The following is a 54555-nucleotide window of genomic DNA, read 5'->3' on the forward strand; positions in this document are numbered from 1 at the left end:
ACGCCGCGGTGATCGGGCGCTGCGTCCGCTGCGGTGGATCGTCGTCGCGCATGCAGAACTGCGCGGATCCGGCCTGCCGCGCGCAGCTCGTCGTGTGCGCCGAGTGCGCCGACCACTCCTCCACAATCGGGTGCGCCGAGCACGCCGTCCACTAGTTCGTGCTGGGCGGGTCCAGCGCGGCCGCCACGTCGTATGCTCGCCCCATGACCAGCCACGACAGCCCCTCCTTCGACCCCGACATCAGCCATCCGAGCCATGAGCTCATCCACGACCGGGCGGATGCTCTGCTCGCCCTGCACAAGGCACCCGAGATCCTCACGGTGGTGAATGTGTGGGATGTCGCGAGCGCGACCGTCGTCGCCGATCTTCCCGAGACGAAGGCGCTGGCCACGGCCAGCCACGCCATCGCGGCGAGCTACGGTTACGAAGACGGCGAGCGCATCCCGCTCGACCTGATTATCGAGGCAGTGGGCCGCATCGCGCTCTCCACCTCGCTGCCCGTGAGCGCCGACCTCGAAGGCGGCTACGGTGACGCCGGGGAGACCGTGCGGAGGGCGATCGGGGTCGGTGTGGTGGGCGCCAACATCGAAGATCAGATGCGGCCGCACATACAGTCGGTGGAGAACGTGGCCGAGGTGATGAAGGCGGCCGAGGCCGAGGGCGTCCGGTTCGTGCTGAATGCCCGCACCGACGCGCTGCTACGACGCGGCGATCGCCCGCTCGACGAGGCGATCGACGACGCCATCGAGCGCGGGCGCGCCTACCTCGACGCCGGGGCCGCCTGCGTCTTCGTGCCCGGACTCATCGACCGGCCGACCGCCGAGCGGCTGGTGGAGGGGATCGGGGTGCGCAAGGTCAGCGTGATCGGGGTGCCGGGGTCGCTGCCACCGGCGGAGTACGAGCGGCTAGGCATCGCGCGCATCTCCTACGGGCCCTGGCCGCAGCGGGTGGCACTCCAGGCGCTGCAGGAGTCGGCGCTGACGCTCTATGCCGGCGGGGCGCTACCGGAGGGCACCCAACCGCTCACCTGACGAGCACTCGTGGCGGGCGCCAGGCCGAGCGGATGGCTCGGAGCCGCCGGCGATTCGGGCGCGCCGTGCGGAAGGCGGCGGCGCGGCTCAGGTGAGGGCGACGCGGCGGGCGCTTCGACGCTCGAGCCGTGCGGCCCGGCGCTCGACGGCGCGCCGGTGGCAGAATCGCCGGGCCTCGGTGCCCGAGAGCGCCAGCAGCACGAGCACGTCGAAGGAGAGCCCGACGAGGTTGGTCTGGAGCGTGATCTGGGGGCCGCCGTTGGCGAAGTCGAGGGCGGTGACCACGACGGCGGCCGCGCTGATGCTCATACCGGTGAACCGCGCCCAGTTGTGGCCGTGATAGATGAGGAAGGCGAGCACCGAGTAGACCGCGCTGATGAGCAGAGCCCCGGTCACGAAGAGTGCGACCACCACCGATTCGAGGTAGCGGGCATCCGCCGGCGTCAGGGCCCCGGTCACGGTGCGGAAGTCGAGTTCGCCGTCGCCTACCGAGAACGCCACCACCGCTGCAGCACCGAGCGCCGAGAGCACGCGGAGCACCATGAGGAGCACTCCGAGGTAGATGGGAGCAGGGCGTTTGCGGCCGGCGATCGGCGACTCCGAGAACACCGCCGACGGGGTGGGCGCCACCGCGCGTTCGACGTGCGCGGGGCGGTCGTCGTCGGCCGTCCAGGTGTCGATGCGCCGGAGGTCGACCACGGGTAGGTCGCCGTCGGTGACGATGGCATCGCCGCCGCCGTTGACGTGGTGGTACCCGGTCGAGAAGTTGCGGATGAGCTTCACCTTGGCCCGCTCGTTGCCCTCGACGAGCGTGGTCACGATGTGGTCGCGCTCCTTGTCGGTCTCCTTGTCGATACGGTGGGTCACCTGCAGCGTGAAGAACGAGATGCCGATGCTGCGGTCGTAAGTGCCCGCTGCGAGCCAGTCGGCCTGGTGACCGCCCGGCAGCAGCCAGCCGCGCGGGCAGCGCCAGAAGCGCACGTGGTGCCGCTTCGCCGGGTTGCCCGAGACCTCCTGCTGGTAGGTGAAGTCCTGCACGTTGCCGAAAAGGTACAGGCGGGAGACGGGCGCTCCTGGGTAGCTTCGCCGCAGCAGCGTGCCGCGCACGGTGCGGAGGGCCGAGGTGAGCCCCATGTCGTCGGCCTGGTGCCAGCCGGCCCGGGTCATCGCCTCGTGGATCTGCTCCTCGGTGCCTCGCAGCGCGATGTTGATCGGGTCGCCGAGCAAGCCCTCGCGGGTCTTCGCCCGCCCGATGAAATAGTCCGGAACGTAGAAGAGAGTGAGGATGCTGTGCACGCGTGGCAACAGCAGATACGCGACGACCAGCCAGAACACCACCAGGAACCAGAGCTGCTGCCAGCCCTTGGCGAACGACTCCGTGGCCACCAGGAAGGCGAGCCAGGCGGCCGAGACGGTCCCGAAGAAGAAGAACGCGCTGTCGGCGACGAGCCCGACCGAGCCGCGGAAGGTGCGTCGCCGGATGTGCTCGACGAGGCCGGCCTCCTCCAGTTCGTCGGTCGACAACTGCGAGGTGTCGCGCGCGTTGAACTCGGCGTCGCTCGGCAAGATCTCGGAGGATTCGGCCGGTCCGCCGGTGGCGCCTTCTGCCATCCAGACCCGTCCTTTCGGTCAGACGGATTCTCTCAGCATTCCCTGAAATCTGTGACAACCGTCGACCGCCACCCTAGGCTGGACGGGCAGCGACGACCGCACTTCTCTCTCACCGGACACCGACAGGACAACATCGATGCCCACCGGCGTACCCATCGAATTCGCCCGACTCACCAAATCCTTCGGCACCGTCGACGCCGTCTCCGACCTCACCTTCACCGTCGAACCGGGCCAGGTGACGGGCTTCCTCGGCCCGAACGGGGCCGGCAAGACCACCACGCTGCGCATGCTCCTCGGCCTGGTGCAGCCCTCCTCGGGCAGCGCCACCTTCGGGGGCACCCCGTACCACCGTCTCGCGTCCCCGCTCGCCACCGTCGGCGCTTCGCTCGAAGCGGCGAGCTTCCACCCCGGCCGGTCGGCGCGCAACCATCTGGCCGTCTACGCCCAGGCGGCAGGCTTGCCCAAGACGGCGCCGGATGCGGCACTCGAGAAGGTGGGCCTCGCCGACTACGGCGCGCGCCGGGTCGGCGGCTACTCCCTGGGCATGCGGCAACGCCTCGGCCTCGCGTTCGCCCTCCTCGGCGACCCCGGTGTGCTCGTGCTCGACGAGCCGATCAACGGCCTCGACCCCGAGGGCATCAAGTGGATCCGCCTGCTCCTGCGGGCCATGGCGGCGGAAGGCCGCACGGTGCTGATCAGCTCGCACCTGCTGAGCGAGGTGCAGCAGACGGTCGACGACGTGATCATCATCTCGCACGGCAAGCTCGTGCACCGGGGCGAGCTCTCGAGCCTCGACGTCTCCGACTCGAAGCAGGTGCAGGTGAACGCCGACGATCGAGACCGGCTGGCCGAGGTCATCCGCGCTGCCGGGTTCACGGTCTCGAACCTCCGGTCGGGCATCCTGGTCGACAACGCCGAGGCCGCCGAGATCGGCCGACTCGCCTTCGACGCCGGCATCCCGGTGACGGCCCTCTCACAGAAACGCACCGGTCTCGAGGAATCGTTCCTCACCCTGGTCGGCGAGGAGGGATCGCTGTGAGCTTCTTCGCCGCCGTGCACGCCGAGATCACCAAACTGCTGAGCACCCGCTTGTGGTGGGTGCTCGCGCTCATCATGGTCGGCTACGTCGCCCTCTGCGCCGGCGGGCTGGCCGCCATCTTCGGCGGCTTCGGCACGACGAGCGGCCGCGGTCCGGTGATTCCGGATGCGCAGCTCCCCCTGCTCATCTTCAGCTTCGCCACCTCGGTGGGCTATGTGTTCCCCGTGCTCCTCGGCGCATTGTCGGTGACGAGCGAGTTCCGGTTCCAGTCCCTGACCCCCACCTTCCTCGCCACGCCGCGCCGCCAGACGGTGCTGGGCGCCAAGCTGCTGACGTTGTTCGTCGCGGGCGGCGGGTTCGGCGTCATCGCCCTGGTGGCGTCGATCGGAGCCGGCGCGGCCGTGCTTGCCGCCTTCGGCATCGACCCCCTGCTCGGCGAGCCCGGCACCTGGGCTTTCATCGGCCGGTCGGTGCTCGCCATGGCGCTGTGGGCCGCCATCGGCGTCGGGCTCGGTGCGCTCGTGCCGAGCCAGATCGCCGCGATCGTGATCGTGCTGGCCTTCACCCAGTTCGTCGAACCGCTGCTCCGGTTCGGTGCGAGCATCACCGACTGGTCGGCGCAGCTCGGCCAGTTCCTGCCGGGATCGGCGAGCGACGCGCTCGTGGGGGCGAGCATCTACACAGCCATGTCGCCCAGCTCGGTCGCGCTCGAATGGTGGCAGGGTGGACTCGTGCTCGCCGCCATCGCGGCGGTGGCCACGGTGATCGGCTACTTCACGAGCTGGCGCCGCGACGTCTCCTGACCGAGCGGCCCGGCCCGGCGTCGCCAGGCGGTAGGCGGTAGGCGGTAGGCGACAGGCAGTAGGCGGCAACACGGACAACACACGAAGCACGCGGGAGGTGCCATGGCCAGGGCCATCGTGGTGACCGAGAAGGGCGAGCCGGGACGGCTGCTCGACATCGACGAGACGGAGTTCTTCGAGAACACCGGGGGCGAGCATCCGGTCGACGTCGACGTGCTCTACTCCAGCCTCAACTACAAAGACGGCCTCGCGCTCACGGGCCGCCCCGGCGTGCTGCGGGAGTGGCCACTCGTGCCGGGCATCGACATCGTGGGCCGGGTCACCGCATCCGCGTCGCCGCGATTCACGCCGGGCGACCTCGTGGTGCTGAACGGCGACGGCATCGGCGAGACCCGCCACGGCGGCTTCGCGACGAAGGCGCGGGTGCGGCCGGATGCGCTGGTGCCATTGCCGAGCAGCATCTCGCCCGAGCGGGCGGCCGCGATCGGCACGGCCGGGTTCACGGCGATGATCGCGGTGCTCGCGCTGCAAGACGCGGGGGTGCTGCCCGAGTCGGGCGAGGTGCTCGTGACGGGCGCGGCCGGCGGTGTGGGGTCGGTGGCGATCGCGCTGCTCGCGGGCCGGGGGTACACCGTCGTCGCCTCCACCGGGCGGGTGGAGGAACAGGGCGAGTACCTCCGCGGCCTCGGAGCGGCGCGCGTGATCGACCGCGGGCCGCTCGGGGAGCCGGGCAAGCCGCTGCAGAGCCAGAGCTGGGCGGGCGCGATCGATTCCGTCGGCAGCCACACGCTCGCGAACATCCTCGCGCAGACGAACTACGGCGGCACGGTGGTCGCCTGCGGCCTCGCCCAGGGCGGAGACCTGCCCACGTCGGTGATGCCGTTCATCCTGCGCGCGGTCACGCTGACGGGGGCGAACTCGGTCGAGGCGCCGCTCCCGCTGCGCGAACGGGCCTGGGCCGATCTCGCCGCCGAACTCGACCTCGAGGCGCTCGACCGCCTCACCACCACGATCGGGCTCAGCGACACGCTCGAGTGGGCCGACCGCATCCTCGCGGGCCAGGTGCGCGGTCGCACCGTCGTCGACCTCTACCGCTGACGACCTCGCGAGCGCCCACGGGTCGCGAGGGGTCAGTCGATGATCTCGGTGCCCTCGAGCGGCGGCAGACGAAGGGCGCGCAACAGCTCGATCGAGTGCGCCGTGGTGACGATGATGCGCGAGAACTCCTGCCCCTCGAGGTCGATCACGACCGAGGTGCGGGTGCCCTTCACCAGCAGGAAGTCTTTGCCGTCGTGGAACTTCCAGGTGCCGACGGCGAGGGTGAGCGGGATGGCCGCGCCCGGCGCCCGGATGCCGCGCACCCACACCCACGGGTCGTCGGTCAACGCGGCCGAGCGGATGCTCTCGAGCGGCACCACGATGTCGGTGCGGCGGAACGACAGCAGCTTCTCGGCGCGGGTCAGACGGATCTCGAGACGATCGGTGTGGACGAAGAGGACGGCCATGGATCTAGTCTGCCGTGGTCCGGCTGAAGAACAGCAGCATTTCGGCGCGGACGATATATAACGATTCGGGAATCAACGCCGGGACCAGCCGATCCTGATCAGACGCCGGGCCGCGCGGCCGCCGCAGCGGCAGCGGCAGCCGGGAGCGCCGCCAGGACGCGGTCGATCGCCGCCTCGTCGTGCGCGGCCGATACGAACCACGCCTCGTACACCGAGGGCGGCAGCGAGACCCCCGCGTCGAGCATGGCGTGGAAGAACGGGCCGTACCGGAACGCCTCCTGCGCCTGCACCGCGGCGTAGTCGTGGGGCGCGCGGTCGGAGCCGAAGGTGAAGCTGAAGAGGTTGCCCGCCCGCTGCACGCTGTGGGCGACTCCGGCGGCGGCCAGAGCCTCCGACACCGCGGTGGAGATGGTGGCGGCGGTGGCGTCGAGAGCGGCGTAGACCCGGGCATCCGCGAGCCGGAGGGTGGTGAGACCCGCGGCCACGGCGATCGGGTTCCCCGAGAGGGTGCCGGCCTGGTAGACCGGGCCGAGCGGGGCGAGGTGATCCATGACGTCGGCGCGGCCACCGAGCGCGGCCAGGGGCATCCCGCCGCCGACGACCTTGCCGAAGGTGACGAGGTCGGGAACGTAGGCGGGCACTTCGACCGGGCCCGGCGCATCCAGGTGCAGCTCGGCGACCGGGCTGCCCGCGTTCTCGAGGCCCCACCAGCCGGCGGGCCCGACGCGGAAGCCGGTCAGCACCTCGTCGACGATGAGCAGGGCGCCGTGCGCGTGCGCGATGTCGGCGAGCGCGGCGTTGAAACCCGGGGCGGGCGGAATCACGCCCATGTTGGCGGGCGCGGCCTCCACGATGATCGCGGCGATGTCTCGGCCTCGCTCGGCGAACACGGCGCGCACGGCGTCGAGGTCGTTGTAGGGGAGTACGACCGTGAGAGCGGCGACCTCGGCCGGCACGCCCGCGGAGGCGGGGAGGGCGAGCGTGGCGAGCCCGGAGCCAGCCTCGGCCAGCAGCGAGTCCGAGTGCCCGTGGTAGTGGCCGGCGAACTTGATCAGCACGTCGCGCCCGGTGACACCGCGCGCGAGCCGGATGGCGGTCATCGTCGCCTCGGTGCCGGTGGAGACCAGGCGGAGCTTCTCGATCGGATGCACGCCGCCGGCCTCCACCCGCGCCCGCACCAGCTCGGCCAGATCGGTCTCGGCGGGAGTGGTGGCGCCGAAGGAGAGACCGCGCGACGCGGCATCCTGCACCGCTGCGACGACCTCCGGATGCGCGTGCCCGAGGATGGCCGGCCCCCACGAGCTCACCAGGTCGACGTACTCCGTGCCCTCGGAGTCGGTGACGTACGGCCCCCGCGCCGACACGAGGAAGCGCGGGGTGCCGCCCACCGAGCGGAAGGCCCGCACGGGCGAGTTGACACCGCCGGGGATGGAGCGCTGGGCGCGGGCGAACTGCTCGGCGTTGCCGGCGTGGCTCAACACCGCGGTGGTGGGTTCGGTCTCGTCGCGCTCGGTCACGTCACAGCCCCTTCAGCGTGCGGGCGACCTCGACCGCCCAGTAGGTGAGCACCACGTCGGCACCGGCACGGCGGATGCTCGTGAGCGTCTCGAGGATGGCCCGCTCCCGGTCGATCCAGCCGTTCGCCGCTGCCGCCTCGACCATCGCGTACTCGCCCGACACCTGGTAGGCCCAGACCGGGACGGACACGGCGGCCGCCACATCGGCGACGAGGTCGAGGTAGCTCATGGCGGGCTTCACCATCACCACGTCGGCCCCCTCCTGCACGTCGAGGAGGGCTTCTCGCAGGCCTTCGCGCCGGTTGGCGGGGTCGAGCTGATAGGTCTTGCGGTCACCGCGCAGCGTCGATCCGACCGCCTCCCGGAACGGACCGTAGAAGGCGGATGCGTACTTCGCGGCGTAGGCGAGCAGGGCCACGTCGTCGAAACCATCGGTGTCGAGGGCGGCACGCACGGCCGCGACCTGGCCGTCCATCATGCCGGAGAGGCCGAGCAGCTGCGAGCCGGCGCGGGCCTGCTCGAGCGCCATGTCGCGGTAGCGCTCGAGAGTGGCGTCGTTGTCGACCGAGCCGTCGGGGGCGAGCACGCCGCAGTGCCCGTGGTCGGTGAACTCGTCGAGGCAGAGGTCGGTCTGCACCACCAGCGCGTCGCCCGCCTCGGCCACGGCGACGCGTGTGGCGGCGTTCAGCACGCCGTCGGGGTCGGTGGCGCCGCTGCCCTGCGCATCCTTCGCCGAGTCGGCGGGCACGCCGAAGAGCATCACGCCGCCGAGCCCCACCTCGGCAGCCTCGGCCACCGCGGCGCGCAGGGAGTCGAAGGTGTGCTGCACCACGCCCGGCATCGACTGCAGGGGCGCGGGCTCGACGATGTCGTCGCGCACGAACAGCGGCAGCACGAGCTGCGCGGGGTCGATGCGGGTCTCGGCGACGAGCCGCCGCATGGCCGGGGTGGAGCGGAGACGGCGCGGGCGCACCTCGGGGAAGGAGCCGGAGTTCATGGCTTCCAGCTTAGAACTCGCCGCCTGTGCGCCGGCCGGGCCCCCTGTTGCGGCGAACACGAGCAGGATGGCTACAGCACCTTCGTGGTCATCACCACGCGCACGGTGTCATTGCCTCTGGTCAGTCGACGGTGAGCACGATCTTCTCGCGCGTCTCGCCCGACTCGAGCAGGCGGTGTGCCTCGGCTGCCTCGCGGAGGGGGAGGGCGCGGCGTTCTTTGAGCCGCAAAGCGCCCCCGGCCAGCAACGGGACGGTGATCGCCAGCGCGTCGGGCGCCCGAACGGGACTCGGGGCGGACATGAACGCCCCCGACAAGGCGACTTCGGGGCCGCCGGTGAGTGTGATCACCCGTGCCGCATCTCCCGTTGCGGCGACCGCGTCGACCAATCCGCCGTGGCCCGCCGCGTCGATGACGGCGTCGACCGCAGTGTCGATCCGGTCATAGAGCCGAGCTCCGTGGGCGACGAACTCGGCGCCCAATTCGCCGACCAGCGCGGCATCCCGGTCGCTCGCCACCCCGATCACGCGGGTGCCCTGGGCGTGCGCGAGCTGCACGATGATCGAGCCCACCGACCCCGCTGCACCGAGCACGACAAGAGTCTGAGCGGCACCGACCCCACTCTGGCGCAGTGTTCCGACGGCAGCCTCGGCAGCGGCGGGCAGCGCGGCCGCAGCGTCCCACGTCACCTCGGCGGGCTTGGGGTACCAGGCCGTCGCGGTGACGAGCTCGCCGTACCCGCCCTGGGCGAGCAGCAGAGCGACGACCTCGTCGCCGACCCGGGCATCCGCACCCGCGCCGACCGCCTCGATCACGCCCGCCGCCTCGAAGCCGAGCACGTCGCCCGCCCGCTGGGGGAACACCGCCGTGAGATGGCCGGCCCGGATGTGCAGATCGGTCGGCCCCACGCCCGCCGCCCTGACCCGGATGAGCACTTCCCCGGGCCCGGGTTCCGGAGACGGCCCGGACCGCGTTCAACACGCTCGGCTCTGCCCGTCCGGGCTCCTACCGCGGGGAACTCGCCGCGGCGACGTTGCCGAGCCGGGAGCTCACCACGGCGCAGGCGGCCCGCAGGGGTTCGATGCTCTCCTGCATGCGTTCGGGCGTGAACCGACCCGCGGGGCCCGAGATCGACATGGCGGCCGTCACGGCGCCCGTGGCATCCCTGATGGGCATCGCGAGGGAGTTGATGTTCGCGATGGCCTCGTTGAACGCCATCGCATACCCGGACTGCCGGAACTTCTCGAGCTGCTCGCGCGTCTGCTCGGTCGAGAGCGGATGGTCGACGTTCTCCACGAGAGCGCGTCCCTCCAGGATCGTGTCGATCTGGTCCGGCGGGAGATCACTCATCAGCACACGACCGTTGGCCCCGGACCACAGCGGGTAGAGCCTGCCCAATTCGGAGGCGAATCGGAGTTCAGCGGTGCTCTGCACCTCTTCGAGGAAGACACGGGTGTTGTCGACGGCCACGGACAGGCCCACCGTCTCGCCGGTCTGGTCGCGAAGGGCGATCATCTGGGGCCGTGCCTCCGTGACGAGCGTCAGTCCGCTGTTGTAGCCGAGGCCGATCAAGAGGGCTCGGGGGCCGATTTTGTACCGCTGGGTCGCCTGATCCTGCATGGCCATGCCGGTCGAGGTGAGGGTGGTCAGGATGCGCTGAACCGTGCTGCGGGGAAGGCCGGTCAGCGAGGCGAGCTCCCGGGCGCTCGCCCCGCCGGACAAGGGCCTCAGGGTGCTGAGAACGTGGACCGCTTTGACGATCAGGTTGTCCATTGCCCCATCCATCCGATCAGGTTAACGGACCGACCCCGGTTCTCACTCGGACGGCAGTCCCTTCCCGCGCTTCTCGTAGATCTCCAGCACGAGCCGGCGTGGAATCACACCGCAGCGTTCGGCCCATCGGTCGTAGGCCAGCGCGAGTTCCTCGACGATGGCAGGGTGCTGCGCAGCCAGATCGTTCAGTTCCGTGCGATCGGCGAGCATGTCGTAGAGCTCCCACTCGAGGCCGTACTTCTTCACCAGCTTCCACGCCCCGCGCCGAACGCCGCAGTTGCCCTCGTGCTCCCAGTAGAGCAGCCGCGAGTCGTCGTGCGCGTCCTCCCGCAGGGTCGACAGCATGCTGACGCCCTCGAGGGGCAGCGGATCGCGGCCCTCCACCGCCGTCGGATACTTCGCCCCGGCGATCTCGAGCACGGTGGACATCACGTCCGTCAGCTGATGGGGCTGGGTGCGCAACGTCCCCTCAGTGCCGATGCCGTTCGGCCAGCTCACGATGAACGGGGTCGAGATCCCGCCCTCGTGGATCCAGTGCTTGTACTCGCGGAACGGTGCGTTCGAGAGGTTCGCCCAGGGCCGGCCGTAGGTCGTGTAGGTGTCCTCCGGCCCGGGCACGATGCTCGGGTCGTTGCCCGGGCGCACTTCTCGTCCGTCGCGGGTCTCGGCGTCGAACGTGACGTAGGTCGTCACGAACTCCTTCGCCGTCTCGATCGGCATCTCCTCCGCGCATCCGCCGTTGTCGGAGAGGAAGATCACGACCGTGTCGTCGAAGATCTCCTGCCGCTTCAGCTCCGCGACGATACGGCCGACACCCTGATCCATGCGATCGAGCTGTGCGGCGTAGACCGCCATGCGGATCGCCTCCCACTCCTGGTCCGCGACGTCATCCCAGGACGCCACGCGAGGGTCGCGGTCGGTCAGCGGCCAGTTCTCCGAGATGATCCCCGAGGCCACCAGCCGCTGCAGCGAGCGGTGTTGTAGAACTGGGTGAGCTTCGCCCCCTTCGCAGCGAGAGCGTCGATGTTCGGGGTGAGCACCTCCCCGCCGTAGCAGCCGATGTCCGAGAATCCCATGTCGTCGACCAGGATGAGGACGATGTTGGGCGTGGTTGAGGTCATGTCGATTCCTTGTTGGATGATGCCGGCGGGTCAGCGGGCGGGCGTGGGAAGGTCGGTGTCGGCGCCGGCCTTCACCGCACGGGCGTGGAGCTCGGCATCGGGCTCGGTATGGGCTGTCTCTTTCGCGAAGAACAGGGCGATGAGCGCGATGGCGGCTGCGACCATGACGTAGACGGCCACCGGCCACGACGATCCCGACATCGAGACGAGCCAGATCGCGATGATGGGAGCGACGGCACCCGACGGCAGCACGCCGAGCTGGTACACCAGCGACATACCCGTGTAGCGCACCTTGGCGGGGAACAGCTCGGCGAAGAACGCCGCCTCCGCGCCGAACATGGTGCAGGCGCCGAGAGACCAGCCGAGCACGATCGCGACCCAGATCAGGCCCGCCACCCCGCTGTCGACCAGGGCGAAGACCGGGAACGCGGTCACCAGGGCGATGCCGGCTCCGATGCCGAAGACCGGTCGCCGACCGAAGCGATCGGACATCCTGCCCGACAGCGGGATGAGCACGAAACCGATCACGCTGGCGATCAGGAGCCCGTTCAGGGCGTAGCTGCTCGAGAGACCGAGCACGGTCGTCGTGTAGGTGAGGATGAAGGCGTTGTAGACGTTGAAGGTGATGCTCTCGCTGAAGCGGGCACCGAAGCCGATCAGGATCTGCTTGGGGTAGTGCCGGAGCACGTACAGCACAGGGACCTTGACGGTCTCGCCGGTTGCGACCATGTCCTTGAAGGCGGTCGGCTCGTGCACCTTCAAGCGCACGGCGAGCCCCACGATCACGAGCACGATGCTGGCCAGGAACGGGATGCGCCAGGTCCACTCCACCAGCGCCTCGTCACCGGGGATGCTGACGAGGTTGACCGCGAGGGTGGAGAGCAGGAGCCCGAGCGGTACGCCGGTCTGCGGCCACGCGGAGAAGAGTCCGCGTTTGCCGCGAGGTGCGTGCTCGAAGGTGAGGATGGCCGCGCCACCCCACTCACCGCCCAGGCCGATGCCCTGCAGCATCCGCAGGACGAGCAGCAGGATCGGTGCCGCGACGCCGATGGCCGCATACGAGGGCAGCAATCCCATGGCGAAGGTCGATCCGCCCATGATCAGCATCGTGATCACCAGGATCTTCTTGCGACCGATGCGGTCTCCGAAGTGCCCGAAGATCAAACCGCCGATGGGCCGGGTCACGAAGCCGGCAGCGAACGTCCCGAACGCGACCAGGGTGCCGATGAGAGGGTCGAAGTCCGGGAAGAACTCCTTGTTGAACACGAGTGCCGCCATCGTGGCGTACAAGAAGAAGTCGTACCACTCCACGACCGAGCCGAGCACGCTGGCTGTCACGGTGTTGCGCTGCTGGCGGCGCTCTTCTCGGATGCTTGGTGAGTTCATCGTCGGACTCCTCAGTGGGTGATCGGGTCGGGCGCCGACTGTGTGCTCGGAAAGCGTCGGCGAGGGAACGAGTGGGCGGTGTCGGACTCGAAGTGATACAGGGCGAAGTCCCCGGCATCGTGGACAAGGGTCCACGTGCGAGAGTGCCAGACGGACTCGAGGATGAAGCTCTCGACGACGCGGGCCGGAGCACTCCCGTCCGCCTTCTCCACCTCGATCTCCTTGGCCGACCCCATGCCCGGAAGAGGGAGGTGGGCGCGGACGACGGCCGTGCGGGCGGCTCGGTCATCGGGCGTTCGGGTGATCACGTCGGTCATGTGCGCCTCCTTGCGATGCATGTCTGTGAAGGAGGGAACGGAGATCTCGGGCTCCGCCCCCTCCCACCGTCTGCACCGCGTGGACGGCGGTGTGATTCACACGGTGTCCCACTTATCGGGACGCTGTCCCATTGAGTGGATGCTGCGAGACTAGAACCTTAGGGGAGCAGAGTCAAGTGCCCGGCCCGAAGTGCCTCCGGATGTGCATGTACTTGCCGCAATGGAAAGTACATGTCATAGTGGCATAAAGAAGGGAACGAAACATGGACACGCGAACCCCACCCACTGCCGCGGAGGCACAGCTTCTTCTCGATCGAGCGGATCGGCTGAGCCGGTCGGCGCACAACGCGACTCGGTGGCCTTACATCACCTTCGTCCTCGCGCTGGGCGTCGCGACATCGATGGGCACGTTCGCCATGGCTCTCACCACAGGCACCGCGTTCGGGCTCTCCTACTTCGGGACCCTCGGCGTGGTGTTCGCGCTGATGCTTTTCTTTCTCGCCGGCATCCGGGGCCGATCTGCCTTTGCGCGCAGCCGCCGGTGGACCGGGTACATCGCCAGTTGGTTCGTCACCTACGCGGCTGCCATCGCTGTCGTGATTTGGGCGCACGGGTCGGTGCTGCTTGCGGGGATCGCTTCCGGTCTCATTCTCCTGGTGGCGATGTTGTCGGCAGCACGAGAGGCCCGGTCGTGACCGCAACAGATCATCACCCCCGACACCGCCTTGATGATCTGCTGCACAATCCCGTCCGCTTCTCGATCATCGCCGCGCTCGACCGGGCCGGCACCCTGGGATTCAAAGAAGTCCGAGACGCCGTCGAGATCTCGGATTCGGCGCTGAGCAAACAGGTCGCGACGCTCGAATCCGCGGGATACATCTCCGTGGGCAAGGCTTTCGCGGGAAAGCTGCCGCGCACCTCGCTCACTCTCACACGCCAAGGTCGAGCGGCCTGGAAGGCGCATCTCGCGACGCTGCGCGAAATTGCCGGGGAATCCTCGTAGCTGCCATCCCGCCACAGTAGAACATATGTTCGAATGTCGGTATCGTGAACGTCATGAACCTCGACTTCCAGACCTCGCTGTTCGACGACATCGACGCCGATCCCGAGTTCGACGAGCTGGCCGGCACGGTGGAGCGCACGCAGCTCGCCGAGGGGGCGTGGGTCGACCTCCGACCCGGCTGGGTGCGCAACTCCGACGCGCTGTTCGAGCGCCTCGCCGTCGACGTGCCGTGGCGCGAAGACCGGCGTGAGATGTACGACAAGGTGGTCGCGGTGCCGCGCCTGGTCTCGCACTTCGGCGAGGGCTCGGCCTACCCCGATCCCGTGCTCAGCCGGGCGCAGCGCGCGCTGAACGACTACTACGGCCGGCCGCCCGGGCAGGTGTTCGCCACCGCGGGCCTGTGCTTCTACCGCACGGGCGACGACAGCGTGGCCTGGCACGGCGACCGGGTGGGCCGCACGATCGACCGAGACACGATGGTCGCCATCGTCTCGGTCGGAGCAGCACGCACCCTCTCGGTACGGCCTAAGGGCGGCGGCGCCACCCTGCGCTTCCCGGTCGGCCACGGCGACCTCATCGTGATGGGCGGCAGCTGCCAGCGCACCCACGAACACGCCATCCTGAAGACCAAGCAGGCCGTCGGCCCGCGCATCAGCGTGCAGTTCCGCCCCGTCTGGCCGCGCTGACGCCTTGACGGTACGGGCGCTGAGCGGTCTCGGGACGCGGGGGGACGCGGCGGACGACCGCCTACCCGCCCTCACCCGCCGCGCGGCGGGCGTTCGCGACCTCGATGACGGAGTTGATCAGCGACTCGGCCGAGCGGCCCTTCGCGATCACGTCCACGCGCAGGCCGTAGGCACGTGCATCCTCCGCGGTGCGCGGGCCGATCGCGGCGACCAGCGTCGACTCCGGGATCGGGCCGAGCTGCAACTGCACCTGCTCGGCCACGGAGCCCGAGGTCACGAAGACGGCGTCGATCGCACCGGCGGCGACGTCGGCGCGGATCTGCGGATCGACCTCGACCCCGATCGTGCGGTACGCCACCACCGACTCGACCGTGTGGCCGCGCTTGATCAGACCTTCGGTGAGCACCGGTTTCGCGATGTCGCTGCGCAGCGTGAGCACGCGCAACTCCGGACCGAACTGCTCGAAGCGCTTGAGCTCGCGCAGCAGGCCCTTCGCCGAGTTGTCCTCCGGCGGCACGAGGTCGACCTTGTAGCCGGCGGCCATCAGCGCAGCCGCCGTGGTCTCGCCGACCGCCGCGATGTGCGTCGAACTCGGCACGGTCGCCTGATGCGCGGTGAGCACGTCGACCGTCGTCGCGCTGGTCATGGTGAGCCAGTCGAACGACCCGGCGGCGAGCGCCTTGAGCGCACGGTCGAGCGTCTCGGCGTCTTCGGTGGGCGCGAAGTTGATCATCGGAGCCACGATCGGCTTGGCGCCCACGGCGCGCAGGTCGGCTGCCACGCCATGACCCCAGGGGCCGCCGCGCGGAACGAGGATGCGCCAGCCGCCGAGCGGGCGCTGGGACCACGCGGTCATTCGGTGCCGCCCGGCCAGTACGGCTCGCCGTCGCCGGCTCCGGCCGCGCCGGCACCGCCCACGGGCGCGAGCTCGGCGGCGCCGTCTTCGAGCAGTTGCGTCGCCACTGCCTGGCCCAGCAGCTCGGCCACCAGGTGGTCGTCGCCGAGGAGTTCGGCGGAGCGTTCACAGCCCAGCTCTGCTGCACCGTCGGGCTGGTACACGGTGGCCGAGAGGTGCAGCTCATCGCCCACCACCGTCGCGGTGGCCCCGACGGGAGCGGCGCAGCCCGCCTCCAGGGCGGCCAGCACCGCGCGCTCGGCGAGCACCGCCGTGCGCGTCGGCGTGTGTTCGATGCTCAGCAACTCGGGAATGCTGTCTCCCTCTCGGGTCTCGATCGCGAGCGCACCCTGCCCTGGCGCCGTGGGCCAGATGTCGAGTGCGAAGAGTTCGGATGCTGCGTCTAGCCTACCCAGCCTTCCGAGCCCTGCTGACGCGAGCACCACAGCATCCAGGTCGCCCCCCACCAAGCGGCCCAGCCGCGTGTCGACGTTGCCGCGGATGTCGACGATCCGCAGGTCAGGTCGAAGGCTCAGCAGCTGCGCCACGCGCCGGGGCGAGCCGGTGCCCACCCGGGCGCCCTCGGGCAGCTCGTCTAGGGTGAGATCGCCTCGGGTGCACAGAGCATCACGAGGGTCTTCGCGTTCGGGCACCGCACCGATGACGAGGCCGTCGTACGGGGCGGTGGGCAGGTCTTTCAGGGAGTGCACGATCAGGTCGCAGTCACCCGCCAGCAGCGCCTCGCGCAGCGCGCTGGCGAACACGCCCGTGCCGCCGAGACTCGCGAGCGATTCGCGCGAGCGGTCACCCTCGGAGGTGATGATCACGATCTCCACCTCGACCCCGGTGGCCTCGGTGAGGGTCGCCGCCACGATGCCGGTCTGCGCCCGGGCGAGGGCGCTGCCGCGCGTCGCGATGCGGAGCGGGGTGCTCACGGCGCGATCCCCGCCACTGCGGGTTTGAAACCGAGTCGCACGTTCTCGCAGCAGCCCGGGCGGCAGACGTCGTACCAGGGGCCGAGTTCGGTGAGGGCGGGCCGGTCGGCCACCGCCGTGCCGTTCACCCGCTCCAGCACGAGGTCGACCAGCCCTGTCACGTAGGCGGGGTCGACCCCCGGCGTCGGTGTGCGGATGCCGATCAGCCCGTGTTCGGCACAGGATTCGAGTGCCTCGTTGTCGAGGTCCCACATCACTTCCATGTGGTCGCTCACGAAACCGAGCGGCACGATCACGACCGCCTTGACCCCGCGCGCGGGCAGCTCGGCGATGGCGTCGTTGATGTCGGGCTCCAGCCACGGCTGCGACGGGGGGCCCGAGCGCGACTGGTAGACGAGCTGCCAGGGGATGTCGAGGCCGCCGGCCGCAGCGGCCATGACCACCTCCGCCACCGCCTGGTGCTGCGCGGCGTAGGCGCCCTCGGGCCCGAAGCCGCGGGCGGCCGGGCCGGAGCGCTCCGCGTCGGCGCTCGGGATGGAGTGTGTGGTGAAGAGCACCTCCACCTCGCGGGTGACGTCGATGCCCGGCACCCGCGAGCGCAGCTCGTCGAGGGCGGCGAACACGCCGTCGATGAACGGCTGCACGAAACCGGGGTGGTCGAAGAACTGGCGCACCTTGTCGATCGTGAGCGAGCCCGCGAGCCCGGTCTCCTCGAGCGCCAGCGCGAAGTCCTCGCGGTATTGGCGGCAGCTCGAGTAGGAGCTGTAGGCGCTCGTCGCGACCGCGATCAGCGTGCGGTGCCCCTGTTCGTAGGCATCGCGGATGGTGTCACGCAGGTACGGGTCCCAGTTGCGGTTGCCCCAGAGCACGGGCAGGTCGATGCCGCGATCGGCGAGCTCGGCCTCGAGCGCGGCCTTGAGCATCCGGTTCTGGGCGTTGATGGGGCTGACGCCGCCGAAGGCACGGTAGTGGTGCGCCACCTCTTCGAGCCGCTCGTCGGGGATACCGCGCCCGCGGGTGACGTTGCGGAGGAAGGGGATGACGTCGTCCTGCCCCTCCGGCCCACCGAAGGAGGCGAGCAGGATGCCGTCGTAGGCGACGGGTTCGGTGACGTGCTCCGGGCCGGCCGCCGCGGCCGGACTGGCCGCCGGAACGAGCGAATCGGTCATTGCAGCACCTCCACCAGCTCGGCCGTGTCGATGCGGCGGCCGGTGTAGAAGGGAACCTCCTCACGGACGTGCAAGCGGGCATCCGTCGCACGCAGGTGGCGCATCAGGTCGACCAGGTTGGTGAGCTCGTCGTCTTCGAGGGCGAGGATCCACTCGTAGTCGCCGAGGGCGAACGAGGCCACCGTGTTGGCGAGCACCGAGCGATACTCGGAGCCCTTGCGGCCGTGGTCGGCCAGCATCTGGCGCCGCTCGTCCTCGGGGAGCAGGTACCACTCGTACGAGCGCACGAACGGGTACACCGTGAGCCAGGCGGCCGGCTCCTTGCCGCGCATGAACGCGGGCAGGTGGTTCGCCGAGAACTCGGCGTCGCGGTGCACGCCCATCGCGTTCCAGGTGGGCAGCAGCCCGGCGAACAGCCGGGTGCGGCGCAGCTGGCGCAGCGCCCACTGCAACGTCTCGGGGGCGCTGCCGTGCACCCACACCATCACGTCGGCGTCGGCGCGGAGCCCCGACACGTCGTAGAGGCCGCGCACGAACACGTCCTCCTCCTCGATCGAGACGATCGCGTCGTCGAGCTCACCGATCGCGTCGGGCACCTCGGCGCCGTCGAGGGCGAGCGGCGCTGCCGGGTTGCGGCGGAACACCGCCCACAGGGTGTAGCCGACGACCGGAACCGTCTCGGAGTCTTCGATGTCGCGGGCGGGATATGTCTCGGCGGTCTGGTCGACTGTCGGGTCAGTCATGGTCCTTCTTCATGGTCGGTGCGGATGCTGCGCTGTGGTGGATGGTCGGCCCGTCACTTCGAGCCGGCGTAGCGGAAGCCGAGCACCGCGGCGGCTCCGATTACGACGACGGCGCCCGCGACCCCCACCGCGAACCCGACCGGGCTGCGGTCGCGGAACGCGCCGACGCGGTTCTTCAACCGGTGCACCGCGTGGCGGGCCTGCTTGGGCACGTTCAACTTGAACTCGATGGCGTCGAGGGTGGCCCGCAGTTCGGCTCGCGTCTTGTCGATGTCGGCCTGCAGTTCGGCCTTCGAGCGCTGCGGTGCGGCCGGCGCGGCGTGTGCGTCGCTCATGACTGGCCCAGTCCCTTCACCGTGTTGAGGTCTTTCTTGATGCTCGTGATGGCGTCTTCGGGCACGATCGGCATGCCCTTCTTGATCGACGCGACCCCGATCAGCACCAGGATGATCGCGAGGAGCAGCAGGGCACCGGCCACGATCAGGGCGGCCGCCCACGCGGGCAGCACGGTCGCGAGCCCGAGCACCGCGGCGGCGATCAGGGTTGCGAGGGCGAAGAACGCCAGCAACGCCGCCACCACGAAGAGGCCCACGCCGATGCCGAGCTTCGCCAGCCGGGCGGTGAGTTCGCGTTTGAGGTTCTCGATCTCGTCCTTCAGCAAGGCGATGATGAGCGTGGGCAGCTCACCGAGCAGGGAGACGAGGGAACGACGGGCCCGTCGATCGCGCTCTTCAGTCACGGAAAACCCTCTCCTCTTCTAACGCGTCGGAATTCTTACTCGTCGTCTGCGGCGGCTTTCGGCGCCGAGTCGGTGGCCGCCGGGCTCTTCGCCGCGGCGGGCTTGCGGGCGGTGGCCGGCTTGGCGGCCGGTTTCGAGGGCGCCGAGGCGGGCTTCGGCCGCGTCGACCCCACGGATGCCGCGGCCGTCGACTGCTGCGGGCCACGCAGCGGCTCGCGCCCGATCAGCGCGCCCAGCGCGTTGCGCGCCTTCTTCGACAGGTCGGCCTTCACGGTGTCGACCCGCGCGCCGGCGAACTCCTGCACCTTCTCGACGCCGGACTGCACGGTCGGCGTGTTCCACACCTTCTGCGCGCCGGCCTTGATCTGCTCGTATCGCTCACGCCCGGCGCGGGTGCCGAGAACATACCCCGTTGCCAGCCCGACGACGAAGATGATCTTTCCGCGCATGTGAACTCCGATCGATCGTGAGTGCAGGGTCCATTCCAGCGTAGTCCCCTCGCCCCGAGCACGCATGGCAGGGGCATCCGGGCGCTCAGTCGAGGTCGAGCCGGCGGTCGCCCCGCAGCTCCGCCGCGAGACCGGATGCGGTGCGCCGCGCCTGCTCGACCGTGGCCGCGAGCCCCGTGCCCGACACCCATGCGCCCACCACGTCGAGCCCCGGCACCTCGGCGACGGTCGCCAGCGTCTGGCGCACGCGGGCCTTGTGCCCGACGGTCGCGAACGCGAGCGAGTCGTTCCACGTGGTCGCGTCGAAACCGACCACGTCACCTTCCGACAGCGGCACGCCGAGCAACGCCGAGGCATCCTGCAGCGCCGTCGCCTGGTCGACCCTCGTCGCGTAGACCGCCCCATCAGCAGCGCTCCGTCGGCCGTACGACAATCGCACGACGTGGCGGTGCGCCGGCAACAGCTCGGCGAGCCACCTCCACTTGGCGCTCGAGTGGGTGAGCGCCTTCGCGGCCACGCCCGGCGTTCCCGGGGCGACGAGCACGCCCGTGCCCCGCGGATGCGCGTCGAGCCGCGCCTCGTCGACCACGAGTGTCGCAATGGTGACGGATGCGGGTTCCGGCCACTCGGCGAGCGCCGGCAGCGGGGCGGCGACCCCGGTCGTCGCGGGCAGTTCGGGGTGGGCTGAGTCCTCCGGTCCCGGCCGCCCGGCGCCGGCCGCCTCGAGCAGCGCGAGCCCGCTCCGGAACCCGGTCGCCACCACGACCGCTCGGGCCTGGATTCGTTCAGCGTGCTCCCGATCGCCCCCCGCATCCTCGCCGGTGGCCACTGGCGCGAGTTCGACCAGCCAGTCGCCGTCGTCGCCGACGCGGGTGAGCGACGCGACGCGCGTGGCGGTGCGGAAGCGCACCCCGTAGTAGCGGCAGTCGGCCTCGAGCGCCTCGACCAGTCGGTACATGCCGCCGCGGATGCCCTGCACCTGCGAGCCGGCCGGCGCCTGCTCGCGCAGCGCCATCACGGCGCCGGAGAGCGAACCCTGTGTCGTCATCGCCTGGGTGAGCCCCGGCGCGACGGTGTGCACGTCGACCACGGAGGGGTCGGCCGAGTGCACGCCGGCCACCACCGGGGTGACGAGGCGTTCGAGCACCCGGCTGCCCATTCGGCGGCGCACGATGTCGCCGAGGTCGGTCTCGGCCCGCACGCGCACCAGCGGCATCAGGCGGTCGAGGTAGGCACGGAGCGACCCGCGCCAGCCGATGATGCGGCGCACGTCGTCGGCGAGCGGGACCCCGGGGATGCCGAGCACCCCGGCAGCCGGCAGCGGGGCCGCGTCGCCCGCCCAGGCGACCCACGCGCCGGCCGGGTCGGGAGTGACGATGTCGTCGCCCAGGCCGAGCTCGGTCGCGAGCGCCGCGACCGTGCCCTTGCGCGTGGCGAAGCTCTCCGCACCCGAGTCGAGCGGCACGCCCGCGAGCTCCCGGGTGGCGACGAATCCGCCGAGCGCCGGGCGCTCCTCGACCACCGTCACCGCGTTGCCGAGGTGGGCGAGCTGACGTGCCGCGACCAGCCCGGCGATCCCGCCGCCGATCACCACGACGTCGGCGATCCCCTCCGCCCGAGCGTCGCTGGCATCGGCTCCCGGCTCCGTGCGCACGCCGAACCGCGGAGCTTCGCCGCCCGTCGCATCCGTCATCGCCCGGCCTCCGCCGGCGGCACCGTGCCGGCCTCCGCCTGCGCGTGCACGAGTTCGACGATGCGCGTCAGCACGGCCGGATCGGTCTCGGGCGGCACCCCGTGCCCGAGGTTCAGCACGTGCGCCGGGGCGCTGCGGCCGCGCGCCAGCACATCGAGCACGTGCGCCTCGAGCACCGGCCACGGCGCGGCCAGGAGCGCGGGGTCGACGTTGCCCTGCAGGGTCACGCCGCCCCCGAGCCGGGCCGATGCCTCGTCGAGCGGGATGCGCCAGTCGACCCCCACGACGTCGACCCCGATGTCATGCATGGGCTTCAGCACCTCGCCGCTGCCCACCCCGAAGTGCACGGTCGGCACGTCGAGATCGGCGATCTGCGCGAGGGCCGCCGCCGAGTGCGGCGCCACGCGGCTGACGTAATCGGCCCGCGAGAGCGAACCGACCCAGGAGTCGAAGAGCTGCCCCGCACTCGCCCCGGCGAGGATCTGCGCGCGCAGGAAGCGGCCGGTCACCTCGGCGGCCCAGCCGAGAAGGGCCGCCCAGGCGTCGGGGTCGGCGTGCATGAGGGTGCGGGCGCGGATGTGGTCCTTCGACGGGCCGCCCTCCACGAGGTAGGCGGCGAGCGTGAAGGGTGCGCCGGCGAAGCCGATCAGCGGAGTGGAGCCGAGCGCGGCGACCGTTCGCTCGACCCCGGCGGTGATCGCCGAGAAGTCGGCGGCGGCGGGCGACGGCAGGGCGGCGACGTCGGCGGCGGTGCGGATCGGCGACCCCAGCACCGGCCCCCGCCCCGGCACGATGTCGACGTCCACCCCGGCGAGCCGCAGCGGGATCACGATGTCGCTGAAGAAGATGGCCGCATCCACACCGTGGCGTCGCACCGGCTGCAGGGTGATCTCGCTGGCGAGCTCCGGGTCGAGGCAGGCATCGAGCATCCGCGTGCCCACCCGCAACTCCCGGTACTCGGGCAGCGAGCGGCCCGCCTGCCGCATGAACCAGACCGGCGTCACCGCCCCGCGCTCCCCCCGGTAGGTGGTGATGAGCGGCGCACTCGTGGTGCGCCCGTCGGAGAGCGGATGGGTGGCGGGCAGAGTCACCGAAACATCCTACGGCGGGCGCCTGAGCGGCCGGCCGTGGGCCGCTCGGCTGCCGTACAGCGACCGCCGCCGGAGCGGGCGTAGACTTTATCGGTGCTCATATGCCTGACCGCGAACCACCGCAACGCGAGCTTCGAATTGCTCGAGAAGCTGTCGGTCGGCACCTCCGAAGTGGCCAAGAGCCTGGTCGCCGAGAGCGATTTCGTGCAGGGCGCGGTCGTGCTGGCCACCTGCAACCGCTTCGAGGCCTACCTCGACATCGACGAGCCGCTCACCGCCGGGGTCTCGCTCGCGGTGGAGCAGGCGGCCGAGTCGTTCGGCGCGGCATCCGGAACCGATGTCGGCGAACTCCGCGACTCCCTCACCGTGCTCTGCGGCGACGGCGTGGCCGACCATCTCTTCGCCGTGTCGTCCGGCCTCGAGTCGGTCGTGGTGGGCGAAGACGAGATCGCGGGGCAGGTCAAGCGCGCCTTGAGCACCGCCCGCATCGAGGGCACCACCTCCTCGGATCTGGAGCGGCTGTTCCAGCGCGCCGCCCACACCTCGCGCGGGGTCAAGACGAAGACCGGGCTCGGCGGCGCCGGCCGCTCGCTCGCGCGCCTCGCGCTCGACCTCGCCGAGAGCCGGGTCACCGACTGGGCGCGCACCCGAGTGCTCCTCGTCGGCACCGGCCAGTACGCCCGCGTCACGCTGGCCAACCTGCGCGATCGCGGCGTGACCGACATCCGGGTGTTCTCCCCCTCGGGCCGCGCCGTCACGTTCGCGGCGAAGCAGGGGCTCGTGCCCGTGCCGGCCGAGGGCTACCGTGACGCCATCGCCACCGCCGACGTCGTCATCACCTGCAGCACCGCCGAGACCGTGGTGCTCTCCGCCGCCGACCTCATCGCCGCAGCCGCTGCCCCGGGAGCCTTCGAGCGCCGGCTCATCATCGACCTCGGCCTGCCCCGCAACGTCGACCCCGCCGTCGCGGGCGTCGCGGGTGCCGAACTGCTCGACCTCGAGACCATCAGCCTGCACGCCCCCCTCGACGAACTGAACGCCGAGTCGGATGCGCGAGCCCTGGTCGACGAGGCCGCCGCCGAGTACCGCGCGGGCAAGGCCGAGGCGGAGGTCACCCCCGCCGTCGTCGCCCTGCGGTCGCACCTGTTCGACCTGCTCGACGCCGAGATCGACCGCGCCCGTTCGCGCGGCGACGCCGCACAGACCGAGCGGGCACTGCGGCACCTCGTGGGCGTCATCCTGCACTCCCCGTCGGTGCGTGCCCGAGAGCTCGCCCGCGACGGCCGGGCCGACGAGGTGTTCGCCGCGGTGGAGACGCTGTTCGGCCTGGGCGCAGCATCCGCGGCCGGCGCTGCCGCCGTCGCCCGCGTCGAGGATGCCGCCGGCCCGGTCGACCTCGACGGCTACCGCCGCGCCGAGGGCTGACCCTGACCCCCCGAGCAGCCCGCGCGCAACGCCCCGCCTGCAGGGACCGCGCCCTCCGTGCCCTCCGCCCGCTCCACCGCGGGCACCGCACCCTCCGCCCGCTCCACCGCGGGCACCGCACCCTCCGCCCGCTCCACCGCGGGCATCGCGCCCTCCGCCCGCCGCGCCGCGCCCTCTTCCCCACCTCCGCGCTTCCGGGACCCGCGGTCCCCCTCCCCTTTTCAGGATTTGTGCCGCCATTCAGGCCCGCGCGACCTGAATACGGCGCCGTCCGGCCGAAAGTCCTGAGTTCGCAAAGCGGACGCGCCGCTGCCGCCGGCAGCCCGGATGCTCGGCGCCGGCGCGTGGCCGGGACACGATGACCTCCGCATCCGGCGGCCCCGAGTCAGGCGCAGACAGCGCGGCGGCGCTCCCGACCATCCGCGTCGCCGCCCTCGCGCTCGTGCGCGAGCGCCGCGTGCTCATGGTCACGGCACGGGCGCGCGACGTCTACTACATGCCCGGCGGCAAGATCGACCGCGGCGAGACCGCGGCGGCGGCAGCGGTGCGCGAGGCGCTCGAAGAGGTGAGCATCCGCGTCGAACCGGCGTCTGTTCATCCGCTGTTCACCGTCACCGTGCAGGCCCACGGCGAACCGGAGGGCCGCCTGGTGGAGATGCAGGTGTTCCAGGGCGAGACGACGGATGCGCCCACGCCGTCGAGCGAGGTCGACGCGGTGCACTGGGTCACCTCGGCCGACGCCCACCGCTGCCCGCCGGCGGGTGCCGAGACCCTCCGCCGCCTGCGCGCCCTCGACCTCATCGACTGACCCCGGCGTAACGACGGAGGAGCGGGCGCGATTCGGTGCGTGCATCCGTACTTGCCGTTTCGCGCGCTCATTCTCCGTCGTCGCGGCAACCGGGTACGCGACCCACCGCCCCCGCCCCCGCCCCCGCCAGCCCCGTGCGCTCAGAGCGCCGCGTGCGGCGCCAGCGCATCGAGCACGAGCTCGACGTCGCTGCGCTCGTTCCACACGTGGAACGCCACGCGCACCCGGCCCGCCCGGGCCGACGCGGCGACGCCGGCCGCGGTGAGCGCTGCGAAGGCCAGGCCGTCAGGGTCGGGCCAGCTGACGATCGCGGTGCCGGTGGCCGGCACGTCGAGCCGGCGGCAGAGTTCGTCGGCAAGACCCACGCAGTGCGCGCGCACGGCCTCGAGGTCGGCGGAGGCGAAGAGCTCCACCGCCGGCGCGGTGCCGATCCAGGCCGGCCACGCCGGGGAGACGTCGAAGCGGCGGGCCGAGTCGGCCAGGCGCATCCGTGGGCCGTAGCACGAGCCCCACACGTCGTCGCCGGCGTACCAGCCCGCGTCGACCGGCACGAGCCGCTCGGCAAAGGCGGGGGCGATGGTCATGAACGATGCGCCGCGCGGCGAGCAGAGCCACTTGTAGGCGTGGCAGATGGTGGCGTCGAAGCGCGTGGCGTCGACGGGCATCCAGCCCGCCGCCTGGGTCACGTCGCAGAGGGTCGCGGCGCCGTGTCGCGCAGCAGCGTCGACGACCGCGTCGACGTCGGCGAGCGCTCCGGTCGCCGACTGGACGAGCGAGAACGACACCAGCGTCGTGGACGGACGGATGGCCGCCGCCAGCTCGGCGAGCGGCACGCACCGCACCGAGAGGCGCCCCTGCTCCTCCTGCACGAGGAAGGGGAACACCATCGAGCTGAAGTCGCCCTCGACGACCAGCACTTCCGAGCCCGCCGGCAACGACGCGGCGACCATCGCCGCCGAGACCGACACCTGCGAGCCGACCGCGACCTGATCGGCCGGCACCCCCACCAGTCGCGCGAAAGCCTCCCGCGAACGCTCGACGGCGGTGCCGTACCCGCCCGGGTCGCGGTGCCCTTCACTCCAGCCGGCGAGATCGGCGGCGAGCGCCTGCACCGCCTCTCGCGGCGGCACGCCGATCACACACGACGAGAGGTAGCCCGGCCGCACGTCGAAATGGGCGGCGAGGGCGGCGCGATCGATCACCATGCCCCCATGGTCCTCGCTGGCCATTCATTGAACAACCGCCAGTGTCGGATGCTTCGCATAACACCCGGTTATGGTTGTGCCATGACCCTCTCGCCGCTCGCGAGCACCTTCGACCTCGACTCACCGACTCTGCGCGTCATCGCCGCCATCGCCGAGTACGGCTCGATCACGCGGGCCGCCGCCGTTCTCGGCCTCAGCCAACCCGCCGTGAGCCAACAGTTGCGGCGGGTCGAGGGGCGCATCGGCATGCCGCTGGTCTCCCGCGCGGGCCGCGGCATCCGGCTGACGGATGCGGGTGAGGTGCTCGCACGGCACGCCGGCGTCGTGCTCGCCGCACTCGACTCGGCCGCGGGTGAGCTCTCCGACCTATCCGGGCTGCGGTCGGGCCGGGTGCGGCTCTCGGCGTTCCCGTCGGCGTCGTCGACCATCGTGCCGCAGCTCATCCAGTCGATGGGCGCCGAGCACGCCGGGGTGCAGTTCACCTACCTCGAGGCCGAGCCGCCCGCCGCGGTCGCAGCCGTGCGCGACGGGGTGAGCGACATCGCCATCGCCTTCCACTACCCGGCCGACCGCAACGACCCGTTCCAGGCGAGCTCGGAGGGCCTCGCCGTGCACGAGCTCACGCGCGACGACCTGCTCGTGCTCGTGCCGGAGGGGCACGCGGTACTGGCCGGCGCATCCGATCGCCTCGACTTGGCCGAGCTGCGCGCCGAGAACTGGATCGCCGGCTGCCCGCGCTGCCGCTCGCACCTGCTCGACTCCTGCGCCAGGCGCGGTTTCGCGCCCGCGATCGCCTTCGAGACCGACAACTTCGTGGCGGTCATGAGCATGGTGGCGGCCGGCCTCGGCGTCGCCCTGCTGCCCGGCCTCGCCCGCCGGGCGTCACCCCTGCCCGCGGGCGTCGTGGCGCGACCCACCACGGGCGACGATCACCGGATGATCGTGGCCGTCACCCGCCCGGATGCCCACCACATCCCCGCGGTCGGCGAGACCCTGCGCCTCCTGCGCACCCTCACCTGACCCCGCGACCCGCCCCTTCGCGAAGGGGGCGGGGGCGAGGGGCGGGGGTCAGTACACGTACTCGAGGAAGTCGGTGCCGAGCGTGCGCATCGCATCGAGCACCGAGAGCCGCGCCGGCAGGTCGACGTCGTTGAACCGCATGGTGACGGCATAGGCGACCCCGGCCCGCGGACCGGTCACCACGCCGGCCTCCGAGCGGATGCCGACATCCGTCCCCGTCTTGTTCACCAGCGTGATGCCGTGGTCGGGCCCCGTGTGGGCGAGCGGGTCGAGCCCGAAGGCACCGCCGACCATCGAGAGGTCGGTGCCGAGACTGAGCCACCCCGTGACCAGACGCGAGGTGGTCTCGTCGACCACCTCTCCGCGCACCAGCCGCCGGAACAGCGTGGCGAGCTCGCGCGCCGACCCGACGGAGAGCTGCGGCGCGTCATCCGGCCCCCGCTCGTCGCGCACGATGTCGAGCAGGAGGGTGCGCCGGAGCCCGAGCGACTCGCCGCGGGCACGCACGGCGTCGAGACCGATGCGTCGTAGCAGCACGTTCGTGGCCAGGTTGTCGCTCGTCGCCCCGATCAGCGCCGCGAGGTCGGACACCGGCAGCGCGGGCACCTGCAGGTGCTGCCACAGCCCCGAGTCGCCCACCGCATCCTGCGCGGTGCGGTTGAGGATGCTGAGCGCTTCGGCTCCGGGGGCCGGGCGCACCGAGCGCGAGCGGGCCGTCGCATCGCCCGCATCCGCCCCGCTGCCGGCGCCGGCCAGGCCCCCCGCCGGCTGTGCGCCGTCGCGCGCCGAGATGCGCGCCGCCACCTCGATGAGCAGCAGCACCTTGCCGATCGACGCGGTCGGCACCGACAGGTGGTCGTCGACCGAGAAGAGCACCTTGCCGGTCGAGAGGTCGACGGCGCAGGCCGTGACCTGAACACCCGAGAGCGCCAACTCCGTCAGCGATGCGAAGCCGGCGCGGAAGATGCTGCCCTCGCCGTCGACCGCATCCGACCGGCGGCCGCGCGGGGCGGTCTCCTCCCGCTCGGCGCGCGCCTGCCGACGAGTCGAGTCCGACATGCTCAGCTGCCCCCCTTCGACGTGACTACCAGATGGTCACACGCTCAGCTGGGTCCAACCAGAGACGATCATTTGAATCGACGTCGAACGCCTCGTAGAACTCGTCGATGTTGCGCACGATCTGGTTGCAGCGGAACTCGTTCGGGGAGTGCGGATCGATCGAGAGCAGCCGGATCACCTCGGCATCGCGCGACTTCTGCTGCCAGGCCTGCGCCCAGCTGAGGAAGAAGCGTTGCGCCCCGGTGAGACCGTCGATGACCGGCGGCTCCACCGGGTTTCCGGATGCGTCGCGCAGCGACAGCAGGTACGCCTTCCAGGCGATGCCGAGACCGCCGAGGTCGCCGATGTTCTCGCCGATGGTGAGGGCGCCGTTGACGTGATGGTCGGGCACCTGCACGGGGGCGAGCGCGTCGTACTGCGCGATGAGCGACGAGGTCAGCTTCTCGAACGCCTCACGATCCTCCGCCGTCCACCAGTCGGTGAGCCGCCCGTCGCCGTCGAATCGTGAGCCCTGGTCGTCGAAACCGTGCCCGATCTCGTGCCCGATCACCGCACCGATCGCGCCGTAGTTCGCCGCCGCATCCCGCGTCTCGTCGAAGAAGGGGTACTGCAGGATGGCCGCGGGGAACACGATCTCGTTGAACCCGGGGTTGTAGTAGGCGTTGATGGTCTGCGGCGTCATGAACCACTCGTCGCGGTCGAGCGGCTTGCCGATCTTGCCGACCTCGCGCTGGAACTCGAATTCGCTGGTGGCGCGCACGTTCGCGATGAGGTCGGTGGGGTCGATCACGAGCGTGGAGTAGTCGCGCCACTTCGCCGGGAAGCCGATCTTCGGGGTGAACTTGGCCAGCTTCTCGAGGGCGCGCTCGCGCGTGGCCGGGCTCATCCACTCCAGCGTGGAGATGGATTCGCGGTAGGCCTCGATGAGGTTGGCGACCAGCACGTCCATGGCCGCCTTGGCGGTGGGCGGGAAGAACTTCTCCACGTAGATGCGGCCGACCGCCTCGCCCATCGAGCCTTCGACGAGCGAGACGCCGCGCTTCCAGCGGGCGCGCATGCTCGGCGTGCCGGTGAGGGTGCGCGCGTAGAAGTCGAAGTTCTCTTCGACGAAGGCGCTGGAGAGGTAGGGCGCGAGGCCGTGGATGACCTGCCAAACGAGCCAGTCCTTCCAGCTCTCCAGTGGCGCACCGGTGAGCACGCCGGCCACGCCGGTGATGAAGCTCGGCTCCCGCACGACCAGTTCGTCGAACACGGCGTCGGGGGCGCCGAGAGCGACCCGCCACAGCTCGAACAGCGAGGTGTCGGCGTCGTCATCGTCGTCGGCGTCGTCACCGGCCGCGGCGGGCACGTTCGCCAGGTCGCCGGGCAGATCGAGGAACTCGCCCCAGCTCACGAGGTTGTAGGTGGCCTGCGCGTCGCGGGTGCGCACGTTGTCCCAGTGCTGCTTCGCGATCTCGGTCTCCAGGCCGAACACCCGCTGGGCGCGCCCGGCGGCGTCGTCGAGGCCGGCGAGCCCGAACATCCGCTCGATGTGACCGACGTAGGCCTCGCGCACGCTCTGGAACTTCTCGTCGCGGTAGTAGCTCTCGTCGGGCAGCGAGATGCCGCCCTGCTCAACGAACACGAGGTAGCGCTCGGGGTTGCCCGGATCGTTGTCGACGAACAGCCGCAGCAGCCCTGAGACGCCCTGCCGCTCGAGGCGGCCGAGCACGGTCGCGAGATCGGCGACGTCGTCGATGGTGTCGACGAGCGCGAGCTGCGGGGCCAGCGGGGCTGCGCCCAGCTGCTCGATGCGCTCCTCGTCCATGAAGCTCGTGAACAGGTCGCCGAACTTGCGGGCCTCGGTGCCCTCCGGCGCGCGCTGCGCCTCCTCGACGATGTCGCGCACCGCCTTCTCGGCCTCCTCGGCGAGCACGTAGAACGAGCCGTAGCGCGCCTTGTCCTCCGGGATCTCGGTGCGCGCGATCCACTTGCCGTTGACGTGCCGGAACAGGTCGTCCTGCGCGCGGGTGTCGGGGTCGAGTTCTGCGGTGTCGATGCCTGATTCAGTCACAGGGCAACTCTACGCACCCGCCCCGACACCGCGTCGAGGTTCTGCACGGGCCGCTCTCAGGCGAGCAGTTTGGCCTTCGCGGCCGTGAACTCCTCGTCGGTCAGGATGCCCGCATCCTTCAACCCCGCCAGCTTCTGCAGCTCGGCGATGATGTCGGTGCCGCCGACCGGGGCAGCCGGCGCGGCCGGCGCCGCCGGGGCCGCGGGCTGCTGCGCGGCGACCGCTGCAGCGGCTGCGGCGTTGATCTGGTCCTGCTGCTGCTGGGCGGCGTACTCCTGCTGTTGCTGCTGGTCCTGCGCCTTGGCCTGGGCTCGGCGCTGCATGCCGCCGCTGACGGCGGTGGCGGTTCCGGCGACCACGGCGGTGCGGGCGGCGAGGCCCAGGAGGCCGGGGCGGCCCATTCTTCTCATCATCGGCATGACTGCTGTCCTGTCTTCTCGGGTCGGGGGGACGGGGGTTGGAGACCGCTACTCGGCCGCGATCGCGGCGAGCACCTCGTTCACCACGGGGGCCGGGATGCGCTCGGTGCTCAGCACCTGGCCGCGCCCGGCGAGCTTCTCGGCCAACCGCTTCGCCCAGGTGAGCTCGATCACGAGCAGCGCGGCCGACGAACCGGGCGGGATCTGCTCGGCCAGCTCCTCGACGTCGTCGGCCGAGGCGAGGCCCGTGGCTTCGAGCGCGAAATCGGCGACACCGACGGCGTCTCCCGCATCCTCGAGCTCCAGGATGGTCAGCTCGCCCTCCGGCGAGCGCGTGACGAAGAGCAGGTCGAGCAGCCGCACCGTGCCCGCGTCGACGACGTCGCGGAACGCGTCGACCACCTCGGGGCCGGGCCGCTCCCCCTCGAAGCCCACGAGCAGCAATTCGACCGGACCGTAGGTGAATTCGGGCATGGCGACCTTTCGCGGTGAAGGCAGCTCTCCGGGTGGGCGCCGCTGCGTCATCCGGGCTGACGTTCGGCACGTTACCAGTCCCGCGGGGCCGGAGCCACACCGTGTGGCTGAGAGAGGGCCGCGCGTTCGACCGCGCATAGGCTGGCCCGGTGCAGACGATCGACCGCGACATCCTGCGCCTGGCCGTGCCGGCGCTCGGAGCCCTGGTCGCCGAGCCGCTGTTCCTCCTCACCGACACGGCGCTGGTCGGGCATCTCGGTGAGGATCCGCTCGCCGCGCTCGGCATCGCCGGCACCGTGCTGCAGACGGTGGTGGGGCTGCTCATCTTCCTCGCCTATGCCACCACGCCGGCGGTCGCGCGCCGCCTCGGCGCGGGCGACCGGCCCGGTGCGATCACGGCCGGCATCGACGGGATGTGGCTCGCCCTCGGCGTGGGCGTGCTGCTCGCCCTCGTGGGGTGGCCCCTCGCCGGCATCACCGTTCAGGCCTTCGGCAGCACGGCGGCCGTCGAGGCCGAGGCGACCACCTACCTCACGGTCTCGCTGATCGGTCTGCCGGCGATGCTCCTCGTCATCGCCGCCACCGGCCTCCTCCGCGGGCTGCAGGACACCCGCACCCCGCTCGTGGTCGCCGTCGCGGGATTCGCGGTGAACGCGGGCCTGAACGCCCTCCTCATCTACGGCGCCGGCTGGGGCATCGCGGGCTCGGCGGCCGGCACGGTGATCGCGCAGTGGGCGATGGCCGCGGTGTACGTGGTGATCGCAGTGCGGGCGGCACGCGCATCCGGTGTCTCGCTGCGACCGGGTCTGGACGGCGTGGGCGGTGCCGCGTCGGCGGGCGGCTGGCTCTTCGTGCGCACGGCGAGCCTGCGGGCGGCGCTCGTCGGATCCGTGATCGCGGCGGCATCGCTCGGGGTGACCGAGTTGGCCGCCTTCCAGATCGCCATGACGATCTTCACCACGCTCGCGCTCATCCTCGACGCGCTGGCCATCGCGGGTCAGGCGATGATCGGGCACGGGCTCGGGGCATCCGAGGTCGACCGGGTGCACGCGGTGACCGGGCGGCTGGTGCGCTGGGGCGTGCTCTCCGGTGTGGTGCTCGGCGCTGCGATCGCGGTGGTCGCGCCGCTGCTCGGGCCGGTGTTCAGCCCGAGCGCCGAGGTGCAGCAGGCGCTGACGGTGAGCCTCTGGGTGATGGCGGCCGGCGTGCCGCTCGGCGGATTCGTGTTCGTGCTCGACGGGGTGCTGATCGGGGCCGGGGATGCGCGCTACCTCGCCTTGGCGGGGGTGGTGAACCTCGCGGTGTACGCGCCGCTGCTCGGGTGGGTCGCGCTCGCGCAGCCGGAAGGCGTGACGGGATTGGCGTGGCTCTGGGCAGCGTTCTCGTTCGGGTACCTCGGCGCGCGAGCCGTCACCCTCGGGCTGCGCGCCCGCGGCTCGCGGTGGATCGTGACGGGCGCGGCTATGTGACTCGGTGCTCGGCCAGGTAGGCCCGGATCACGTCCTCGAAGGTGTCCTCCGTAGCCAGGCCGAGGGCGTCGGCACGGGGGGTGACGAACCGGGCCGGCCAGCTGCCGACGATCGCGGTGATGCCGTCGTCGTGGGCCCAGTCGATCAGCGCTTCCGGCCCGGGGCCCGCCACGCTCGCAAGCGCCGCCACCATGTCGCGGGGGGTCGTCGTGAGCGCCGGAAGGTTCATGGCCGTGCGGCTGCCCCAGCGGTCGTCGGCGGTCTCGGCCGCCGCCAGGATGCCGTCGAGGGTGCGGCGGGGGGACGACACGGCGATCGGCGTCTCCGGCGGCACCGGGCACACGGCGCGGAGGCCGGCGAGCGGCTCCCGGATGATGCTCGAGATGAAACTCGAGGCCGCGGCGTTCGGCCGGCCGGGCCGAACCGCCACGGTCATCAGCCGGACGCTCCGGCCGCGCACGAAGCCCTTGCGGGTGTAGTCGGCGACCAGCTGCTCGCCGATGAACTTCTGCACGCCGTAGCTCGACTGCGGTCGCGGCAGCGTGTCGTCGTCGACGGTGCCGATCGGGCCGATCGCCGGATCGCTGCCGAACACCGCGAGCGAGCTGGTGAAGACGAGAACAGGTTGACCCTCCTGGCGGCGGAGGGTCTCGAGCAGCCCGCGCAAGGCGTCGAGGTTGGTGCGCATCCCGAGGTCGAAGTCGCTCTCGGCGGCGCTGCTGACCACACCGGCGAGGTGGAAGACGAGGTCGACCGGCCCGACGTTCGCGGTGAGCGCCTCCAGGTCGCCGACGAGCGCACGCACCCGCGGATCGGCGAGGAGGTCGGTGGGCGGCTCGACGAGGTCGAGCAGCACCAGTTCGCCGAGCTCGGCCGGTGGCGCGCCGGCCGGCGACAGCCGCCCGGCCGCGAGGATGCGCCGCGCCAGTTCCGCGCCGAGGAAGCCGGCCCCGCCGGTGATCGCTACCCGCATGACTGCTCCCTCGTCTCCCCGCCACGTCCGAGCGCCGACAGCACGTCGACGAGCGTCTCACGGCCGCCCACGTTGCCCGGGACGACGACCTGAACCCCGGTGCCGCCCCGGCCCGCCAGGTCCCAGACCGAGATGCCCGCCGCGACCTGGCCGCGCACCCGGGCGCGCGACGCACCGAAGCCGAGCCGGGCCACCTCGGCCGAGGTGATGCCACCCTTCGACACCACCGTTCCGACGTCGCCGATCAGCGCCTCGGTCGCCGCCATGAGCGCGCGCATCACCGTCTCGCCGTGCGCCAGCGTGTCATCCTCCGCCGGGCGCCGGCGCTCGGTCGACACGATGACCGTGCCGGTGCGCTGAAGCTCGGGCCGTGCGATGTCCGCTGCGCGCCGGCCCGCGGCGTCGGGGTCGGCGAAGGCGTCCTCGGTGGGAATCACGACGGCCGCGCTGCCGAGCTCCTGTTCGAGGCGCTCGAGCTGCTCCGTGGCGGCGGCGGTGTGCGAGCCGCAGACCACGAGCACCGGCCGGCCGGGCGTGCCCGCGAGCGGTCGCGGCAGCAATCCGCGGCTCAGCCGGCCGGCGCACACGGCGGCCAACGGGGCGGCGGAGCGCACGACGGTGCGGATGCCCGACCCCAGCGCCTCGAGCAGCCCCGCGTGAATCAGCTCGATGTCTCCGTCGTCGCGCACGTCGGGCACCACGAACTCCCCGGGCCGGGCGTCGCGGAGCGCGTCGGCCACCGCCCGGCCGGCCGTCGCGCGGAGTCGGTCGAGGGGCACCGGGATGGCCCGGCGTGAGCCGTGCTCGCGCACCCAGTCGACGAGGTTCGAGCTCCGGTACCCGAACACCGGGTCGCGGGCGAACTCCGTCTCGGCCACCGGGGTGTCGGTCCCGTCGATCACGACCCGGTGCACCGAGGCGATCGTCGTGCGACCGCCCTCCGGGAAGGCGGGCACGAACAGCACCGGGGCACCTGCCTCCCGAGCACGGCCGGCCCGCGCATCCATTTCGCCTGGCCGCTCAGCGTGGGCTCCGTCGTCGCCGGCGTCGGGTCGCGCGAACACGTCCGTCTCGGCGAACACGTGCCCGCGCAGCGTCGAGTCGCCACGGAGCACCACGAGCACCGGCCCGCCGAGCTCCAGCTCCACCGTCGCGAGCTCGTCACGGATCCCCTGCGCGAGCGTCTTCGCCTGCGCGGCCGGCACCGCACGCGAGTTGGTCTGCAGGTACACCGCGCCCTCGGCGCGGAGCACCTCCACGATGTCCGCCGCGTCCCAGCGCAGGAGCACCGTCACCCCGGTGGCGGACTGGGTGCCGGTCGGGTCGTCGTCGAGCACGAGAGTGAACATCGGTCACACCTTCAGCACATCATTCGGGCGCACCGCCCGCACCTCACCGGAGAAGTGTGCGGCCGCACGGCTCGCAGCGTCGGCCGCGGGCACGGCACCGTCGACGTGGGTGAGCGCGAGGCGTGACACGCCCGCCGCAGCGGCGGTGCGCCCGGCATCCTCCGGCGTGTGGTGCGCGGCGGCCTCCCCCGTCGGCGCGACGTCGTAGCCCGCTTCGACGAGAAGGAGGTCAGCGCCCTCGGCGAGCTCCTCGAGCGAGGTGCAGGGCGCGGAGTCGCCCGAGTAGGCGAGCCGCCCCGACCCGTCGCTCGCCGTCAGCCCGAACGCCGGCACCCCGTGCTGCACCGGCCCCCACGACAGGGCGATCGACCCGACCGTGCGGTCACCCCAACCGCTCATCGCCTGGTGGTCGAACACCGTCGGCAGTTCGGCCACCGCCGAGGGCCCGAGAAAGGCGGCCAGGCGGTCGAGCAGTCCTTCCGGCCCGATGAGGGGAATCGGATGCGCGGGGCGGCGCTCGGCGAACCGCAACGCGTAGTACGCCACCAGCAGGTCGGCGGTGTGGTCGGCGTGGCGGTGGGAGATCCAGATCGCGTCGAGATCGGCGGGGTGCAGGTACCGCTGCAACTCGGCGAGGGTGCCGGTGCCGGCGTCGACCCAGATGCTCGTCGGGCGCTCGCCCGGGGCATCCGACTGCAGGAGGTAGCCGGAGCAGGCGTTGCCCGGTCGCGGGTAGGGGGTCGCGGTGCCGAGCACGGTGAGACGCATCTCCCCATTGTCCCGTGCCGCGGCCGACTCGCGTCGCGGGCGTCTCGTGCCGAGGCCGACCCGTGCCGCCCTCAGGTGCCGACAGGGTCGGCCGTGCCCGTGTCGTGCAGCAGTCCCCCCGCGCGCAGGTGGTCGACGACGTCGACGACCGTGAACGCCAGCGCGAGTGCACCGTCGACGATCGCCGCCTCGGCCGCCGGGCCGATCGCGTCGCTCGTGAACCCGGGCGTGTGGGGCGCCGAGCGGCTGCCCTCGATGGCGATGAGCGGATGGATCGAGGGAACGACGTGGGAGACGTTCCCCATGTCGGTCGAACCGCCGGGCACCCCCGCATACGGCCGGGGCGAACGGCCGAGCGCCTCGAGGCTGCGATCCCAGGCGAGAGCGAGCACGGGGTTCTGCACCATCTCGGCGTACGTGGGTTCTGCCTCCGAAGCGCTCCACGAGCATCCGGTCGCGACTGCTCCGGCTTCGAAGCAGCTCAGGATTCGGCGTCGTGCCCCGTCCACGTCTGCCACCGTGTCTCCGCGCAGCTCGACCCGCACGCGTGTCGACGCGGGGATGATGTTGGTCGCTTCGCCACCCTCAGCGACGAACGCGTTGGTGCGCACCCCATCGGGCAGGTGCTGGCGCAGCAGACCGAGCGCGACCAGCGCGATCGTCGCGGCGTTCGCCGCGTTGACCCCCTCTGGGCTCGGCGCGCCGGCGTGGCCCGAGAGACCCTGGAACGCTACGTCGAAGCGCGCGACCGCCTGGGTGCGCACGTCGCCGCACCGCAGGTCCTCTCCCGGGCCGGCGTGCACCATGAGCGAGAAGTCGACGTCGTCCCAGGCCCCGCGCTCCAGCATGAGCACCTTGCCGCCCCCGTGCTCCTCCGCCGGGGTTCCGAGCAGTCTCAGCCGGATGCCGAGAGCAGCGGCGACGCTCCGCAACGCGATCGCCGCTCCGACGCCGGCAGCAGCGATGACGTTGTGCCCACAGGCATGTCCGATGCCCGGGAGCGCGTCGTACTCGGCGCAGATCGCCACCGTGATGTCCCCCTCGCCGTACTCGGCCAATACCGCCGTCTCGAGCCCGTACGCCCCCGCCTGCACCTCGAAGCCTGCATCGCGCACCGCATCCGCCACGAGAGCGGCCGAGTGATGCTCCTCGAACGCGAGTTCCGGATGCCGATGGATCCCGGCACTCAACTCGACCACGGCTTCGCGCCAGTCGGGGCCCGAAGCGAGCAGAGCGCCACGAACCTCTTCGATGCGGGTCACGCCTGCGCCCGTCATCGCTCTTCGACCGATTCGGCGGCCTGGCGCTCGTCGGCGTCGCGCCGGGGCTCCGCGAGCGGCGCGGCGACCCGGATGCGCAGCCCCACTCCGCCGAGCGCGAGGGCGATGACCAGGCAGATGGCCCAGACCGCGAAGAACGACAGCGGCGTCGATCGCACTCCGGTGCCGGACCCTGCGGCGCCCGTGGTCACGAACAGTGTCATCACGAGGGCGAAGACCGCGCCGGCGGCGGCTCCGGCCGCCGTGCGAGCGGTGTTGAACAGCGCCGATGCGATCCCCACCGAATCCGCGGGCGCGTTCCGCACGACGACCGCCGGTAGCACGGCCAGCAGGACGCCGGCCGACAAGCCGCCCACGGCCATGAACGCGATGAACAGCGGCGCCAGCTGCGCGAAGGCGATCATGAGAGCGAAGCTTGCAGCGGCGACCAGGCCGGCCAGTGCCACGGCGCGTGCCGCCGAGATGCGCTTGGCCAGTCGATCACCCATGAGCGTGCCGAGGAAGGCGGAGAGCGCGTAGAGCACGATGATGGCGCCGGCCGCGGCCGGGGCGATACCGAGGCCGTAGCCATCTCGCACCGGGTCGCCGAGAAGCCAGAGAAAGCTCGCGGTCTGGCCACCGTAGGTCTGCGCTCCGAACAGCACCGAAGCCACGATCGGCAGCCCGATTCCGCCACGCGTGAGCATCGTCAGGTCGACCAGCGGATGCGCGATCCGGCGCTCCACGACCACCCAGAGCACCAGGAGGGCGGCACCGCCGAGAATCAAGGCGATCGTGCGCAGATCACCCCACCCCCAGGTGCCGGCGTTCGAGACCCCGGTGAGCACCCCGAGCAGACCCGCCGTGAGCAGGATGGCCCCGACGATGTCGACGCGCCCGCTGCGGCGGACGAGCGTTTCCGGCACCAGGAGAACGACGACCGGCACGCACAGCAGGATGAAGATCGCGGGAATCAGTAGGACGACCGTGAGGTCGCCGATCGCGCCGAACAGGAGCCCCGACAGAAGGGAGCCGAGCGCGGCCCCGAGGGTGAGGGCACCGACCAGAACCCCGATGCTCCTGCTCGCCCGCTGCTCGTCGCGCGCCCTGACGATGGCGAACTCCAAGGGCAGGAAGGCAGCGAGAGGCGCTTGCAGCGCTCGGCCGAGCAGGAAGATCTCGAAACTGGGCGCGAATGCCACGACGACGGAACCCACCGCGACGAGTGCCGACGCCACGACCAGCAGACGCTTGTGGCCGAACATGTCGCCGAGCTTGGCGAGGATCGGCACGCACGCGACGGTCATCAGCATGTACATCGCGCTCACCCAGTTGAGCGCGCCGGCGCCGACCTCGAACTGCTGGCCGATCGCGGCGAGCAGCGGTGAGAACCAGCCCTGCAGCAGGCCGCTGCCGAGTTCCATGACGACGAGGAAACCGACGACGCCGAATGTCGAACCGGTACGGGAAAGGCGGGGCATACGGTGCTCCTCACGGGATGGGATCGGGATGGGTCATCCTCACCCGTTGCGTCGTCGCTTCACCCTAGAATGCAGATTTATGGACGTCAGCTCGAACTCGCTGCAGGTTATGAGGCTGGGTGAGACCGACAAGCGCCTGATCCAGGCCCTGCAGATCAACCCTCGGGCGCGTTGGTCGGCGCTGGCGCCCATCCTCGGTGTCGACTCGGTGACGCTCGCGCGCCGGTGGGAACGGCTGACCGAGCAGGGTCTTGCGTGGGTGGCAGGTCATCCCGGAGCAGAAGCACGCGGACCGTCGGCGATCCTGGAGGTGGAGGCCGAACCCGGTGCGACACTCGAGATCGCGAACACCCTCGCCGCCGACCCGGAGGCGTTCACGATCGACCACACCGCGGGGGGCCGCGACCTCCTGGTGATCGTCGGCGCAGCCGATCTGGATGCCCTGAGCGACTACATCATGGGCAGGATGCGGCGTCTCGCCGGGGTTCGCGCGACTCGCACCCTCATCCTCTCCTCGCCGTTCACCGACGCCGGGCAATGGCGACTGCGCTCCCTCTCCACCGACGAGGCGAGCGCAGTGGAGCGCACCATCGGTGTGCCGGTCGCGGGACGGGCGAAGGTCGATCCGCAGTTCGAGCACGATCTGGTCGGTCTCCTCGCGCACGACGGACGCGCGTCGGTCACGGCCCTCGCGAAGGAGCTGGGGCTGGGCCAGCGTCGAGTGCGTGAAGCCTTGGCCACGCTGAGCGCCCAGGGGCGGCTGGTCGTTCGCACGGAGGTGGCGCGCATCCACTCGGGGTGGCCGGTGCATGCGTGGTACTTCTTGCGCGTGCCGGCAGCGATGACGGAACGCGTGGGGTCGGCGATGCGACGCCTGAACGAGGTGCGCATGGCTGCGGCGACGATCGGACCGTACAACCTCGTGCTGTCGGTCTGGATGAGAACCCTCGCCGACGTGCAGCGCCTGGAGACTGCGATTGAAGAGAGCGTTCCCGGGGTGAGCATCGCAGACCGATCGGTCGTGCTGCGCAGCCTGAAGAAGGAAGGGCGCTATCTGCACACCGAAGGGCGGGCAACTGGCGTGAGCGTTCCTCTTCCGACGACATTCCTGCACAGTCAGCGTCATTTGTGGCCTGAATCTTCATAACGAAGTCCCCGTCGGGCGCCACTTCTACGGTGGCGCCATGAGCAACGTGCACGCGCCCGTCGGGGTCTTCGACCTGTTCACGGTGGGGATCGGGCCCTCGAGCTCCCACACCGTCGGCCCGATGAAGGCCGCCGCCGCGTTCGCCGGGGCGCTCGAGCAGTCGGGTGCGATCGAACACACCGCAGCGGTGCGGATCGAGATCTTCGGCTCGCTCGCGGCGACGGGGTCCGGGCACGGCACGTTCACCGCCGTGCTGCTCGGCCTCACCGGCGCACGCTCGGACGAGATCACGCCCGAGGAGGTCACCTCCCGCCTCGATGAGATCAGCCGCACCGGCACGGTTCGCCTGGCCGGCCGACAGCCGATCTCCTGCCGGGTGGAGGATTTCGTGTTGAAGCCGCTGACCGTGCATCCGCGGCACCCCAACGCACTGACCTTCACGGCATCCGACTCCCGCGGCCACGAGTTGTCGACACAGACATACCTCTCCGTCGGGGGCGGATTCATCGTGCGCGACGGCGCCGGCACCGCAGCCGCAACGACGCCGGTGCCGTCGGCTCCGCACCCGTTCCGCACCGGCGCGGAGTTGCTCGCCCGATGTGACGACACCGGCCTCTCGGTGAGCGAGCTCATGCGCGCCAACGAGCGTGCCTCCCGCACGGAAGCCGATCTCCGAGACGGCCTCCGGCACATCTGGGAGGTCATGGAGTCGAGCGTGCACTCGGCCATCGGCCGCACCGGCGTGCTGCCGGGGGGTCTCGGCGTTCGCCGTCGTGCGGCTGCGTGGGCAGCCCGTCTGGCCGACGAAGACCCGCACCACGACGGCGAGCACTGGCAACAGCGGGTGAATCTCGTCGCACTCGCCGTCAACGAGGAGAACGCCAGCGGTGGCCGCGTGGTGACGGCCCCGACGAACGGTGCGGCGGGCATCGTTCCCGCGGTGCTGTACTACGCCCTGCACTACACGCCCGCTGCCCGGACGGGCGGAACGGGCATCCGCGACAGCATCGTCGAGCGATTTCTGCTCACCGCGGCCGCCATCGGCACCCTCTACAAGAACAACGCGTCGATCTCCGGCGCCGAGGTGGGCTGTCAGGGCGAAGTGGGGTCGGCGTCATCGATGGCCGCGGCGGGACTGGCCGAGATCCTCGGCGGCACCCCACGCCAGGTCGAGAACGCAGCCGAGATCGCGATGGAGCACAACCTCGGTCTCACCTGCGACCCGATCGGCGGCTTGGTCCAGGTCCCCTGCATCGAACGCAATGCGATCGGCGCCTCGAAGGCCATCAACGCCGCGCGCATGGCGCTGTGGGGCGACGGCGAGCATCGCGTCTCGCTCGATCAGGTGATCGCCACGATGCGCGACACCGGTGCCGACATGAGTCACAAGTACAAGGAGACGGCTCTGGGTGGCCTCGCCGTCAACGTGGTCGAGTGCTGACAAGCGCACACAGAAGAAAGGAAACACCGTGGTGAGACGAACCGTGTTCAGAGGAGGGCGCGTCTTCGACGGCTCGACGACGTCGGAGGTCGACGTGGCGGTCGAAGGAGATCGCATCATCGGCGTGGGGTCGGGACTGGATGGCGACGAGGCGGTCGACTGCACCGGGATGTCGGTGCTTCCGGGTCTGTTCGACTGTCACGTCCATGTCATGGCGCGCGATCTCGACGTCTCCCGCACCGAACTGGAGCCGTTCTCACTGCACTACTACGAAGCCCTGCGCAATCTCTCGCTGCTGCTCGACCAGGGCATCACCTCGGCCCGCGACGCGGCTGGAGCGGATGCCGGTGTCAAGCGGGCGATCGAACAGAACATCATCGAAGGTCCGCGGCTGCAGATCGCACTCGTCATGCTCTCCCAGACCGGGGGACACGGCGATCTGCATCTTCTCTCGGGTGGCAGTCGCTCGATGGCGATGATGCTGCCGAATCCGGGGCGGCCGCGCTCGGTACGAGACGGTCCGGACGACGTGCGTCGCGGTGTCCGCGAGATCCTGCGAGCAGGAGCGGATGCGATCAAAGTCGCCACGACCGGCGGCGTGATGTCGCCCGGCGACGACCCGCGGCACGCCCATTTCCGGGACGAGGAACTCGCGGTGATCGCCGCCGAGGTGGCTGCGGCGGGCACCTACTTCTTCGCGCACGCCCAGGGCACGGAGGGCATCAAGGCGGCGCTCCGCCACGGCGCGCGTTCGATCGAGCACGGTTACCACCTCGACGACGAGGCGATCGATCTCCTGCTGCAGAAGAAGGCCTGGCTGGTGCCGACGCTGTCGGCGACCCAGGCCATCGTGGATGCCGCAGACTGTGGCGTCCCGATCCCGGACGAGAGTCTCGAGCTCGCCCGTGAGGCGCTCGAGGCGCACCGGGCCAGCTTCGCACGGGCCGTCGATGCCGGTGTCTCCGTGGCGATGGGCACCGACTCACCGCCGTACGGGCATCCTGGTGCGAGCAATCTCGACGAACTCCTGCTGATGACCAAGGCGTCATCGATGACACCGGAGCACGCGTGGCGAACGGCCACCGCTAACGCGGCCGAGCTACTCGGCCAGCGCGAGCTCGGCGTCTTCGCGCCCGGGAAGATCGCCGATCTCGTCGTCATCGACGGGCAGCTCGACGACCTGAACGGGTTGCGGGACCGGGTCCGCCACGTCGTGCTCGGCGGCCGCCGGGTTCGCTGAGCAGAGGAGTCCGCTGAGCGGATGGGGGCGGCGCCGAGTGCCGCCCCCATCTTCTGTGTGCGGAGACCTGTCACCACACCTTGCGGTCGCGCGCGTCGGCCACGAGTTCGGGATCGGGGATGAGTGCCTTCGAAGCCACCGTCGCCAACGACTGCTGGGAGAAGTGGAATCCGAAGTCCTCGCTCACGAGCTTCCGCCACGGCCGATTGACGATGTTGTGGGTCGCCCAGCGCGCGAACCTCGGCCGCTTCATGATGTCGCGTGCCAGTTGCCACGCCCTCGGCACGAGTTCTTCCCGCGGCAGCACGTCGCTCACCAGACCGTACTCGAGCGCTTTCGTGGCCGGGATGCTGCCTCCACCGTAGATGGCGTAGGCAGCACGTTTCGTGCCCATCAGGTGCTGCAGGGCGAGTGCGAGACCATCGCCGGGCGCCGTTCCGACCATGAAGTGCGGGTCCATGAAATCGGCGTCTTCCGCCGCGAGGGTCACGTCGCACATGAGCGCGAACTCCGTGTGGATCCCTGGGCCATTGACTGCGGCGATGGTGGGAACATCGATGTTGTTGACGAAGTTCTCGATCAGCTTCCACGCGTCTATCGTCTGCTGGAAGATGTAGTCCGGTGTCTCATCGACGAGCGGCTTCGGCCACGTCTGGCGCGGGTCGCCTCTGAACCAGCTCTCCCCGGTGCCGGTGATGATCAGCACGTGGTTCTCGGGGTCGTTGCCGACGTCCTGCCAGACCCGGTTCCACGCGTTGTGCGCAGCCCAGTTGTGCACATACGGGCCGCCACCGCTGTGAAGGCGCAGCTCGAGGATGCCGTCTTCGCGGCGCATCTCGAAGAAGTCCGCGTAGCGCTTGGAGTATTCGGCGAGCGGTGTGGGCGGGACGTGTCCGTCCCAGCCGAAGCTCGATGTGTCGACCATGGTGAATCCCTTCGCCGGCCGGGCCGGTCCCGACCGTTAATGAGACAGATTATCTCGATAAGGGCGGCGGCGGATGGCTCGATCGAACGGTGCAGGGAATGCGCGCGTCTTAGTGGTTGGCCGAAGTTTCCGAGCGCGAGCGGCTTGTTCCGCGCCACAACCCGTCGATCACGAACTCCACGATCATCCGCGCGTCACCCTCGGTGAACGGCTGCTCCCGGCGCAGGACGAACCATTGCACCGGGCCGGCGAGCATCATGTTGACGAACCGCGCATCCGTCAATGGCAGCTGGCCTGACTCGCTCGCCCGGTCGAGGCGCCGCTGCAGTTCTCCGGTTCGACGGTCGAGCAGCTCGAGCCCCAGCCCGTGCAGTTCGTCGGCGTCGGACGCCTGTCGGAGGAGGATCTGCAGCACAGCCCGGCCGGCCGGCGAAGAGGCGGCTTCGGCGAACGACTGCAGGAACCGGATGAGATCCCGCACGATGTCGTCGCTGTCATCGATCGGAACGGAGGTCGTCGCAAACTGCTCGAACACGTCCCGGAGAAGATCGTCGCGATCCGGCCAGCGTCGGTAGACGGTCGCGCGGCCGACCTGGGCTCGCGCGGCCAGCTCGTCGTATTGCAGTCCGTCGACACCCTTTTCCGACACGAGCTCGAGCGCCGCCGCCATCAGGCGCTCGGTAACCTCGCGCGTGCGCCCGCCAGGCCGGCGCGCGCGACCCGGATCGACGGTCATTCGGCCGTCCCGTCCTCCGCGGCGTACTCGCGGAGGAGTTCGTGCTCGCGCTCGCGCCGCGGGTAGAACACCAGGGCCACGAGCGCCCCCACAAGCATGAACGCCATACCGGTCGCGTACGCCCAGTCCGCGCCGTGCAGGAAGGAGTCGCGCGCCGCTTTGACGATGCCGTCGGCGTACTCGGGGTACTGCTTGGCGATGGCGATCGCGCCGTCGAACGACTTCTGCAACTGCGCCTGGATGCTGCTCGTCACCTCGCTCTGCACGTTCGCGGGCGCCGAGGCCACCGACGACGCGATGGCGGAGGCGTAGCCGGCGGTGAGGATCGCGCCGAGCAGTGACTGCATGATCGACCCGCCGAGGTCGCGCTGGAGGTCGGACGTGCCCGACGCCATCCCGGCGCGTCGCACCGGCACCGAGTCGGTGAGCGAGCGGGAGGCGGGCGGCCCGGCAAGGCCGACCCCCAGGCCGATCAGGCCGTACCCAACGCCCACCGGCAGGTAGCTCGCCCCGATGTCCCAGAACAGGTACATCGTGAGGAAGGCGAGCAGGCAGCTCGCGAAGCCGAGCAGGAACACGAAGCGGGCACCGAAGCGCAGCACGAGCCGGCTCGACACCGGCGCGGCGAGGGTCATGATCACGGCCGCGGGCAGGATCGAGGCGCCCGCCTCGAGCGCGGTGTAACCGAGCACGTTCTGCAGGAACAACTGCCCGACGTACATCGCACCCATCAGCGATCCGAACACCACCGTGCCGCCCACCGCGGCCACCCAGAAGGTGCGGCGACGTACCACGTGCAGGTCGTACAGCGGGTTGCGCGCCCGCCGCTGCCGGAGCACGAACCCCACACCGGCCAGCGCCGCCACGACGCCGAGCACGCTCGAGAACAGCCCCGCTCCCGGCACCGCCGCGAAGTTGATGGCGAGCACGAGCGACGCGACCAGCACCACCGAGAGCACACCGCCCAGATTGTCGACCGGCTCCGTGCCCTCGTTCACCTTCGCGGGAACCACGAGGATGACCAGCACCAGCGTGATGGCGGCCAGCGGCGGCGTCATCAAGAACACCGCACCCCACGGGAAGACACTGAGGAGGAAGCCCGAGGCGAGCGGGCCGAGCGCCGAGATCGCCCCGCCGAGCCCTGACCAGAGCGCGATCGCGGCGATGCGCTTCGGGCCGGTCCACAGGGCGGCGATCAGGGCCAGCGTGGTGGGGTAGGCCATCCCCGCTGCGACCCCGCCGATCACACGCGCGGCGAACAGCACCTCGACCGACGGTGCGAACGCCGCGAGCAGGGCAGCGGGGATGCTGAGGGAGAGCCCGATCACGAGCATCCGCTTGCGCCCGTAACGGTCACCCAGGGCGCCGAGGTAGAGCACCGAGCCGGCGAGCCCCAGCGAGAACCCCACGGCGACGAGGTTCAGGGCGGTCTGCGACGCATCGAAGGCCTCACCGATGGAGGGCAGTGCGACGTTGGCGATGGACAGGTTGAGGTTGGCGACCCCGGAGGCCAGGATCAACGCGGCCAGCACGATCCCCCCGCGGGCCGGGCCCGTTCCGGCCGTCGCCCGCGCCGCCGCGCCTGTCGTCTCGCTCATCGCGCCCTCCCGTGCCGCACCCGCGTCTGAGCACGACAGTAGCGCACCGGCAGGGCAGGCCGGGCGGAGACGTGACACGGCGTCGATCAGGCGGTTCGCTGCGGCTCGGCAGTCGTATTGCCGAGATGGAATACGCACTCGAAGAGCATCGGCTCGACGACTTCGCCGGCGAGCAATCGCGTGACCGCGTCGCCGGCCGCGCGCCCCTTCTCGGCCGCCGGTTGCACCATCGTGGTGAGGTCGTAGGCGGTGAGCCCGTCGATGCGCACGCCGTCGAAGCCGGTGACGCTGAGGTCGTGCGGCACCCGCAGCCCGAGCTCGTCGGCCGCCTGCAGCACGCCGACGGCGAGCAGGTCGCTCTGCGCCATCACCGCGGTGGGGCGGTCGGCCGGGTCGACGTCGAGCAACGCCCGGGCGGCCCGCGCACCGTCGTCGACCTGGTTGTACCCGGCCGAATGGGCGACGAGATCCGGGAAGACCCGGCGGCCACCGGCCAGCCGGTCACGCGTGACGGCGGTGGTGATGGCCCGTTCACGCGCCGGGGTGATCGGCGCGGTCGCCCGCTCCGCATCGGTCGCCAGGGTCACCGCACCCACCCGGCGATGCCCCAGGTCGTGCAGGTGCCGGGCGAGGCGTTCGGCCGACTCGACGTTGTCGAGCGCCACGTCCACCACGCCTTCGAGCGTTCCGCCCTCGATGGAGACGGTCGGGATGTTGCGCTGCCGGAGTGCCGCCGCCACCGACTCGAGCACGGGACTGCACCCCACCAGCACCGCGGCGTCGATGGCGGCCGAGCGGATGCCCGCCCCCACCGCCCCGGTCTCGGTGAGCAGCAGGAGGCCCGTGCTGTCGACACCGAGCCCGGTGGCGATGCCATCGAGCGTCGCGATGTTCACCGGATCGCGGAACGCGTGGAGCAGTCGCTCGTCGAAGACCACGCCCACCACACCGGAGCGCCCCTGGCGGAGCGAGCGTGCGCGCGGGTCGGGGCCCGAGTACCCCAGCTCGCCCGCCGCGGCGAGCACCTTCTCGCGTGTGGCCGGCGACACCGGTCCTGCGCCGCTGAAGGCGAGGGACGCGGTCGACGCCGAGACGCCCGCGCGCCGCGCCACGTCGAGGAGCGTGGCTCGCGGTTGCTCGGTGCCGGACACGGGTTGTAGCCTAGTCGAATCGTTTCGATCGAATCGATTCGATCTCACTCGCAGCTTTCTCAGAATCGGATGCCTCGCACCCATGACCGACACCCTCTCCCGGCGGCAGTTGCTCTCGTGGCGCAACGCGATCTTCGTGATCTTCGCGCTGAGCGGCATCTCGATCGCGAGCTGGGTCGCCCGGCTCCCGGCCGTGCGCGACCAGCTGGGCCTCGACACCGCTCAGATCGGCGTGCTCATCTTCACCATGTCGGCCGGCTCCGTGATCGGCCTCATCGCGGCACCGCCCGTGATGCTGCGCATCGGTGCCCGTGCCGGCATGGTGCTCTCGCTCTGCCTCGTGGCCACCGGCACCGTCGTGATCGGACTCGGCACATCCGTTCTCGACTCCGCGGTGGTCGTGGGCGCAGGGCTCGCCGTCTTCGGCTACGGCAACGGCTCGGTCGACGTGATGATGAACGTCGAGGGCGCCGCCGCCGAACGCGCGATCGGCAAGACGCTGATGCCGCTGATGCACGCGTTCTTCAGCTTCGGCACCGTCGCCGGCGCCGGCCTCGGGGCGCTGGCCTCCGCACTGTCGATCGACGTCGCCGTGCACCTCGGCGTGATCGCGGCCATCATCGTGGCGAGCGCGCTGGTCGCCATCCGCTTCGTGCCGCGGGGCGTGGAGGCGGAGGATCCCGAGCTCGCCGCGCCGCGCGTGCCGTTCCGCGAGCGCGTCCTGGCGAGCCTTGCCGTCTGGAAAGACGTGCGGCTGCTCGCGATCGGCGTGATCATGCTCGGCATGGCCTTCGCCGAGGGCTCGGCGAACGACTGGCTCACCATCGCGGTGGTCGACGGGTACGACCAGTCGAACACCACGGCCGCCGTGGTCTTCGGCGTCTTCACGGTGTCGATGACGCTGGGGCGCATCCTCGGCGGCCCCGTGCTCGACCGGTTCGGGCGCGTACCCGTGCTGCGGGTGAGCGCGGCACTCGGCGTGCTCGGCATCCTCGTGTTCATCGTCGCGGCACCGGTCCCCTGGCTCGCCTACGTCGGTGCCGCGTTCTGGGCGCTCGGCTGTTCCCTCGGCTTCCCGGTGGGCATGTCGGCGGCGGCCGACACCGACGACCCGAAGCTCTCCGCGGCCCGGGTGAGCGCGGTGGCGATCATCGGCTACGTCGCATTCCTCGTCGGTCCGCCGGTACTGGGTCTCCTCGGGCACCAGTTCGGCATCCTGCACGCGCTGCTGCTCGTGCTCGTGCTCGTCGTGCTCGCCGGCCTCTTCTCCCCTGCCGCCCGCGAGCGTGCCCGCCGGGCCCCCGCCGCCGCCTCGCCCATCCCCGCCCCGTAGCTCCGCCCGCAGCGGTTACGCTCTACTGGTGCGTCTCGTCATTGCCACCTGTTCCGTCGACTACGCCGGCCGGCTCAGCGCTCACCTGCCGCTCGCGAAACGCCTGCTGATGCTGAAGAGCGACGGCAGCATCCTGGTGCACTCCGACGGCGGATCGTACAAGCCGCTCAACTGGATGAGCCCGCCCTGCACCATCACCGAGCTCGAGCCCGACGAGGCGCAGGCGGATGCGGGCATCACCGCCGTCTGGAAGGTCACGCAGAAGAAGACCGACGACGTGCTCGTGGTCTCGCTGTACGACATCGAGCACGACTCGGCCCACGAGCTCGGCATCGATCCCGGCCTCGTGAAGGACGGCGTCGAGGCGCACCTGCAGAAACTGCTGGCCGAGCAGATCGGCCTCCTCGGCGAGGGTCACACCCTGGTGCGGCGCGAGTACATGACCGCCATCGGCCCGGTCGACATCCTCGCCCGCGACTCCGCGGGCGGCGCCGTGGCCGTGGAGATCAAGCGGCGCGGCGACATCGACGGGGTGGAGCAGTTGACGCGGTACCTCGAGCTGATGAACCGCGACCCGCACCTCTCGCCCGTGCACGGCGTGTTCGCGGCCCAGGAGATCAAGCCGCAGGCGCGCACCCTGGCGCAGGATCGCGGCATCCGCTGCCTCGTGCTCGACTACGACGCCATGCGCGGCCTCGACGACGCCGACTCCCGCCTGTTCTGAGCGGCCTCTAGGCTGGTCGGATGGCTCGACCCGCTCCCGCCTTCCCCAAGTCGTACTCGAACCGGCCGCTCCGCAAGGCGCTGGAGACCTTCGCGGCGCTACCCAACCGTGCGACGCTCGACGCCCTGCTCACGGCGATGCGCACCGGCGCGCTCGTGGTCGACATCACCGGAACGACGGATGCGGCCGACCCGCAGCTGCGCACCATCCTGTCCACCACCGGTGAGCTCGTGCTGCCGTTGTTCACCTCGGTGGCCGAGCTTCGTCTCGCGGTGCCGGCCGAGCACCGGGCGGCGGCGCAGGCGATGATCCTCCCGGCTCGGGAGGCTCTGGCGCTCGTGACCACCGCCGATTTCGTGGCGGTGCAGTTCGACGTGGGGAGCCTCGGTCAGGTGGTGAAACGGGAGTTCGTGCTCGACTGAGCAGCGAACCGCACAGCATGGTCGGGGCGCGGGCGGTCAGGGCTCAGGCGGTCAGGGCGAGCAGCAGCGTCGCCACCGGCACGATCACGACGACGGCGACGACGCCGAGCGCCATGAACCGCGGCCACGAGATCGTGACGCCGAGCGTGGTCAACCGCTGGTGCCAGAGCAGAGTGGCGAGCGACGCCCACGGCGTGACGAGCGGGCCGAGGTTGACACCGATGAGCAGCGCCACGAGCCTCAGCTGGTCGCCGGCTTGGGGTTCGAGCACGAGGTACGCGGGCAGGTTGTTGATGCCGTTGGCGCCGAGCGCGCCGATGGCGGCCAGGTGCAGCAGGCTGAGCGGGTCGTCGCCCGATCCGGAAACCGAGGCCAGCAGGGTCTCCAGACCGTGGGCGTGGGCCGTCTCCACCAGCACGAACAAGCCGACCGCGATGCCGAGCGCCTGCCACGGGATGAGGGAAGGCCGGATGGCGCTGCGGTCGCGCACCATGAAGGCGGCCAGCAGGAGCACGGCCGCCACCCCCGCGACCAGCCACACGGGCAGCCCCGAGACGAGGAGCGGGAGCAGCACCAGCACGACGATCGCGCAATAGACGAGAAGTGGTCGGTCGTTCACCGGGGTGCGCTCGGGCGTCTCGAAGCGCCCGCGCAACGACCGGCGGAACACGATCGAGAGGATGAGGGCACTCAGCACCACACCGGCGACCGCGGGCGCCCAAGCGACCGCGATGAAACCCGCGGCTCCCCCACCGAACGATTCGGCCGCGAGCAGATTGGTGAGGTTCGACACGGGGAGGAACAGCGACGCCGTGTTCGCGAGCCACACGGCGGCGAGCGCGAACGGAATGGGTGAGACCCCGATGTGCAGTGCCAGCACCACCACCACCGGTGTGACCAGGACGGCGGTGGTGTCCAGGGAGAGGAAAGCGGTGCACACCACGGCGAGCGCGATCACGAAGAGCCAGAGCAGCCACACCCGGCCCCGCCCCCAGCCGGCGAGCCGTTCGGCGAGCGCGGTGAAGACGCCGGCCGCGCTGGCGAGCTCGGCCACGACCGTGATGGCCACCACGAAGGCGAGCACCGGCACCACCCGGTCGACGAGTTCCCCGAAATCGGGCCACGGCAGCGCACCCGTGGCGACCAGCACCGCCGCCGCCACGAGGAGCAGCACGGTGAGGATCGGGCCGATGAGGCGGGCTGGTTTCTGGTGCATCGTCGGCCGAGTCTATGCCGCCGCGCCGCCAGTTGCGCACCAGCGCATGGCGGCCGCGGCTCGCCCCGGTTTGGGGGCGGTTCGCACGCCGACAATAGGATGTCTCGGGTGACCCGCAAAATCCCTGCCAAGCCGTGGTCGTGCATCCTCTTCGATCTCGACGGCACCATCACGGATTCGGCGCCCGGCATCATCGGCCGCCTGTCGCGGACGCTGCAGGCCATGGGCCGGCCGGTGCCGCTCCCGGCCGAACTGGTCGCGTTCGTCGGGCCGCCCATCCTCGACGGGTTCCGCGACGTGGCCGGGATGAACGAGGAGGAGGCCAAGGAGGCGCTGGTCGTCTACCGCGGGCTCGCAGCCACCGAGGGCCCGCAGGACGACGCGCGGGTCTACCCCGGGATGCTCGGGCTCATCCGTGCGTTGCACGCCGCCGGGATCCCGCTCGCCATCACCACGTCGAAGTCGGAGGTGCAGGCGATCCGGATCCTGGAGCACCTGCAGATCGCCGACTCCTTCGCGGTGATCTGCGGCTCGTCGGAGGACGAGACGCGCAGCGCCAAGGCCGACGTGGTCGAGGAGGCCTTGCGGCGCCTGCGCGAGCAGGGCGTCGACCTCTCGAACCTCGTGCTCGTCGGCGACCGAGAGCACGATGTCGTGGGTGCCGCTGAACACGGCGTCCCCGCGATCATGGTCGAGTGGGGCTATGGTTCACCGGCGGAGGCGGTCGGCGCGATCGCGGTGGTGCACTCCGTCGACCAGCTCCGCGACGCGCTCCTCTGACCTAGCACGGCGCTCGGCGAGCCTCCGGATCGCCCCGAAGCCGCCGCCTCGATGACCAGGGCGCGTCTCAGGCGCGCACTGCCACCGGCCGCCTCAGCGGCGTAAGCGGACCCGTCGCCGGATGACCATTGCGAAAGCGACCGCGGCGGCACCTATCACCACTGCAAGCCCGGCCAGACCGAGCACCGGCTCCGGCGCAGACCCGGTATGCGCGAGCGTCGGGTCGCTCGCACGAGGCCCGGCCGAGACAGCGCTTCCCGACGACCCCGCTCCGTTCGACGTTCCGGCAGACCCGCCGGTCGTTCCACTGCCGGTCGGCGACGGCGAGGGGGTGGCTGTCGGCGAGGGGGTGGGCGTGGGCGTGGGCGTCGGCGTGGCCGCAACAGCCTTCGCCGTGAACGGGAGCGATGCGATGAAGTCCTTGGCCTCTGGGTCGCCGCTCATCTGCTTTCCCGTGACGGTCACCTTGCCCGAAAACGTCCCGGCCGCCGTCGGCGTGAAGGTGAGCTCGAAGGTCGGCGCCTGTCCCGGCCGGTAGGTGACTCCGGCGCCGAACTCCGACTTCGAGATCGTCACCTGAGGCACCGGCTTGCCGCTCCCATCGGTCACGGCGATCTGCGATTCGGCGAACTTCATCGGATCGATCCCTCTGACCGTGAGCTTCATGACCACCTTGGACGTCGCACCGACCGCGGTTTGCGGAAAAGCGATAGCGCTCCCGCCGGCAGCGGGAGTGAATTCGAAGAACGACCTGTCCGTCTCGAGCGATTCGCCCGTGAAGTCGATGACGAGCGGGGCCATGCCGGGCGGGTTGTCGACGTCCATGGCCGCGAGGGTCACCTTCTGCACGTTGACCGTCCCGGCCACCGGCGCGACGTATCGCACCGTGATGGATCTGACCTGACCCGGCTCCACCTCGTCGCCCGCCACGAGAGTGGTCGAGATGAGCGAGAAGGGTGCGATGAGAGCGGTGAGTGGCGCTGGATCCATCGTCCAGCCGTCCCGGCCGTCGTTCTGGATCGAGATGGTGTGCGTGATCGACGTGCCCTGCTTGATGTAGCCGAAGTCGGGGGAACCTCCGGCGACCGCGACCGAGACGAAGTCTCCCGGCGCGGCGGTAGCGGGCGAGACGCCCGCCAACGGCAGCGCTCCCGCCGCCGAGAGCAGCAGCGTGGTCACCACGGCGGCACCGAATCGGGTTCGGCGCACGCGAGGCGCAGGGGCAGGGGCAGCGGGACGGTTCATGACAACTCGTTTCGGGACGACGAACACGGAGTGATCACCATCCCAGGCGGCGCGCGCCGACCGTTATGAGCAATTCCTACTTACACACCACGGTCGCTCGCGGCGCGCAGACCACCAGGCCCCGTTCATCCGCCCTCCCTACGATGGAGGCATGGGCGATCTCACCCTCATCCTGCCGAGCGTGGTCGTGTTCGCCGGAGTGATCGCGGCGCTGGTCGTCGGCGCCACCCTGCTCCGCCGGCGTGGCCGCCGACTCGGCCGCCCGGTGGCCGCTGATGCCCGCCGCCTCCCGCGGGGAACCGCAGACGGCGCGATCGTGCCCGACGGCACCCCGGGCGGCGCGCCGGAGCGCCTTCCCGTCGATGAATTGGTCAAGCGAGCCAACATCCAGCTCGTGCAGATGGACGACGCCCTCCGCGACGCTGCCGACGAGGTCGAGTTCGCCCGTGCCGAGTTCGGCGACGAGGCCGTACTCCCGCTCGCCGAAGCACTCGAGTCCGCCCGCCGCCGCGCGTCGGAGGCCTTCACGCTCAAGCAGCGCCTCGACGACTCGGTGATCGATTCCGAACAACAACGACGTGACTGGAGCAAGCGCATCCTCAGTCTCGGCGATTCGGCCACGGCACTCGTCACCGCGCAGTCGCGATCGCTCGAGCAACGCCGCCGCGACGAGATCTCCGCCCCCGCCGCCATCGCCCGCGCCCGCACCGCCCTGGCGGGTGCCCGCGCGCGTCTGCCCGAGGCCAGGGCCACACTCGCCGAACTGGGCGACGCCTACGCCGCCGCGGCGCTCGCTCCGATCGCCGATTCGATGCCCAGCGCCGAAGCAGCGTTCTCGGCAGCCGAGACCGAACTCGCCGAAGCGGAGTCCGGCCTCGCGTCGAGCGCCCTCGCGCCGACGGCACGGCGCGTGCAACAGGCTGAAGCGCTGATCCGCCAGGGCCGCGCCAGGCTCGATGCGGTCGAGCGGATGCGCCAGACCCTCCGTGACGCCCGCATCGCCCGCGAACAGGCACTCACCGCCGCCGACGCCCAGCGTGCCGAAGCCACGCGCCTGCGCGACCGCGTCGAGGATCCGGCGGCCGTCGAGAGCATCGTCGCCGCCAGCTCGGCGCTGATGACCGCCGCCGACGCCGCTCGTGCCCGCACGCCCGCCGATCCGGTGGCCGACGTCGATGCCCTGGCCGCGGCGGCCGCCCGCCTCGACGAGACGCTCGCGGTCGCCCGCACGGCGCAGCAGCGTCTCGACTCGGCGCGGGAGGCGCTCGTGGGCGCGACCGCCATCGCCGAGAGCCACATCCGCACCGCCGACGAAGCGATCGCGTCGGGCCGCGGTCGGGTCGGAACGGATGCCCGCACCCGACTCGCCGCCGCCAGGCATGAACTCGAGCTCGCTCGCCGGGAGGCCGATCCGGTGGCGGCGCTCGACGGGGTGCGCCGCGCCGCCACGCTGGCGACGGATGCCGACGCCCTGGCCCGGTACGACGCGGGCGGATTCCTCCACAGCTGACGTAGCCGGTTCATCTCTCCACAGGTTCGCGTCACACGCTGACACCGATGGCCTCGGATCGCCATACTCCCGGTATGGGATCAGAAGCAATCGGATCGGTGACCATCACCGACCACACCGGCACCACCGTCGCGCACGCGCCCGAAGTCCGTCTCCTCCTCGAGAGCCGCGACCTCATCCTCCGCGGCGCCCTCCGTCGTACCCTGCCGTTCGACACACTGGAGGAGGTGAGCGCGGAGGGCGACCGGTTGCGGTTCCGGCACGCCGGCGAGAACTACTTTCTCGTCGTCGGTTCACCGGCAGCCGCCCGTTGGGCGTCGAAGATCAGCACGCCACCCCCGACGCTCGCTGCCAAGCTCGGGGTCTCGGCCGACCACCCCGCGCTCGTCATCGGGCGTGTGACGGATGCGCGGCTCGTCGACGCGTTGCTGGACGCGTCGGCAGGCGGCGGCGCCGAAAGCGCGGGTGCCGAGAACGAGGCCGCCGTGGTCGCGGTGACCGAGGTCGACGATGCCGAAGCGCTCGATCAGGCGCTCGAGCAGCTCCCGCCGGGGATGCCCTTGTGGGTCGTGCACCGCAAGGGCAAGGGCGCGCTGTTCGGCGACGCGGCGGTGCGCCGGCGGATGCGCGAACTGGGGTTCGTCGACACGAAGGTGTCGGCCGTCTCCGACCTCCGCACCGCGACCCGCTACTCCGCCAGGGACGGCCGAACGCCCGCCTCGTCGTCGGTCGAGGCGGACGCCGGGAGGCGCCTATGAGTTGATTCCGCCGCCGCTGCCCGAGTTCGAGCCCTCGAAGGTGAAGGTCATGACGCCGTCGACGA

At 70.9% G+C, this 54555-nt stretch carries 58 protein-coding genes (2 of these 58 cut by a window edge); 21 read left to right on the top strand and 37 right to left on the bottom strand.

All coding sequences use genetic code 11. From position 1 onward, the window contains the following. On the top strand, positions 1–155 hold the 3' portion of the coding sequence (gene trhO, locus AC3WLB_RS18115) for an oxygen-dependent tRNA uridine(34) hydroxylase TrhO (RefSeq protein WP_492508375.1). 775 nt of this gene lie to the left of the window's left edge; 155 of the gene's 930 nt are visible here — the last part of the coding sequence; the start codon falls outside the window, past its left edge; the stop codon is at positions 153–155. Positions 156–203: 48 nt separating this feature from the next. Continuing rightward, positions 204–1031 carry an isocitrate lyase/PEP mutase family protein gene (locus AC3WLB_RS18120; RefSeq protein WP_492508377.1) on the top strand — a complete coding sequence of 276 codons (828 nt, stop codon included), beginning with the start codon at positions 204–206 and terminating at the stop codon, positions 1029–1031. Positions 1032–1118: 87 nt separating this feature from the next. Here AC3WLB_RS18120 and AC3WLB_RS18125 read toward each other — a convergent pair whose 3' ends face one another. Continuing rightward, entirely contained in the window at positions 1119–2642 is a 1524-nt protein-coding gene (locus AC3WLB_RS18125) for an LssY C-terminal domain-containing protein (protein ID WP_492508379.1), read from the bottom strand. Between the two features lie 136 nt (positions 2643–2778). Here AC3WLB_RS18125 and AC3WLB_RS18130 point away from each other — a divergent pair, with 136 nt between their 5' ends. The 3 genes from AC3WLB_RS18130 to AC3WLB_RS18140 all read left to right on the top strand — a co-directional run bounded on the left by AC3WLB_RS18130 (position 2779) and on the right by AC3WLB_RS18140 (position 5582). Further along, entirely contained in the window at positions 2779–3681 is a 903-nt protein-coding gene (locus AC3WLB_RS18130; protein ID WP_492508381.1) for an ATP-binding cassette domain-containing protein, read from the top strand. Continuing rightward, positions 3678–4484 (top strand): ABC transporter permease, encoded by an 807-nt coding sequence (locus AC3WLB_RS18135; protein WP_492508383.1) that lies wholly within the window; start codon positions 3678–3680, stop codon positions 4482–4484. The genes AC3WLB_RS18130 and AC3WLB_RS18135 overlap by 4 nt, the downstream gene beginning before the upstream one ends. Before the next feature lie 102 nt (positions 4485–4586). Then, complete coding sequence (locus AC3WLB_RS18140; protein WP_492508385.1) at positions 4587–5582, top strand: MDR family oxidoreductase; 996 nt, start codon at positions 4587–4589, stop codon at positions 5580–5582. A 32-nt stretch (positions 5583–5614) separates the two neighbouring features. Here the strand turns inward: AC3WLB_RS18140 and AC3WLB_RS18145 are convergent, their stop codons facing one another. The 9 genes from AC3WLB_RS18145 to AC3WLB_RS18185 form a co-directional block, all read right to left on the bottom strand. Continuing rightward, entirely contained in the window at positions 5615–5989 is a 375-nt protein-coding gene (locus AC3WLB_RS18145; protein WP_022896054.1) for a hypothetical protein, read from the bottom strand. Positions 5990–6087: 98 nt separating this feature from the next. Next, positions 6088–7467: a glutamate-1-semialdehyde 2,1-aminomutase gene (gene hemL / locus AC3WLB_RS18150; protein ID WP_492508515.1), complete on the bottom strand. Its 1380-nt coding sequence runs from the start codon at positions 7465–7467 to the stop codon at positions 6088–6090. A gap of 40 nt (positions 7468–7507) precedes the next feature. Further along, a complete protein-coding gene (hemB, locus tag AC3WLB_RS18155) occupies positions 7508–8503 on the bottom strand; it encodes a porphobilinogen synthase (RefSeq protein ID WP_492508387.1) in 996 nt (331 codons plus the stop codon). 121 nt (positions 8504–8624) lie between these two features. Continuing rightward, on the bottom strand, positions 8625–9437 hold the full coding sequence (locus AC3WLB_RS18160) for an alcohol dehydrogenase catalytic domain-containing protein (protein ID WP_492508389.1): 813 nt from the start codon (positions 9435–9437) through the stop codon (positions 8625–8627). Positions 9438–9507: 70 nt separating this feature from the next. Beyond that, positions 9508–10275, bottom strand: a complete 768-nt coding sequence (locus AC3WLB_RS18165; protein WP_492508391.1) for an IclR family transcriptional regulator — start codon at positions 10273–10275, stop codon at positions 9508–9510. 42 nt (positions 10276–10317) lie between these two features. Next, complete coding sequence (locus AC3WLB_RS18170; RefSeq protein ID WP_492508393.1) at positions 10318–11232, bottom strand: sulfatase-like hydrolase/transferase; 915 nt, start codon at positions 11230–11232, stop codon at positions 10318–10320. Then, entirely contained in the window at positions 11196–11396 is a 201-nt protein-coding gene (locus AC3WLB_RS18175; RefSeq protein WP_492508395.1) for a sulfatase-like hydrolase/transferase, read from the bottom strand. Before AC3WLB_RS18175 ends, AC3WLB_RS18170 begins: the two co-directional genes overlap by 37 nt. A gap of 30 nt (positions 11397–11426) precedes the next feature. Beyond that, complete coding sequence (locus AC3WLB_RS18180; protein WP_492508397.1) at positions 11427–12782, bottom strand: MFS transporter; 1356 nt, start codon at positions 12780–12782, stop codon at positions 11427–11429. 11 nt (positions 12783–12793) lie between these two features. Further along, positions 12794–13099 (bottom strand): hypothetical protein, encoded by a 306-nt coding sequence (locus AC3WLB_RS18185; protein ID WP_492508399.1) that lies wholly within the window; start codon positions 13097–13099, stop codon positions 12794–12796. Between the two features lie 263 nt (positions 13100–13362). Between AC3WLB_RS18185 and AC3WLB_RS18190 the strand changes: the two genes are divergently transcribed. Genes AC3WLB_RS18190 through AC3WLB_RS18200 form a run of 3 tightly spaced genes read left to right on the top strand, consistent with a single transcriptional unit; the run spans position 13363 to position 14788 of the window. After that, on the top strand, positions 13363–13794 hold the full coding sequence (locus AC3WLB_RS18190; protein ID WP_492508401.1) for a chemotaxis protein CheY: 432 nt from the start codon (positions 13363–13365) through the stop codon (positions 13792–13794). Next, positions 13791–14102, top strand: a complete 312-nt coding sequence (locus AC3WLB_RS18195) for a winged helix-turn-helix domain-containing protein (RefSeq protein ID WP_492508403.1) — start codon at positions 13791–13793, stop codon at positions 14100–14102. The genes AC3WLB_RS18190 and AC3WLB_RS18195 overlap by 4 nt, the downstream gene beginning before the upstream one ends. Before the next feature lie 53 nt (positions 14103–14155). After that, on the top strand, positions 14156–14788 hold the full coding sequence (locus tag AC3WLB_RS18200) for an alpha-ketoglutarate-dependent dioxygenase AlkB (RefSeq protein WP_492508405.1): 633 nt from the start codon (positions 14156–14158) through the stop codon (positions 14786–14788). Between the two features lie 61 nt (positions 14789–14849). Here AC3WLB_RS18200 and AC3WLB_RS18205 read toward each other — a convergent pair whose 3' ends face one another. The 9 genes from AC3WLB_RS18205 to hemE all read right to left on the bottom strand — a co-directional run bounded on the left by AC3WLB_RS18205 (position 14850) and on the right by hemE (position 22502). Next, the gene (locus AC3WLB_RS18205) at positions 14850–15644 is read right to left on the bottom strand and encodes a uroporphyrinogen-III synthase (protein ID WP_492508407.1); all 795 of its coding nucleotides are present in this window, start codon (positions 15642–15644) and stop codon (positions 14850–14852) included. Then, positions 15641–16618 carry a hydroxymethylbilane synthase gene (gene hemC / locus AC3WLB_RS18210; RefSeq protein ID WP_492508409.1) on the bottom strand — a complete coding sequence of 326 codons (978 nt, stop codon included), beginning with the start codon at positions 16616–16618 and terminating at the stop codon, positions 15641–15643. Before hemC ends, AC3WLB_RS18205 begins: the two co-directional genes overlap by 4 nt. Further along, positions 16615–17787, bottom strand: a complete 1173-nt coding sequence (locus tag AC3WLB_RS18215) for a ferrochelatase (RefSeq protein ID WP_492508411.1) — start codon at positions 17785–17787, stop codon at positions 16615–16617. Before AC3WLB_RS18215 ends, hemC begins: the two co-directional genes overlap by 4 nt. After that, positions 17784–18530 carry a hydrogen peroxide-dependent heme synthase gene (gene hemQ, locus AC3WLB_RS18220; protein WP_022895862.1) on the bottom strand — a complete coding sequence of 249 codons (747 nt, stop codon included), beginning with the start codon at positions 18528–18530 and terminating at the stop codon, positions 17784–17786. The genes AC3WLB_RS18215 and hemQ overlap by 4 nt, the downstream gene beginning before the upstream one ends. 53 nt (positions 18531–18583) lie before the next feature. Then, a complete protein-coding gene (locus AC3WLB_RS18225; RefSeq protein ID WP_492508413.1) occupies positions 18584–18865 on the bottom strand; it encodes a DUF3618 domain-containing protein in 282 nt (93 codons plus the stop codon). After that, a complete protein-coding gene (locus tag AC3WLB_RS18230; RefSeq protein WP_492508415.1) occupies positions 18862–19269 on the bottom strand; it encodes a phage holin family protein in 408 nt (135 codons plus the stop codon). The genes AC3WLB_RS18225 and AC3WLB_RS18230 overlap by 4 nt, the downstream gene beginning before the upstream one ends. A 35-nt stretch (positions 19270–19304) precedes the next feature. Continuing rightward, positions 19305–19718 carry a YtxH domain-containing protein gene (locus AC3WLB_RS18235; RefSeq protein ID WP_492508417.1) on the bottom strand — a complete coding sequence of 138 codons (414 nt, stop codon included), beginning with the start codon at positions 19716–19718 and terminating at the stop codon, positions 19305–19307. 85 nt (positions 19719–19803) lie between these two features. Continuing rightward, positions 19804–21411, bottom strand: a complete 1608-nt coding sequence (locus AC3WLB_RS18240) for a protoporphyrinogen/coproporphyrinogen oxidase (protein ID WP_492508419.1) — start codon at positions 21409–21411, stop codon at positions 19804–19806. Further along, positions 21408–22502: a uroporphyrinogen decarboxylase gene (hemE, locus tag AC3WLB_RS18245; protein WP_492508421.1), complete on the bottom strand. Its 1095-nt coding sequence runs from the start codon at positions 22500–22502 to the stop codon at positions 21408–21410. Before hemE ends, AC3WLB_RS18240 begins: the two co-directional genes overlap by 4 nt. A 93-nt stretch (positions 22503–22595) precedes the next feature. Between hemE and AC3WLB_RS18250 the strand changes: the two genes are divergently transcribed. Next, positions 22596–23927: a glutamyl-tRNA reductase gene (locus AC3WLB_RS18250; protein WP_492508423.1), complete on the top strand. Its 1332-nt coding sequence runs from the start codon at positions 22596–22598 to the stop codon at positions 23925–23927. On the opposite strand, the gene AC3WLB_RS18255 is transcribed toward AC3WLB_RS18250, so the two are convergent. Further along, the gene (locus tag AC3WLB_RS18255) at positions 23906–24073 is read right to left on the bottom strand and encodes a hypothetical protein (RefSeq protein ID WP_492508425.1); all 168 of its coding nucleotides are present in this window, start codon (positions 24071–24073) and stop codon (positions 23906–23908) included. The genes AC3WLB_RS18250 and AC3WLB_RS18255 overlap by 22 nt on opposite strands. 212 nt (positions 24074–24285) lie before the next feature. On the opposite strand from AC3WLB_RS18255, the gene AC3WLB_RS18260 reads away from it, so the two are divergent. Then, a complete protein-coding gene (locus AC3WLB_RS18260; protein ID WP_492508427.1) occupies positions 24286–24735 on the top strand; it encodes an NUDIX hydrolase in 450 nt (149 codons plus the stop codon). 140 nt (positions 24736–24875) lie between these two features. Here AC3WLB_RS18260 and AC3WLB_RS18265 read toward each other — a convergent pair whose 3' ends face one another. Then, the gene (locus AC3WLB_RS18265; protein WP_492508429.1) at positions 24876–25940 is read right to left on the bottom strand and encodes an aminotransferase class V-fold PLP-dependent enzyme; all 1065 of its coding nucleotides are present in this window, start codon (positions 25938–25940) and stop codon (positions 24876–24878) included. Positions 25941–26021: 81 nt separating this feature from the next. Between AC3WLB_RS18265 and AC3WLB_RS18270 the strand changes: the two genes are divergently transcribed. Further along, positions 26022–26960: a LysR family transcriptional regulator gene (locus tag AC3WLB_RS18270; RefSeq protein ID WP_492508431.1), complete on the top strand. Its 939-nt coding sequence runs from the start codon at positions 26022–26024 to the stop codon at positions 26958–26960. A gap of 48 nt (positions 26961–27008) precedes the next feature. Here AC3WLB_RS18270 and AC3WLB_RS18275 read toward each other — a convergent pair whose 3' ends face one another. From AC3WLB_RS18275 to AC3WLB_RS18290, 4 genes are all read right to left on the bottom strand, one after another. After that, positions 27009–28019 (bottom strand): serine hydrolase, encoded by a 1011-nt coding sequence (locus AC3WLB_RS18275; RefSeq protein WP_492508433.1) that lies wholly within the window; start codon positions 28017–28019, stop codon positions 27009–27011. A gap of 25 nt (positions 28020–28044) precedes the next feature. Continuing rightward, on the bottom strand, positions 28045–30072 hold the full coding sequence (locus tag AC3WLB_RS18280) for a M13 family metallopeptidase (RefSeq protein WP_492508435.1): 2028 nt from the start codon (positions 30070–30072) through the stop codon (positions 28045–28047). 56 nt (positions 30073–30128) lie between these two features. After that, on the bottom strand, positions 30129–30473 hold the full coding sequence (locus tag AC3WLB_RS18285) for an SHOCT domain-containing protein (protein WP_492508437.1): 345 nt from the start codon (positions 30471–30473) through the stop codon (positions 30129–30131). A gap of 66 nt (positions 30474–30539) precedes the next feature. Then, the gene (locus AC3WLB_RS18290) at positions 30540–30965 is read right to left on the bottom strand and encodes a DUF6325 family protein (protein ID WP_492508439.1); all 426 of its coding nucleotides are present in this window, start codon (positions 30963–30965) and stop codon (positions 30540–30542) included. 149 nt (positions 30966–31114) lie between these two features. Here AC3WLB_RS18290 and AC3WLB_RS18295 point away from each other — a divergent pair, with 149 nt between their 5' ends. After that, the gene (locus AC3WLB_RS18295) at positions 31115–32434 is read left to right on the top strand and encodes an MATE family efflux transporter (protein ID WP_492508441.1); all 1320 of its coding nucleotides are present in this window, start codon (positions 31115–31117) and stop codon (positions 32432–32434) included. On the opposite strand, the gene denD is transcribed toward AC3WLB_RS18295, so the two are convergent. From denD to AC3WLB_RS18320, 5 genes are all read right to left on the bottom strand, one after another. Next, positions 32427–33407: a D-erythronate dehydrogenase gene (gene denD / locus AC3WLB_RS18300; RefSeq protein ID WP_492508443.1), complete on the bottom strand. Its 981-nt coding sequence runs from the start codon at positions 33405–33407 to the stop codon at positions 32427–32429. The genes AC3WLB_RS18295 and denD overlap by 8 nt on opposite strands. After that, positions 33398–34756: a four-carbon acid sugar kinase family protein gene (locus AC3WLB_RS18305; protein WP_492508445.1), complete on the bottom strand. Its 1359-nt coding sequence runs from the start codon at positions 34754–34756 to the stop codon at positions 33398–33400. Before AC3WLB_RS18305 ends, denD begins: the two co-directional genes overlap by 10 nt. A gap of 3 nt (positions 34757–34759) precedes the next feature. Then, positions 34760–35524 (bottom strand): MBL fold metallo-hydrolase, encoded by a 765-nt coding sequence (locus tag AC3WLB_RS18310; protein WP_492508447.1) that lies wholly within the window; start codon positions 35522–35524, stop codon positions 34760–34762. Between the two features lie 71 nt (positions 35525–35595). Beyond that, positions 35596–36801, bottom strand: coding sequence for an amidohydrolase (locus AC3WLB_RS18315; RefSeq protein WP_492508449.1), 1206 nt, complete (start codon positions 36799–36801; stop codon positions 35596–35598). After that, complete coding sequence (locus tag AC3WLB_RS18320; protein ID WP_492508451.1) at positions 36798–38264, bottom strand: MFS transporter; 1467 nt, start codon at positions 38262–38264, stop codon at positions 36798–36800. Before AC3WLB_RS18320 ends, AC3WLB_RS18315 begins: the two co-directional genes overlap by 4 nt. 79 nt (positions 38265–38343) lie before the next feature. Between AC3WLB_RS18320 and AC3WLB_RS18325 the strand changes: the two genes are divergently transcribed. Genes AC3WLB_RS18325 through AC3WLB_RS18335 form a run of 3 tightly spaced genes read left to right on the top strand, consistent with a single transcriptional unit; the run spans position 38344 to position 42092 of the window. Next, positions 38344–39411, top strand: a complete 1068-nt coding sequence (locus AC3WLB_RS18325; protein ID WP_492508453.1) for an Lrp/AsnC family transcriptional regulator — start codon at positions 38344–38346, stop codon at positions 39409–39411. 37 nt (positions 39412–39448) lie between these two features. Further along, positions 39449–40852, top strand: a complete 1404-nt coding sequence (locus tag AC3WLB_RS18330; RefSeq protein ID WP_492508455.1) for an L-serine ammonia-lyase — start codon at positions 39449–39451, stop codon at positions 40850–40852. A gap of 28 nt (positions 40853–40880) precedes the next feature. Then, a complete protein-coding gene (locus tag AC3WLB_RS18335; protein WP_492508457.1) occupies positions 40881–42092 on the top strand; it encodes a metal-dependent hydrolase family protein in 1212 nt (403 codons plus the stop codon). A 70-nt stretch (positions 42093–42162) separates the two neighbouring features. Here the strand turns inward: AC3WLB_RS18335 and AC3WLB_RS18340 are convergent, their stop codons facing one another. The 4 genes from AC3WLB_RS18340 to AC3WLB_RS18355 form a co-directional block, all read right to left on the bottom strand. After that, complete coding sequence (locus AC3WLB_RS18340; RefSeq protein ID WP_022896495.1) at positions 42163–43017, bottom strand: enoyl-CoA hydratase/isomerase family protein; 855 nt, start codon at positions 43015–43017, stop codon at positions 42163–42165. A 109-nt stretch (positions 43018–43126) separates the two neighbouring features. After that, on the bottom strand, positions 43127–43753 hold the full coding sequence (locus AC3WLB_RS18345; protein ID WP_492508459.1) for a TetR/AcrR family transcriptional regulator: 627 nt from the start codon (positions 43751–43753) through the stop codon (positions 43127–43129). Further along, positions 43750–45351 (bottom strand): MFS transporter, encoded by a 1602-nt coding sequence (locus AC3WLB_RS18350; protein ID WP_492508461.1) that lies wholly within the window; start codon positions 45349–45351, stop codon positions 43750–43752. Before AC3WLB_RS18350 ends, AC3WLB_RS18345 begins: the two co-directional genes overlap by 4 nt. 86 nt (positions 45352–45437) lie before the next feature. Then, entirely contained in the window at positions 45438–46502 is a 1065-nt protein-coding gene (locus tag AC3WLB_RS18355) for a LacI family DNA-binding transcriptional regulator (protein ID WP_492508463.1), read from the bottom strand. An 82-nt stretch (positions 46503–46584) separates the two neighbouring features. Here AC3WLB_RS18355 and AC3WLB_RS18360 point away from each other — a divergent pair, with 82 nt between their 5' ends. Genes AC3WLB_RS18360 through AC3WLB_RS18370 form a run of 3 tightly spaced genes read left to right on the top strand, consistent with a single transcriptional unit; the run spans position 46585 to position 48981 of the window. Continuing rightward, entirely contained in the window at positions 46585–47835 is a 1251-nt protein-coding gene (locus tag AC3WLB_RS18360; protein WP_492508465.1) for an MFS transporter, read from the top strand. A 28-nt stretch (positions 47836–47863) separates the two neighbouring features. Further along, positions 47864–48559 carry an endonuclease NucS gene (gene nucS, locus AC3WLB_RS18365; RefSeq protein WP_492508467.1) on the top strand — a complete coding sequence of 232 codons (696 nt, stop codon included), beginning with the start codon at positions 47864–47866 and terminating at the stop codon, positions 48557–48559. A gap of 20 nt (positions 48560–48579) precedes the next feature. Beyond that, positions 48580–48981, top strand: coding sequence for an SseB family protein (locus AC3WLB_RS18370; protein ID WP_492508469.1), 402 nt, complete (start codon positions 48580–48582; stop codon positions 48979–48981). Between the two features lie 43 nt (positions 48982–49024). Here the strand turns inward: AC3WLB_RS18370 and AC3WLB_RS18375 are convergent, their stop codons facing one another. Beyond that, positions 49025–50197 (bottom strand): SLC13 family permease, encoded by a 1173-nt coding sequence (locus AC3WLB_RS18375; RefSeq protein WP_492508471.1) that lies wholly within the window; start codon positions 50195–50197, stop codon positions 49025–49027. A 108-nt stretch (positions 50198–50305) separates the two neighbouring features. On the opposite strand from AC3WLB_RS18375, the gene AC3WLB_RS18380 reads away from it, so the two are divergent. Next, positions 50306–50977 (top strand): HAD hydrolase-like protein, encoded by a 672-nt coding sequence (locus tag AC3WLB_RS18380; protein WP_492508473.1) that lies wholly within the window; start codon positions 50306–50308, stop codon positions 50975–50977. Positions 50978–51070: 93 nt separating this feature from the next. Here AC3WLB_RS18380 and AC3WLB_RS18385 read toward each other — a convergent pair whose 3' ends face one another. Further along, a complete protein-coding gene (locus AC3WLB_RS18385; protein WP_492508475.1) occupies positions 51071–52222 on the bottom strand; it encodes a hypothetical protein in 1152 nt (383 codons plus the stop codon). A gap of 151 nt (positions 52223–52373) precedes the next feature. Here AC3WLB_RS18385 and AC3WLB_RS18390 point away from each other — a divergent pair, with 151 nt between their 5' ends. Together AC3WLB_RS18390 and AC3WLB_RS18395 are read left to right on the top strand one after the other, a co-directional pair. After that, positions 52374–53732 (top strand): hypothetical protein, encoded by a 1359-nt coding sequence (locus tag AC3WLB_RS18390; protein ID WP_492508477.1) that lies wholly within the window; start codon positions 52374–52376, stop codon positions 53730–53732. A 74-nt stretch (positions 53733–53806) separates the two neighbouring features. After that, complete coding sequence (locus AC3WLB_RS18395; protein ID WP_492508480.1) at positions 53807–54490, top strand: hypothetical protein; 684 nt, start codon at positions 53807–53809, stop codon at positions 54488–54490. Here AC3WLB_RS18395 and AC3WLB_RS18400 read toward each other — a convergent pair. Then, on the bottom strand, positions 54485–54555 hold the 3' portion of the coding sequence (locus tag AC3WLB_RS18400) for a hypothetical protein (protein ID WP_492508482.1). It continues 964 nt past the right edge of the window; the window shows 71 of its 1035 coding nt (coding positions 965–1035); its start codon lies off the right edge, out of view; the stop codon is at positions 54485–54487. The two genes, AC3WLB_RS18395 and AC3WLB_RS18400, sit on opposite strands and share 6 nt — an antisense overlap.

The sequence above is a fragment of the Herbiconiux sp. FW305-C-125 genome (assembly GCF_058783455.1).

What these genes read in the sequence shown, in the direction of transcription:
- AC3WLB_RS18120 (WP_492508377.1), top strand. Translation starts at nt 204, where the DNA reads ATGACCAGCCACGACAGCCCCTCCTTCGACCCCGACATCAGCCATCCG.
- AC3WLB_RS18125 (WP_492508379.1), bottom strand. Translation starts at nt 2,642, where the DNA reads ATGGCAGAAGGCGCCACCGGCGGACCGGCCGAATCCTCCGAGATCTTG.
- AC3WLB_RS18130 (WP_492508381.1), top strand. Translation starts at nt 2,779, where the DNA reads ATGCCCACCGGCGTACCCATCGAATTCGCCCGACTCACCAAATCCTTC.
- AC3WLB_RS18140 (WP_492508385.1), top strand. Translation starts at nt 4,587, where the DNA reads ATGGCCAGGGCCATCGTGGTGACCGAGAAGGGCGAGCCGGGACGGCTG.
- AC3WLB_RS18145 (WP_022896054.1), bottom strand. Translation starts at nt 5,989, where the DNA reads ATGGCCGTCCTCTTCGTCCACACCGATCGTCTCGAGATCCGTCTGACC.
- hemB (WP_492508387.1), bottom strand. Translation starts at nt 8,503, where the DNA reads ATGAACTCCGGCTCCTTCCCCGAGGTGCGCCCGCGCCGTCTCCGCTCC.
- AC3WLB_RS18165 (WP_492508391.1), bottom strand. Translation starts at nt 10,275, where the DNA reads ATGGACAACCTGATCGTCAAAGCGGTCCACGTTCTCAGCACCCTGAGG.
- AC3WLB_RS18175 (WP_492508395.1), bottom strand. Translation starts at nt 11,396, where the DNA reads ATGACCTCAACCACGCCCAACATCGTCCTCATCCTGGTCGACGACATG.
- AC3WLB_RS18180 (WP_492508397.1), bottom strand. Translation starts at nt 12,782, where the DNA reads ATGAACTCACCAAGCATCCGAGAAGAGCGCCGCCAGCAGCGCAACACC.
- AC3WLB_RS18185 (WP_492508399.1), bottom strand. Translation starts at nt 13,099, where the DNA reads ATGACCGACGTGATCACCCGAACGCCCGATGACCGAGCCGCCCGCACG.
- AC3WLB_RS18190 (WP_492508401.1), top strand. Translation starts at nt 13,363, where the DNA reads ATGGACACGCGAACCCCACCCACTGCCGCGGAGGCACAGCTTCTTCTC.
- AC3WLB_RS18200 (WP_492508405.1), top strand. Translation starts at nt 14,156, where the DNA reads ATGAACCTCGACTTCCAGACCTCGCTGTTCGACGACATCGACGCCGAT.
- AC3WLB_RS18205 (WP_492508407.1), bottom strand. Translation starts at nt 15,644, where the DNA reads ATGACCGCGTGGTCCCAGCGCCCGCTCGGCGGCTGGCGCATCCTCGTT.
- AC3WLB_RS18215 (WP_492508411.1), bottom strand. Translation starts at nt 17,787, where the DNA reads ATGACCGATTCGCTCGTTCCGGCGGCCAGTCCGGCCGCGGCGGCCGGC.
- hemQ (WP_022895862.1), bottom strand. Translation starts at nt 18,530, where the DNA reads ATGACTGACCCGACAGTCGACCAGACCGCCGAGACATATCCCGCCCGC.
- AC3WLB_RS18225 (WP_492508413.1), bottom strand. Translation starts at nt 18,865, where the DNA reads ATGAGCGACGCACACGCCGCGCCGGCCGCACCGCAGCGCTCGAAGGCC.
- AC3WLB_RS18235 (WP_492508417.1), bottom strand. Translation starts at nt 19,718, where the DNA reads ATGCGCGGAAAGATCATCTTCGTCGTCGGGCTGGCAACGGGGTATGTT.
- AC3WLB_RS18240 (WP_492508419.1), bottom strand. Translation starts at nt 21,411, where the DNA reads ATGACGGATGCGACGGGCGGCGAAGCTCCGCGGTTCGGCGTGCGCACG.
- AC3WLB_RS18255 (WP_492508425.1), bottom strand. Translation starts at nt 24,073, where the DNA reads ATGCCCGCGGTGGAGCGGGCGGAGGGTGCGGTGCCCGCGGTGGAGCGG.
- AC3WLB_RS18260 (WP_492508427.1), top strand. Translation starts at nt 24,286, where the DNA reads ATGACCTCCGCATCCGGCGGCCCCGAGTCAGGCGCAGACAGCGCGGCG.
- AC3WLB_RS18265 (WP_492508429.1), bottom strand. Translation starts at nt 25,940, where the DNA reads ATGGTGATCGATCGCGCCGCCCTCGCCGCCCATTTCGACGTGCGGCCG.
- AC3WLB_RS18270 (WP_492508431.1), top strand. Translation starts at nt 26,022, where the DNA reads ATGACCCTCTCGCCGCTCGCGAGCACCTTCGACCTCGACTCACCGACT.
- AC3WLB_RS18275 (WP_492508433.1), bottom strand. Translation starts at nt 28,019, where the DNA reads ATGTCGGACTCGACTCGTCGGCAGGCGCGCGCCGAGCGGGAGGAGACC.
- AC3WLB_RS18285 (WP_492508437.1), bottom strand. Translation starts at nt 30,473, where the DNA reads ATGGGCCGCCCCGGCCTCCTGGGCCTCGCCGCCCGCACCGCCGTGGTC.
- AC3WLB_RS18290 (WP_492508439.1), bottom strand. Translation starts at nt 30,965, where the DNA reads ATGCCCGAATTCACCTACGGTCCGGTCGAATTGCTGCTCGTGGGCTTC.
- denD (WP_492508443.1), bottom strand. Translation starts at nt 33,407, where the DNA reads ATGCGGGTAGCGATCACCGGCGGGGCCGGCTTCCTCGGCGCGGAACTG.
- AC3WLB_RS18305 (WP_492508445.1), bottom strand. Translation starts at nt 34,756, where the DNA reads ATGTTCACTCTCGTGCTCGACGACGACCCGACCGGCACCCAGTCCGCC.
- AC3WLB_RS18310 (WP_492508447.1), bottom strand. Translation starts at nt 35,524, where the DNA reads ATGCGTCTCACCGTGCTCGGCACCGCGACCCCCTACCCGCGACCGGGC.
- AC3WLB_RS18315 (WP_492508449.1), bottom strand. Translation starts at nt 36,801, where the DNA reads ATGACGGGCGCAGGCGTGACCCGCATCGAAGAGGTTCGTGGCGCTCTG.
- AC3WLB_RS18320 (WP_492508451.1), bottom strand. Translation starts at nt 38,264, where the DNA reads ATGCCCCGCCTTTCCCGTACCGGTTCGACATTCGGCGTCGTCGGTTTC.
- AC3WLB_RS18325 (WP_492508453.1), top strand. Translation starts at nt 38,344, where the DNA reads ATGGACGTCAGCTCGAACTCGCTGCAGGTTATGAGGCTGGGTGAGACC.
- AC3WLB_RS18330 (WP_492508455.1), top strand. Translation starts at nt 39,449, where the DNA reads ATGAGCAACGTGCACGCGCCCGTCGGGGTCTTCGACCTGTTCACGGTG.
- AC3WLB_RS18340 (WP_022896495.1), bottom strand. Translation starts at nt 43,017, where the DNA reads ATGGTCGACACATCGAGCTTCGGCTGGGACGGACACGTCCCGCCCACA.
- AC3WLB_RS18345 (WP_492508459.1), bottom strand. Translation starts at nt 43,753, where the DNA reads ATGACCGTCGATCCGGGTCGCGCGCGCCGGCCTGGCGGGCGCACGCGC.
- AC3WLB_RS18350 (WP_492508461.1), bottom strand. Translation starts at nt 45,351, where the DNA reads ATGAGCGAGACGACAGGCGCGGCGGCGCGGGCGACGGCCGGAACGGGC.
- AC3WLB_RS18360 (WP_492508465.1), top strand. Translation starts at nt 46,585, where the DNA reads ATGACCGACACCCTCTCCCGGCGGCAGTTGCTCTCGTGGCGCAACGCG.
- AC3WLB_RS18370 (WP_492508469.1), top strand. Translation starts at nt 48,580, where the DNA reads ATGGCTCGACCCGCTCCCGCCTTCCCCAAGTCGTACTCGAACCGGCCG.
- AC3WLB_RS18375 (WP_492508471.1), bottom strand. Translation starts at nt 50,197, where the DNA reads ATGCACCAGAAACCAGCCCGCCTCATCGGCCCGATCCTCACCGTGCTG.
- AC3WLB_RS18385 (WP_492508475.1), bottom strand. Translation starts at nt 52,222, where the DNA reads ATGAACCGTCCCGCTGCCCCTGCCCCTGCGCCTCGCGTGCGCCGAACC.
- AC3WLB_RS18390 (WP_492508477.1), top strand. Translation starts at nt 52,374, where the DNA reads ATGGGCGATCTCACCCTCATCCTGCCGAGCGTGGTCGTGTTCGCCGGA.
- AC3WLB_RS18395 (WP_492508480.1), top strand. Translation starts at nt 53,807, where the DNA reads ATGGGATCAGAAGCAATCGGATCGGTGACCATCACCGACCACACCGGC.